Annotated in this window: 66 protein-coding genes (1 of these 66 running past the window's edge); 40 read left to right on the top strand and 26 right to left on the bottom strand. The window is 32.6% G+C overall.

Going from position 1 to position 56,653, the window contains the following annotated elements:
* The first annotated feature begins 234 nt into the window (after positions 1-234).
* Both FTT76_RS07255 and FTT76_RS07250 read left to right on the top strand, forming a co-directional pair.
* On the top strand, positions 235-915 hold the full coding sequence (locus FTT76_RS07255; protein WP_257235052.1) for an N-acetylmuramoyl-L-alanine amidase: 681 nt from the start codon (positions 235-237) through the stop codon (positions 913-915).
* 131 nt (positions 916-1,046) lie between these two features.
* Entirely contained in the window at positions 1,047-1,472 is a 426-nt protein-coding gene (locus tag FTT76_RS07250) for a hypothetical protein (RefSeq protein WP_180190292.1), read from the top strand.
* A gap of 27 nt (positions 1,473-1,499) precedes the next feature.
* Here the strand turns inward: FTT76_RS07250 and FTT76_RS07245 are convergent, their stop codons facing one another.
* The 5 genes from FTT76_RS07245 to FTT76_RS07225 all read right to left on the bottom strand — a co-directional run bounded on the left by FTT76_RS07245 (position 1,500) and on the right by FTT76_RS07225 (position 6,456).
* The gene (locus FTT76_RS07245; protein ID WP_180190291.1) at positions 1,500-1,820 is read right to left on the bottom strand and encodes a hypothetical protein; all 321 of its coding nucleotides are present in this window, start codon (positions 1,818-1,820) and stop codon (positions 1,500-1,502) included.
* Positions 1,821-1,849: 29 nt separating this feature from the next.
* Positions 1,850-2,776, bottom strand: a complete 927-nt coding sequence (xerC, locus tag FTT76_RS07240; RefSeq protein WP_180190290.1) for a tyrosine recombinase XerC — start codon at positions 2,774-2,776, stop codon at positions 1,850-1,852.
* Between the two features lie 18 nt (positions 2,777-2,794).
* Positions 2,795-3,391 (bottom strand): hypothetical protein, encoded by a 597-nt coding sequence (locus FTT76_RS07235; protein WP_180190289.1) that lies wholly within the window; start codon positions 3,389-3,391, stop codon positions 2,795-2,797.
* A 187-nt stretch (positions 3,392-3,578) separates the two neighbouring features.
* Positions 3,579-4,424 (bottom strand): hypothetical protein, encoded by an 846-nt coding sequence (locus FTT76_RS07230; protein WP_180190288.1) that lies wholly within the window; start codon positions 4,422-4,424, stop codon positions 3,579-3,581.
* 142 nt (positions 4,425-4,566) lie between these two features.
* Complete coding sequence (locus FTT76_RS07225; RefSeq protein ID WP_180190287.1) at positions 4,567-6,456, bottom strand: hypothetical protein; 1,890 nt, start codon at positions 6,454-6,456, stop codon at positions 4,567-4,569.
* A 112-nt stretch (positions 6,457-6,568) separates the two neighbouring features.
* Between FTT76_RS07225 and FTT76_RS07220 the strand changes: the two genes are divergently transcribed.
* Positions 6,569-7,612 carry a hypothetical protein gene (locus FTT76_RS07220; RefSeq protein WP_180190286.1) on the top strand — a complete coding sequence of 348 codons (1,044 nt, stop codon included), beginning with the start codon at positions 6,569-6,571 and terminating at the stop codon, positions 7,610-7,612.
* An 87-nt stretch (positions 7,613-7,699) separates the two neighbouring features.
* Here FTT76_RS07220 and FTT76_RS07215 read toward each other — a convergent pair whose 3' ends face one another.
* Together FTT76_RS07215 and FTT76_RS07210 are read right to left on the bottom strand one after the other, a co-directional pair.
* Positions 7,700-7,960: a hypothetical protein gene (locus FTT76_RS07215; RefSeq protein ID WP_180190285.1), complete on the bottom strand. Its 261-nt coding sequence runs from the start codon at positions 7,958-7,960 to the stop codon at positions 7,700-7,702.
* Between the two features lie 18 nt (positions 7,961-7,978).
* Positions 7,979-8,668, bottom strand: coding sequence for a hypothetical protein (locus tag FTT76_RS07210; RefSeq protein ID WP_180190284.1), 690 nt, complete (start codon positions 8,666-8,668; stop codon positions 7,979-7,981).
* 221 nt (positions 8,669-8,889) lie between these two features.
* Between FTT76_RS07210 and FTT76_RS07205 the strand changes: the two genes are divergently transcribed.
* The 4 genes from FTT76_RS07205 to FTT76_RS07190 all read left to right on the top strand — a co-directional run bounded on the left by FTT76_RS07205 (position 8,890) and on the right by FTT76_RS07190 (position 12,579).
* A complete protein-coding gene (locus FTT76_RS07205; protein ID WP_180190283.1) occupies positions 8,890-9,408 on the top strand; it encodes a DUF2726 domain-containing protein in 519 nt (172 codons plus the stop codon).
* A gap of 113 nt (positions 9,409-9,521) precedes the next feature.
* Positions 9,522-9,992: a hypothetical protein gene (locus FTT76_RS07200; RefSeq protein WP_180190282.1), complete on the top strand. Its 471-nt coding sequence runs from the start codon at positions 9,522-9,524 to the stop codon at positions 9,990-9,992.
* Positions 9,993-10,225: 233 nt separating this feature from the next.
* A complete protein-coding gene (locus FTT76_RS07195; RefSeq protein ID WP_180190281.1) occupies positions 10,226-10,549 on the top strand; it encodes a hypothetical protein in 324 nt (107 codons plus the stop codon).
* Between the two features lie 236 nt (positions 10,550-10,785).
* Positions 10,786-12,579 (top strand): zinc ribbon domain-containing protein, encoded by a 1,794-nt coding sequence (locus tag FTT76_RS07190; protein ID WP_180190280.1) that lies wholly within the window; start codon positions 10,786-10,788, stop codon positions 12,577-12,579.
* Positions 12,580-12,673: 94 nt separating this feature from the next.
* Here FTT76_RS07190 and FTT76_RS07185 read toward each other — a convergent pair whose 3' ends face one another.
* Together FTT76_RS07185 and FTT76_RS07180 are read right to left on the bottom strand one after the other, a co-directional pair.
* Complete coding sequence (locus FTT76_RS07185; RefSeq protein ID WP_257235051.1) at positions 12,674-13,639, bottom strand: hypothetical protein; 966 nt, start codon at positions 13,637-13,639, stop codon at positions 12,674-12,676.
* A 17-nt stretch (positions 13,640-13,656) separates the two neighbouring features.
* Positions 13,657-16,326: a type IA DNA topoisomerase gene (locus tag FTT76_RS07180; RefSeq protein ID WP_180190279.1), complete on the bottom strand. Its 2,670-nt coding sequence runs from the start codon at positions 16,324-16,326 to the stop codon at positions 13,657-13,659.
* A gap of 359 nt (positions 16,327-16,685) precedes the next feature.
* Here FTT76_RS07180 and FTT76_RS07175 point away from each other — a divergent pair, with 359 nt between their 5' ends.
* A complete protein-coding gene (locus tag FTT76_RS07175) occupies positions 16,686-17,216 on the top strand; it encodes a hypothetical protein (protein ID WP_180190278.1) in 531 nt (176 codons plus the stop codon).
* Positions 17,217-17,251: 35 nt separating this feature from the next.
* Here FTT76_RS07175 and FTT76_RS07170 read toward each other — a convergent pair whose 3' ends face one another.
* The gene (locus FTT76_RS07170) at positions 17,252-17,518 is read right to left on the bottom strand and encodes a hypothetical protein (RefSeq protein WP_180190166.1); all 267 of its coding nucleotides are present in this window, start codon (positions 17,516-17,518) and stop codon (positions 17,252-17,254) included.
* Positions 17,519-18,109: 591 nt separating this feature from the next.
* Here FTT76_RS07170 and FTT76_RS07165 point away from each other — a divergent pair.
* The 4 genes from FTT76_RS07165 (at position 18,110) to FTT76_RS07150 (ending at position 25,180) form a co-directional block, all read left to right on the top strand.
* On the top strand, positions 18,110-19,306 hold the full coding sequence (locus tag FTT76_RS07165) for a hypothetical protein (protein WP_180190277.1): 1,197 nt from the start codon (positions 18,110-18,112) through the stop codon (positions 19,304-19,306).
* 67 nt (positions 19,307-19,373) lie between these two features.
* The gene (locus FTT76_RS07160) at positions 19,374-20,282 is read left to right on the top strand and encodes a hypothetical protein (RefSeq protein ID WP_180190276.1); all 909 of its coding nucleotides are present in this window, start codon (positions 19,374-19,376) and stop codon (positions 20,280-20,282) included.
* 20 nt (positions 20,283-20,302) lie between these two features.
* Positions 20,303-21,985, top strand: coding sequence for a virulence-associated e family protein (locus FTT76_RS07155; protein WP_180190275.1), 1,683 nt, complete (start codon positions 20,303-20,305; stop codon positions 21,983-21,985).
* Between the two features lie 369 nt (positions 21,986-22,354).
* Positions 22,355-25,180, top strand: coding sequence for a hypothetical protein (locus FTT76_RS07150; RefSeq protein ID WP_180190274.1), 2,826 nt, complete (start codon positions 22,355-22,357; stop codon positions 25,178-25,180).
* A 78-nt stretch (positions 25,181-25,258) separates the two neighbouring features.
* Here the strand turns inward: FTT76_RS07150 and FTT76_RS07145 are convergent, their stop codons facing one another.
* From FTT76_RS07145 to FTT76_RS07125, 5 genes are all read right to left on the bottom strand, one after another.
* On the bottom strand, positions 25,259-26,965 hold the full coding sequence (locus FTT76_RS07145; RefSeq protein ID WP_180190273.1) for a hypothetical protein: 1,707 nt from the start codon (positions 26,963-26,965) through the stop codon (positions 25,259-25,261).
* Positions 26,962-27,252 (bottom strand): hypothetical protein, encoded by a 291-nt coding sequence (locus tag FTT76_RS07140; RefSeq protein ID WP_180190272.1) that lies wholly within the window; start codon positions 27,250-27,252, stop codon positions 26,962-26,964. The genes FTT76_RS07145 and FTT76_RS07140 overlap by 4 nt, the downstream gene beginning before the upstream one ends.
* An 8-nt stretch (positions 27,253-27,260) precedes the next feature.
* A complete protein-coding gene (locus FTT76_RS07135) occupies positions 27,261-27,764 on the bottom strand; it encodes a thermonuclease family protein (RefSeq protein WP_180190271.1) in 504 nt (167 codons plus the stop codon).
* Positions 27,765-27,881: 117 nt separating this feature from the next.
* Positions 27,882-28,742, bottom strand: a complete 861-nt coding sequence (locus tag FTT76_RS07130; protein ID WP_180190270.1) for a hypothetical protein — start codon at positions 28,740-28,742, stop codon at positions 27,882-27,884.
* A gap of 1 nt (position 28,743) precedes the next feature.
* Complete coding sequence (locus tag FTT76_RS07125; protein ID WP_180190269.1) at positions 28,744-29,550, bottom strand: hypothetical protein; 807 nt, start codon at positions 29,548-29,550, stop codon at positions 28,744-28,746.
* A 60-nt stretch (positions 29,551-29,610) separates the two neighbouring features.
* Between FTT76_RS07125 and FTT76_RS07120 the strand changes: the two genes are divergently transcribed.
* The 4 genes from FTT76_RS07120 to FTT76_RS07105 all read left to right on the top strand — a co-directional run bounded on the left by FTT76_RS07120 (position 29,611) and on the right by FTT76_RS07105 (position 32,296).
* Positions 29,611-30,036: a hypothetical protein gene (locus tag FTT76_RS07120; RefSeq protein WP_180190268.1), complete on the top strand. Its 426-nt coding sequence runs from the start codon at positions 29,611-29,613 to the stop codon at positions 30,034-30,036.
* A 76-nt stretch (positions 30,037-30,112) separates the two neighbouring features.
* Positions 30,113-30,652 (top strand): hypothetical protein, encoded by a 540-nt coding sequence (locus FTT76_RS07115; RefSeq protein ID WP_180190267.1) that lies wholly within the window; start codon positions 30,113-30,115, stop codon positions 30,650-30,652.
* Positions 30,653-30,685: 33 nt separating this feature from the next.
* Complete coding sequence (locus FTT76_RS07110) at positions 30,686-31,423, top strand: hypothetical protein (protein WP_180190266.1); 738 nt, start codon at positions 30,686-30,688, stop codon at positions 31,421-31,423.
* Between the two features lie 120 nt (positions 31,424-31,543).
* On the top strand, positions 31,544-32,296 hold the full coding sequence (locus tag FTT76_RS07105) for a hypothetical protein (protein WP_180190265.1): 753 nt from the start codon (positions 31,544-31,546) through the stop codon (positions 32,294-32,296).
* A gap of 76 nt (positions 32,297-32,372) precedes the next feature.
* Here FTT76_RS07105 and FTT76_RS07100 read toward each other — a convergent pair whose 3' ends face one another.
* Positions 32,373-33,161, bottom strand: a complete 789-nt coding sequence (locus FTT76_RS07100; protein WP_180190264.1) for a TraX family protein — start codon at positions 33,159-33,161, stop codon at positions 32,373-32,375.
* On the bottom strand, positions 33,134-33,787 hold the full coding sequence (locus FTT76_RS07095; RefSeq protein ID WP_180190263.1) for a hypothetical protein: 654 nt from the start codon (positions 33,785-33,787) through the stop codon (positions 33,134-33,136). The genes FTT76_RS07100 and FTT76_RS07095 overlap by 28 nt, the downstream gene beginning before the upstream one ends.
* Positions 33,788-34,247: 460 nt before the next feature.
* Here FTT76_RS07095 and FTT76_RS07090 point away from each other — a divergent pair, with 460 nt between their 5' ends.
* Together FTT76_RS07090 and FTT76_RS07085 are read left to right on the top strand one after the other, a co-directional pair.
* Positions 34,248-34,847, top strand: a complete 600-nt coding sequence (locus FTT76_RS07090; RefSeq protein ID WP_180190262.1) for a hypothetical protein — start codon at positions 34,248-34,250, stop codon at positions 34,845-34,847.
* 103 nt (positions 34,848-34,950) lie between these two features.
* Positions 34,951-35,814, top strand: coding sequence for a hypothetical protein (locus tag FTT76_RS07085; RefSeq protein WP_180190261.1), 864 nt, complete (start codon positions 34,951-34,953; stop codon positions 35,812-35,814).
* On the opposite strand, the gene FTT76_RS07080 is transcribed toward FTT76_RS07085, so the two are convergent.
* The 5 genes from FTT76_RS07080 to FTT76_RS07060 all read right to left on the bottom strand — a co-directional run bounded on the left by FTT76_RS07080 (position 35,811) and on the right by FTT76_RS07060 (position 40,198).
* The gene (locus FTT76_RS07080) at positions 35,811-36,074 is read right to left on the bottom strand and encodes a hypothetical protein (protein ID WP_180190260.1); all 264 of its coding nucleotides are present in this window, start codon (positions 36,072-36,074) and stop codon (positions 35,811-35,813) included. The genes FTT76_RS07085 and FTT76_RS07080 overlap by 4 nt on opposite strands.
* A gap of 252 nt (positions 36,075-36,326) precedes the next feature.
* Complete coding sequence (locus FTT76_RS07075; RefSeq protein ID WP_180190259.1) at positions 36,327-36,986, bottom strand: hypothetical protein; 660 nt, start codon at positions 36,984-36,986, stop codon at positions 36,327-36,329.
* 1 nt (position 36,987) lies between these two features.
* Positions 36,988-38,667, bottom strand: a complete 1,680-nt coding sequence (locus FTT76_RS07070) for a DEAD/DEAH box helicase (RefSeq protein WP_180190258.1) — start codon at positions 38,665-38,667, stop codon at positions 36,988-36,990.
* Positions 38,667-39,035: a hypothetical protein gene (locus tag FTT76_RS07065; RefSeq protein ID WP_180190257.1), complete on the bottom strand. Its 369-nt coding sequence runs from the start codon at positions 39,033-39,035 to the stop codon at positions 38,667-38,669. Before FTT76_RS07065 ends, FTT76_RS07070 begins: the two co-directional genes overlap by 1 nt.
* Positions 39,032-40,198 carry a SprT-like domain-containing protein gene (locus FTT76_RS07060; RefSeq protein ID WP_180190256.1) on the bottom strand — a complete coding sequence of 389 codons (1,167 nt, stop codon included), beginning with the start codon at positions 40,196-40,198 and terminating at the stop codon, positions 39,032-39,034. Before FTT76_RS07060 ends, FTT76_RS07065 begins: the two co-directional genes overlap by 4 nt.
* Before the next feature lie 184 nt (positions 40,199-40,382).
* Between FTT76_RS07060 and FTT76_RS07055 the strand changes: the two genes are divergently transcribed.
* The 4 genes from FTT76_RS07055 to FTT76_RS07040 all read left to right on the top strand — a co-directional run bounded on the left by FTT76_RS07055 (position 40,383) and on the right by FTT76_RS07040 (position 42,924).
* Positions 40,383-40,622: a hypothetical protein gene (locus FTT76_RS07055; RefSeq protein ID WP_180190255.1), complete on the top strand. Its 240-nt coding sequence runs from the start codon at positions 40,383-40,385 to the stop codon at positions 40,620-40,622.
* Positions 40,623-40,813: 191 nt separating this feature from the next.
* Positions 40,814-41,428: a type I-E CRISPR-associated protein Cas6/Cse3/CasE gene (locus FTT76_RS07050; protein WP_257235049.1), complete on the top strand. Its 615-nt coding sequence runs from the start codon at positions 40,814-40,816 to the stop codon at positions 41,426-41,428.
* 29 nt (positions 41,429-41,457) lie between these two features.
* Positions 41,458-42,537, top strand: a complete 1,080-nt coding sequence (locus FTT76_RS07045; protein ID WP_180190253.1) for a hypothetical protein — start codon at positions 41,458-41,460, stop codon at positions 42,535-42,537.
* A gap of 57 nt (positions 42,538-42,594) precedes the next feature.
* A complete protein-coding gene (locus FTT76_RS07040) occupies positions 42,595-42,924 on the top strand; it encodes a hypothetical protein (protein WP_180190252.1) in 330 nt (109 codons plus the stop codon).
* Between the two features lie 63 nt (positions 42,925-42,987).
* Here the strand turns inward: FTT76_RS07040 and FTT76_RS07035 are convergent, their stop codons facing one another.
* The gene (locus tag FTT76_RS07035; protein WP_180190251.1) at positions 42,988-44,058 is read right to left on the bottom strand and encodes a hypothetical protein; all 1,071 of its coding nucleotides are present in this window, start codon (positions 44,056-44,058) and stop codon (positions 42,988-42,990) included.
* Between the two features lie 93 nt (positions 44,059-44,151).
* Between FTT76_RS07035 and FTT76_RS07030 the strand changes: the two genes are divergently transcribed.
* The gene (locus tag FTT76_RS07030) at positions 44,152-44,334 is read left to right on the top strand and encodes a hypothetical protein (RefSeq protein ID WP_180190250.1); all 183 of its coding nucleotides are present in this window, start codon (positions 44,152-44,154) and stop codon (positions 44,332-44,334) included.
* 1 nt (position 44,335) lies between these two features.
* Positions 44,336-44,614, top strand: a complete 279-nt coding sequence (locus tag FTT76_RS07025) for a hypothetical protein (RefSeq protein WP_180190249.1) — start codon at positions 44,336-44,338, stop codon at positions 44,612-44,614.
* Between the two features lie 49 nt (positions 44,615-44,663).
* On the opposite strand, the gene FTT76_RS07020 is transcribed toward FTT76_RS07025, so the two are convergent.
* On the bottom strand, positions 44,664-44,987 hold the full coding sequence (locus FTT76_RS07020; protein WP_180190248.1) for an H-NS family nucleoid-associated regulatory protein: 324 nt from the start codon (positions 44,985-44,987) through the stop codon (positions 44,664-44,666).
* 147 nt (positions 44,988-45,134) lie between these two features.
* Here FTT76_RS07020 and FTT76_RS07015 point away from each other — a divergent pair, with 147 nt between their 5' ends.
* On the top strand, positions 45,135-46,007 hold the full coding sequence (locus FTT76_RS07015; protein ID WP_180190247.1) for a hypothetical protein: 873 nt from the start codon (positions 45,135-45,137) through the stop codon (positions 46,005-46,007).
* Positions 46,008-46,070: 63 nt separating this feature from the next.
* On the opposite strand, the gene FTT76_RS07010 is transcribed toward FTT76_RS07015, so the two are convergent.
* A complete protein-coding gene (locus tag FTT76_RS07010; protein ID WP_180190246.1) occupies positions 46,071-46,751 on the bottom strand; it encodes a hypothetical protein in 681 nt (226 codons plus the stop codon).
* 181 nt (positions 46,752-46,932) lie between these two features.
* Between FTT76_RS07010 and FTT76_RS07005 the strand changes: the two genes are divergently transcribed.
* The 5 genes from FTT76_RS07005 to FTT76_RS06985 all read left to right on the top strand — a co-directional run bounded on the left by FTT76_RS07005 (position 46,933) and on the right by FTT76_RS06985 (position 50,124).
* The gene (locus tag FTT76_RS07005; RefSeq protein ID WP_180190245.1) at positions 46,933-47,361 is read left to right on the top strand and encodes a hypothetical protein; all 429 of its coding nucleotides are present in this window, start codon (positions 46,933-46,935) and stop codon (positions 47,359-47,361) included.
* Positions 47,362-47,373: 12 nt separating this feature from the next.
* Positions 47,374-47,880 (top strand): hypothetical protein, encoded by a 507-nt coding sequence (locus tag FTT76_RS07000; RefSeq protein WP_180190244.1) that lies wholly within the window; start codon positions 47,374-47,376, stop codon positions 47,878-47,880.
* 48 nt (positions 47,881-47,928) lie between these two features.
* Positions 47,929-48,354 (top strand): hypothetical protein, encoded by a 426-nt coding sequence (locus tag FTT76_RS06995; protein WP_180190243.1) that lies wholly within the window; start codon positions 47,929-47,931, stop codon positions 48,352-48,354.
* A gap of 90 nt (positions 48,355-48,444) precedes the next feature.
* Positions 48,445-48,942: a hypothetical protein gene (locus FTT76_RS06990; RefSeq protein WP_180190242.1), complete on the top strand. Its 498-nt coding sequence runs from the start codon at positions 48,445-48,447 to the stop codon at positions 48,940-48,942.
* A 645-nt stretch (positions 48,943-49,587) separates the two neighbouring features.
* Positions 49,588-50,124: a hypothetical protein gene (locus tag FTT76_RS06985; protein WP_180190241.1), complete on the top strand. Its 537-nt coding sequence runs from the start codon at positions 49,588-49,590 to the stop codon at positions 50,122-50,124.
* Positions 50,125-50,305: 181 nt separating this feature from the next.
* Here FTT76_RS06985 and FTT76_RS06980 read toward each other — a convergent pair whose 3' ends face one another.
* Positions 50,306-50,767 (bottom strand): hypothetical protein, encoded by a 462-nt coding sequence (locus FTT76_RS06980; RefSeq protein ID WP_180190240.1) that lies wholly within the window; start codon positions 50,765-50,767, stop codon positions 50,306-50,308.
* Positions 50,768-50,896: 129 nt separating this feature from the next.
* On the opposite strand from FTT76_RS06980, the gene FTT76_RS06975 reads away from it, so the two are divergent.
* From FTT76_RS06975 to FTT76_RS06930, 10 genes are all read left to right on the top strand, one after another.
* A complete protein-coding gene (locus FTT76_RS06975; RefSeq protein WP_180190239.1) occupies positions 50,897-51,100 on the top strand; it encodes a hypothetical protein in 204 nt (67 codons plus the stop codon).
* A gap of 85 nt (positions 51,101-51,185) precedes the next feature.
* Complete coding sequence (locus FTT76_RS06970) at positions 51,186-51,926, top strand: Fic family protein (RefSeq protein WP_180190238.1); 741 nt, start codon at positions 51,186-51,188, stop codon at positions 51,924-51,926.
* Positions 51,927-52,056: 130 nt separating this feature from the next.
* Complete coding sequence (locus FTT76_RS06965; RefSeq protein ID WP_180190237.1) at positions 52,057-52,212, top strand: hypothetical protein; 156 nt, start codon at positions 52,057-52,059, stop codon at positions 52,210-52,212.
* Positions 52,213-52,297: 85 nt separating this feature from the next.
* The gene (locus tag FTT76_RS06960) at positions 52,298-52,672 is read left to right on the top strand and encodes a hypothetical protein (RefSeq protein ID WP_257235048.1); all 375 of its coding nucleotides are present in this window, start codon (positions 52,298-52,300) and stop codon (positions 52,670-52,672) included.
* A 173-nt stretch (positions 52,673-52,845) separates the two neighbouring features.
* Positions 52,846-53,409 carry a hypothetical protein gene (locus FTT76_RS06955; RefSeq protein ID WP_180190235.1) on the top strand — a complete coding sequence of 188 codons (564 nt, stop codon included), beginning with the start codon at positions 52,846-52,848 and terminating at the stop codon, positions 53,407-53,409.
* Positions 53,410-53,422: 13 nt separating this feature from the next.
* Positions 53,423-53,941, top strand: coding sequence for a hypothetical protein (locus FTT76_RS06950; RefSeq protein WP_180190234.1), 519 nt, complete (start codon positions 53,423-53,425; stop codon positions 53,939-53,941).
* Positions 53,942-54,116: 175 nt separating this feature from the next.
* Positions 54,117-54,521, top strand: a complete 405-nt coding sequence (locus FTT76_RS06945; protein ID WP_180190233.1) for a hypothetical protein — start codon at positions 54,117-54,119, stop codon at positions 54,519-54,521.
* Between the two features lie 39 nt (positions 54,522-54,560).
* Positions 54,561-55,403 (top strand): hypothetical protein, encoded by an 843-nt coding sequence (locus tag FTT76_RS06940; RefSeq protein WP_180190232.1) that lies wholly within the window; start codon positions 54,561-54,563, stop codon positions 55,401-55,403.
* Between the two features lie 9 nt (positions 55,404-55,412).
* Positions 55,413-55,727, top strand: coding sequence for a hypothetical protein (locus FTT76_RS06935; protein WP_180190231.1), 315 nt, complete (start codon positions 55,413-55,415; stop codon positions 55,725-55,727).
* Positions 55,728-55,928: 201 nt separating this feature from the next.
* A protein-coding gene (locus FTT76_RS06930) for a phosphohydrolase (RefSeq protein ID WP_180190230.1) crosses the window boundary here: on the top strand, positions 55,929-56,653 show its 5' portion. 373 nt of this gene lie beyond the right edge of the window; only the first 725 of its 1,098 coding nucleotides appear in the window; the start codon lies at positions 55,929-55,931; its stop codon lies off the right edge, out of view.

The raw sequence follows: 56,653 nt of genomic DNA, 5'->3' as shown, positions 1-56,653 counted from the left end.
TATCAACTAATCCTTTTACGATGTCTGTTGTACACAAAGGGCGTGGATGACTCCTTACAAAACGCGTAAAGATGTTATGAATATGATTTAGATCTAAGACTGTATAATTAGTAAACATATTTTAAGATATTTAGAACCACCCATTAAACATATTAACAAACTTTCGTTAAACCCATTTATTTTTTGAAAATATATTTTATATTAATATGATTGTAGCTTTAAAAGGTAAATCCAATGTTTAAGCTGTATAAAGAAATAGTTTTAACTGTCTCTATTTTTTCAATGGCCAATATGTCTTTCGCCAAAAGTGTTGTGCTCGATGCTGGACACTCCCCTAAGCAAGCCGGTACCACTGCAGCCAATGGTTATCCTGAGTATATCTATAATCTAAGTATGACGAACTCTATTGAGTATTTTTTGAAAAGAAACAAAATTGAAATGCATAGAACCTTTACTAAAGAGCAAAAAATATCATTGGTGGACAGGGCTACTCGCCATGGTAATGCTAATCTATTGATTTCTATACACCATGATTCAAACCCCAAGGAATTAGATCACTTAAAAAATTCATTGCATGGTTTTTCAATATTTGTATCTAAAAAAAATCCGCATTTTTCAAAAAGTTTAAAGTGCGCTGATCATATAGGTAAGAATTTAATTGCATCTGGCGAAACGCCATCAACATTTCATGGATTAAAAATACCTGGAGAAAATAAAGAATTACTGACTAGGAATGGAGTCTACAAATATAATGATCTAGTCGTGTTAAAGCGATCTAACAAGCCAGCAATTCTGATTGAAATTGGTGTTATATCAAATCCAAATGAAGCGCAAAGACTATCAAATCAACAAGTTATTTGGCGCATTTCTGAAAACATTGCAAATTCAATAACTAATTGTCTAAGCTTCATCTAAAGTTCTGAATTGTCAATTTGGTATATACATATTGAGAGTTTGAAATAATTCTCATATAAATCTTAAATGTGTTAAACACCTCTAAGTCTTTAAATATGTTATAAAAATATAGAATTTTAAGGGCTTTAATTATGTTGTTTTCTGACTATCTGGATCAAAGAGGCTTAATATTAATTTTATTTTCATTGTTGGCTATACTATTAAGCATAGTTTTCCAGAAATATAAAATCAATAAAAAATCTTTATCGATTTCAAGCATTCTAACTATCACTTTTATTTTAGGATTTGTTGGGGTTGGTGCTGTATTGGATAATACTAAAATATCTAATCAAGACATTGTTGAAATTAAGGTAGTGATTGATCGTTATAATAAAAATAAGGATTTATTTGCAGAAAATAGCTCACATAATATTGATTACTTAAATACGCTTAGTAAGCTAGAGTTTATGATTACGAATGAAAGCACTACTTATAGAGAATTAGGTAAAACAGGATATGCTGAATTTAGGGACCATATTAATATTAAGCTTTATAATAAATATCGTAATATTGTTTGAGATAAAACGGTATAGGAGTAAAAGGAATTACTCTTTCTCATTGTTTTTATTCAAATAGTTGCATTCATGTTGATTTGTTTGCATTTTACTTCTTTTTTCATTTGCATCTTTAATAATGCTTTCAAATAACGCTATCATTAAGTTTAAAATAAATCCGATCAATAATACATAACCAATACCTTTTAGAGTAGACATAGGATTGTTATAAACATAAGCTGATGTATTGATCACTGCCAAATAGACCATGTAAATCACAAATAATATTAATGCAATTACACCAATACCAATCACAACATAACCAATATGCTTTAAAAAAGATTTTAATAAAAAATTATCAAATTTAATCATTATAAATTACCTCATTTCATTTAGGTTCATTATTCTTTATTAGCTCTTGGGTGAGCATCCTTATAAGATTCAATTAACGTGTCATGATCTACAAGAACATATACTTGGGTAGAAGAAATTGTTTTATGGCCAAGCATTTCTTGTACTGCTCGAATATCTTTTGTTCGGTTATATAAATGAGATGCGAAGCTATGTCGTAATGTATGAGTACTTCCTAGTCTACCAAAACCACCAGTATTTAAGAGCGCCGTAATACATGCCCCTAAATGATTTTTACTTATGTGTTTACCAGTTGGAGAAATGAATAAATAGCCACAATCTTCAATACCGGATATTTCAATCCAACGGCTTCTAATTAATTTCCAAATAGAAAGTGCCTCAATTGCTTTTTTGCCCAGAAACACAAATCTGTCCTGGTTCCCCTTCCCTGTTATGTGGATCTTTGCCTCAGATAAATTGATATCAGATAATTTGATTGCATGTAATTCAGATATACGAAGACCACCAGAATATGCCACTTCAGCTGCTGCAAGATCCCTTAAATGCTGATTAGTGTATTTGGGATTAACTGCCTGTTTATTATCTAAAATTTGGTGAATTGCATTAACATCTATGGGCCTTGGTAAACTTACTTTTTTATCTTTTACACGAATATCAGAAAAGAAGTTTTCTGCTATGTATTCTTTTAATAATAAAAAGTCTAACAAGCTGACTAACCCAGCTAAATTTTTATTTAGAGTTCTGGCTGTAACTTGATCTTTTTCTACTCGATGCAGTCTAAAAGAATATAGGGATTCACGGTCTAATTCGATGAGATTTTTATTTTGAAAAAAAGGCATTTTGAGAAGCATATTTACAGATTTTACATATTCATTGATTGTAAGATCAGATTTATTTTGCAATCTTAAACTATTAGACCATTCTTGGATCAACTCTTCATTTGATAAAATTTGCATGATCTGATGCCTTGTTAATTAAAGATCTTTAATGACTTTTTCAAGCTGTACTGCTTTGCCAGCTTTGTCTAATTTTATAATAATTTGTATGATGTCCATATATTCTTTGACCGTTATTACGCCATCTGATTTTAAGTTATCAAGTGTCTCTCTTAAAAAAGGATTATCTGAATACTCTTTAAAAATTGCACTTTTGTTTAAATCAATGAGTGCATCTGCATTAATTGGAGCATTTGACTCCTTAACAATACAATTCTTAATTTTTTCAATCGGTGTATAGAATTTAAAACTGATTATTTCGTTATCTTTATTTTTAATGCTCTGTATCTGCACGTCTTTTGACTTTATGCAATTATTTGCAATTTGGGCCAAAGGTTCTTTAGGGCCATCTATTCCTAATGGGCCATTTAAAAATGGTGAATATGAAACGGATGAGTAAGGATATTTAAATACATCATCCACTATTAAGTCAAAAGCACTTCTAACGCTTGTCATATTTTGCGAGTTATAAATGTCTAAATTTTTCACATCGATGAGATCAGCTGAAATTGTTGTGGTTTTTTGACAACCTGTAGCCATGATTACGGCGCAAATGATTGGTAGGAAATTTTTCATTTTTTCTCCGGTGTTTGATACGCGTTTTCATAACCAGTCAATTATGCTTAGGCTACGGTTAAATATTGTACAACCAATTTTTAAAATAGTTTAACTCTGTTTTGTTATTTTAACACTAAACCTATTTAATATTATTAAAAGTTAGTTATAAAAAACGGCCTAATATGGCCGTTTTTTAAAAAGTGTATTAGAAGTTAAATTCTTGTGTGTTTTTTAAATATATTTGATTTATATCTATACGTTTACCACGCATAGTAGTAATTGCTGTCGGTTGAAATTTAATAGCTAAGTCATCAATACTTACATCTTTCCATTCAGGCATTGTTGATGGAATATTGATAGTGCGCTTTTCTTTGGCTCTGTTACCTGGTACCCAATGATTTAATTTGATCATACTATCCCCTAACAAGGTTCCAGTTTTACGATCGACAACTCGAAAGTTACCTTCAATAGTTCGAATATTAAGACCGGTAAAATTATCCACGCCGTAGGTAAACATTTCTTGGTTTTTACCATAAAAGCGCACTGTAAATTGATCACGCATGTAATAGTCATAATGCGCCTTTAATGCTTGAAGCATTGTCTCACGATCTACAACCTTTTCTACTATGCCATTATCAGTACGGAACTTTTCAAGTTTTGATTTTGCTGATTCAATATTTAATTGTTCTGCAGTTACATCAGGATTGGTTAGTGGGTTCCGTTGAGGGTAAAAAATATCGTTCAAATATGACGTATGCTGAAGTAAAAGGTACATAGCACGTTGTTGTGGATTCATTTGTTGATATAGGTGGTATGTAGCTTTGTAGCGCTGGTTTGAATTGTTTTCAAAGTAACTGTCTGAGAAGTTATATTGAGACAACTCAGGCATTAGCCCACCACCAAGTACTTTGAAGTTTTTTGAAGGAGTCAAAAGGCCTACGTATGCTTCTTTAAAGTTAGGAGACTGAGTTTCAATATCATCAGCTGCCATTACAGCTTGAGACATTATAGAACCCAGCATACCAGCAAGAGCAATTTTTAATAATTTCATTCAATCTTCTCTTTGTATTCCATTAAAGGTATTTAAAACTATCAATATAATACTTTATTTTTAAAAATATACATATCGAGATTTTTACAAATTTTCTACTACAGGTTTAACAGAAATTTTAAATTGCAAAATTAAACATGTTTTATAAACTAATAAGCCTTTTAAAGGTTAGGTAGTTTTTGGGGAGAGATTCGCCCTTTAAGGTTTTAAAATATGAACTAGATAAGTCTATTTTATTCTGTTCATCTATTTCTAAAAATACTCCTTCATATGTGTATCCAGGATCAGAAGTCTGAAGTTTAAATGGCAAGAAAAACCCATATATAGGATGGTCTGAATTGATAGAGCTTGTTTCACTCAATGAAGTTATCAAATTGTCTAAATAGTCCGGTGTTTCGCAAAACTCAACTAGCTTACTGGACTCCGTTTTAATCATGTCTTCAGTTAAGCAAATATCAAATGCCATTTTCTTTTCTAAAGGTGTGTTAAATGTTGGAACCATATTCCAGGCCAAGAAATCGTTAGAAAAGCTATGAAGGATCTGAACATCTTCAAGACTATCTTTAATGAACTTTTTATGAATATCTATTTTGTGCGCTTCAAATACCTTTGAATTACTGTATCTGGCTTCTGAAAACCATTCATAGCGAACTAGTCTATGATCCGGGTTGGATGGTTCGTATATCAAGATAAGATCTGCATTACGCTTAAACACCAGCTTAGCTGTTACATTGTGGTTGTTCTCAAAGTCTGTAATAGCCTTTAAAATATTTTCATTTAAACCACTACCAGATACATTCGTTTCATTTGTAATATTGAGTAGAATATTTTCTAAATTTTGATTGAAATTATTATCAGTATAAATATTTAAATACCATAGACTTAGTTCACGTTCTACTAAATATTTACTCAAAATATTAACGATTCTTAGCTGTTCTATAGATACGCCCTTTTCAGCTAATATATTCATCACATCACAAAATGATTTTTTAATTTTATGTTCGCAGAGCTGAATGTATGGCAAACCTAAGGATGATGAAAATATTAAGTTTTGTGGTATATGACCTTTAGTAGAAGGTTCAATGGCTTCAATCTTAATTCCATCAGCAAAATTAAGTGCTTTCTTAAGGTATTTTTCAATAGTTGTATTTGGTATATACGGAATTGCCTTAATAAAATTACCCGTAAGGAAAGTAGTATGATTCTTGGGGTTGTACTCAATTGCTAAGTTGCGATATGAGCCTATCGAACATCCAACCTGTTCAAACCTATGCTTTAAAATGCATTTCAATACTTCCAAATCACATACTAAAGCACTTACTAGCCCTTCTAAGCTGTCCAGCTCAATCAACTCAATAGAAACGTCAGTTACGTTTACTTTAGCAATTACCAAATAATCTGAATTGATTAAGACTGCATCATAAGTAGTTTCATTCGTGAATTTATTAAGGTTTGCCCACTTTCTCCAATTGTTCTTTACTAATTCAAAAACCAATGCTTTCGATTTTTCAAACGATAAGTCTTCAGGAAAATCACATATAAACTTATCCAAGCTAAACGCGTACCGAAATGGATTAATAGTGTTGGAGTGTTCGGGGTTACATCCACCAAGTTCCATGTGTTGCACCATTGGTAACAATCTCATGTAGAACATCCATACATCTGCAGCAGAAAGCTTTGTTGCGCTGTCAGAATTTAGAAGTTGAAAGTCTTGGGATTTATAGGCGCTAAGCTGAGAACTTTCAGTAATTAAGTCATGATCCAGACCAAATTTTATATATAAAGTTTTTACATCATGAAGTATGTCTTTTAGCCTATTAAAATCAGAGTAGTCCTTAGGTAGATCGCGTATGCCTACCTTTATTCTTGATTTCTTAGGTCCTTTTAAAAAGTTTTTTTGATCAATAGATAGATCTATAACATCTAAGACAAAATCGCTATTCAGAGTTTTAGCATTTAATATTAAGTAGTTTTTATAGAAACACCCTATTAGATTATTAAGAAAACAATCTTGGGTTTTATCGTTTAACATAAATATGCCTTTCTGAATGTTAAAGTTCATCTTATAATACCATTATAAGTTTTAATACTATTTATCGTGTGGTATTTTTAAACAAAGATAAAAACTTTTAGTGAGTTGCTTCATGAACGAAACATCTGTACCAAATAATAGCGCTTCAGAGAACGCACAATCTTCAGGTACTGCCTCTATTAATCAAAATTTTTTTGAAGTTACAGAGCAGAAAGGTGATGCTTTAAAAGGCTCGAATATTATCACTATTGGCGAGATCCGTGATGATGCTTTATCTTCACGTTATGTACCAGTATCGACATTATGGACAATTACTCCTGGCAACTATCCACTAAGCTCTGAGCAAATCAAAAGCTGTACAGCGATTCGATTTGAAGGAGAGATGTTGCTTACTCAAAACTATGCTTTGGGTGCTATTGTTGTCTACCAGATTGCTGGTGAAATTGGCAGCCATGTCATTATTGTTCGTGAAGACATTAACGGCGCAAATGACGATCGAGCTATTTACTGCAATAGCTTTAACACAACATGTTATGTATTGCGTCAGTACGATATTCCCTTAGCTGCCATTTATCGTAGTAAGGTACTTGAACCTGACCAAGTGTTGAATACAAATTTAAATAAATCATTGCTTCAAGGGGCTTATGTTGAAGCTGATACAAAAATTTTAGATCTAAACTGGCATACAGAATATTACCCTACCCTATATGTACACACTTCTAATTTTATTCCTACGGAAGAACACGGTTACACGAAATATGATGGTCGTTTAATCAATGTAGGTCCCTTCTCAACAAAGGTTCTTCTTACCGATCGTAATGATGATTTACTGAATCCTGAACTTGAATATTTGAACAATATTATTGAGATTTCAGTCGATGAAATTGATGCTATGGAATTTCTAAATTGCTCAATAACGAACAATAAATACTTTAGACCGTTGCTGGATGCAATGAAAAATGCTGGTCGTAAAGAATATGATTTCACAACATTTAACATAGATTTTTTTGCTGTATACGTTAAATTGAATTTAGAAGAGGATCTGCCAGTTATATCTCGAATGGTATTGGCACCAGATTTACCTATTTTAGAAAACTACTTATACCAACCGTACAATCCTGACTACTTGGGTGATAGAGTTGATAGTATTATCTAAATAAGAATAGCCAATAAAAAAGCCAGTTTTATGAACTGGCTTTTTTTATCCTCAACTTATGAGGTATCTGTATGAAAAAAGTATTCATTAGGAATACTTAGACATTATTCTTCGGGTCTGCTTTTTAGCAAAAATTGATGTTAAAACAGTCATAATAAAGGTGGAAAGCGCAATAAGCGACAATTTTCCAAAAGCCATGCCATCAATCGTTAAGCCAAAAGCTTTTAGAATAAAAATTAATAGCTGAGTGTACACTCCCCAAACAAAAACAAAAGCACATACCACAATAACAAAAGCGACAAGCAGCACAATAAAACGCATTAGGGGGGTAAAAAACGTTTTAAGCATATTGGGCACCAATGTCAATTAAGGCGACTTAAAGTTTAGTTGGATCTTATAGGTGTTAAGAACATCTGCAATTACAGTACCTTCAGGTACCTGAATGTTATTTCCCACTTTATAAGTATTGATGAACTGCCAAAATACATTTTTCTCTTGGTCATTCAAACGTGAAAGAATATACAAGTAGGCAACCTCAATATCTTGCTGAGTTTGATAATTTTCAATACTTAATACTGGAGTCGTTGCAAACTTATAGTTCAACTCATCAAGCAAAGCATTATACATAGTGGTTGAAGAGTACTTGCTGTATTTCCCATTTTTTTCAGGAACTGTATAGCCATGGTTATAGTTTACCATCCGGGCTATATAACTTGCTAAAAGTTCGGAATTTTTTGGATTTGCTTGAAGGTAATTTTCTAGTTGAGTTTTATCAGAATCCTTATCAACAAGAATAACTTGGCCATCACTAATTACATTGTTTCGTAATTTAATATTTTTAATTTTCTTGGGTGGTTGTTCAAATTCGGCACCATTAAAACGGTGTTTTACGTTAATGTAATACTGTTCAATGGCATTAGCCTTAATCAACGGAATAGGTGAAGATGATACAATTGGAGTCCGTTTAATATTGATAGTAGTATTTTTGGCATAAAGGTTTACAGACAGTGTAGTTGCACCGATCAGTAAAGCTAAGATACTTTTTTTTAATACCATTTTAAGCTTTTCCACGTTATTGATTGGATTTTTTTACTGAACCAGGCCAAAAAAATTATTTTTAGCTTTAGTTCAATCTTTACAAGATTATACTTATTTTAACATCATTATACGAATAGATTTTAAAACATTTTTTGTCTGTTTTATATCTTTAATAAGGGAAAACCATTAAAATATTTAAATGTTTTTTAAGTTTTATTTATTGAATGTGTATTAGGTAGATGGAGTTTTTTCTTAATTCTGTATTGTTCAAATTTGGACTTTATTTAATCTTAGCATACCTATCCTTAAAACTAATCTTTGAGGTTTATACGATATTTTCCTTAAAACCATCAAATCCAGTTAAAAAAACTCTTAAAAGTATTAAGAAGACAGCACCCACCCAAGGACTGGTTTCTAAAAAAGTACTTACAAAAGATGAGATTACAATGTTTGAAGCATTGAAAAAGGCGTATCCAAATGAAATAATATTAGTTCAGGTAAGTATGAATGCTTTTATGACAACGCAAGATATTAGTGTCAGAAATAAGTTTAGTAGATTGTACGTGGACTTTTTAATCGTTGATAGCGATTATCATCCTGTAGTTTCTATAGAACTCGATTCTCATTACCACACTTATATTAAAGATAAAGATAAAAGACGTGACGAACTTATCAATTCAGTAGGAATTCCAGTTGTAAGGTTTAAACACATCCCTGATGTAAAAAGTATAAGAAAAGTGCTATCAAAGCACCTATGAGTAGAAATAACTTTTAGATCAATTGCTTTTATTAAAACATTTGTGTAAAAATACTTTAGTCGAAAGAGATATTTTTGAATTAATTTTCAATTATATTTCTAAAGGATTTTTAAATGAATCATAATCGTAATTTACCTGGGAATAATGACATGTTAGATGTATCAAAACCAGATGTTGCGAAAATGTCACCAGCAGATATTCAACTTGAAATTGATAGACTACTGGATTTGAAAGCTTCACGAGAGAAAACTCTTTTCAATGATGCTATTCAAGACATTAACAACATTATCAAAACTAAACTCAAAATTGATGGCGTTAATAACGTTCACGATTTATCTGCATATCTTCAAAAAGATGTAGCGAATAAATTTGAGTCTAAAACTAGACAGAAACGTGCAGTAACACACTTTTGGCAACATCGTACAGACCCAAGTTTACGCTGGACGGGTCGTGGTCAAGTAATTGGTTGGTTGCGTGATGAAATGAATCAAGTTGGTAAAGATCCAACTGATAAAGCTGAAGTCAAGAAGTATTGCGAAGAAAACCTGGATTTCAAAAGCAATAATGACCTTGAAAACAAATAAGAGCTGTTAAAAAAAACCACCCAATTTTGGGTGGTTTTTTTGTGTTCTAAGAAACATTCAGTTGGACCTAGTAACTATTTCATACTTAAAGTCTTTAATATTTTTGGTATATACTAAATTGTCTTATTTACTGTTTTTGTTTTATTAAAACGCTTATTTAGTAAATATTTAGTATATACAGACTTTCATATGTAAAAATATTGCAAATTGATCATTAAATTCAGGGTATCAGTATGGTTTCCAAGTACAAATATTTAGTTGGCGCATTTGCTTTAACTATTGCTTTAGTGGGATGTGGTAAAAAAGATGAAGCACCTATTCAACAAGGTGCTGATACTGCAGCTAATGAAGCTACTGCTAGTCACGATCCATCAGCGGATCTACAAGCTGCTAAAGAAGAATATGTAAGTAGTGAGCCAGCTCCACAAAATGAAGGTTATGATTTTGAAGCAAATAAACAAACTTCAGATCAACCAGAACCTGAACCTGAAGATTCTCGTGATTTCACATCAATGTTAAACGATGCAGCTGAATCAGCTGAAAAACAAACGAAATAACAATAATCATCTAAATACATGGGTAAAAATGTATATCGCATTTTTACTCACCCTTCCCCCTTCCCTTACTTCAAAATCCCATCTTAAAGGGTTTAATTTTTTATTCGTTAAAATAATATAAAAAGTAATTTATTCATTATTATTAGTATAATTAAAACAATTAAAGCACAGAGCTTAAAACATGTTTAAAGACATTAAATTGACCATGGCATACAAACGCCATCAGGAGCACAACAATGGCGTATGAATACAATTCACAAGATCAGCGCTTTGAATTCCCAAACCCATACAAAATTGAGAATATATTTAAAGTTATTGGTGCAGCTATCTTTATGTTGGCTGGCGTTTGGTTGTTATTCAGTGCTAAAGGTGCTTTTAGCATAAGTATACTTGCTGCAGTAGTGCCCTTAGCAATTGGTATATTTATGTTTAGTTATGGTGGGTTACTATTAGCAAAAGGACTATCCAACTTAAAATTTTATTTTGGCCGTAATCAACCAGTAGGTTTATCACAAGAATTATCAGGTCAAGACGTTGGTACCACTAACGGCGCTCAAGATATAAAAGATATTTTGAGACAAAGTGCTTTAACTTATCAGGAACCTCGTGGATCTGTTAACGGTATTCTTTATACCATTTTCCCTAATCTTATTTTTTCTCCACTTTTTATAAGAAATGCAGCTGAAATTCAATTTCAGAATGCGATTGTTTTTATCATTACGCTTTGTAGTGCGCTCATTGCTCAAATAGGCGCTCCTCCTAACTCATCTGAATGGCTGGGTATTTTTTACAACATTATCACCTTAATCGTTCTATTGCGCCCTATGGCCAATCCCAATTCGGGATCACAAAACATCGGTATTTCTAAGGTAGTAGTTTTAGTATTAGTAGCAATTCTTGGACCGGTACTAATTCCATTCCTAACTCAAAATGCTATTGCACCATCTTGGTTGCCAAGTATGGGTAAAGCAATATTTACACTTGTAGCGGCATTAATAGCGATCGGGATTTTCTTTCTGGCAGTATTAGCACAAATGGTAAAAGAGCCACCACAAGCCAGTGCTGGTATGATTCAGGACAGCTTAAGCATGAATGGCCAGCCAATGCAGTTGTTTGATGAACTGGAACGTCATTTACAAAATCAGTGGGTAAGCTCTATACCAAACCGCATTTATTCAAGACTACTTCCAAGTCTTGAGACGCATAAAGTTCGCGGTACATTTGAAGGTGAAGTACTTGAGGAAACCCAGCCAGTCCCTGCGAATACGCTTAAAGATATGACATTGGCATCATGCTTTAAGGAACATAATTATCGCTGGCTTGCTATTTTAAATACATTTGGTCTTATCTGTTTTCTAGCGTCTGTTGTTTTATTGAGTATCTTCGCTCACTTCATTTACAACGGACATTTTGTGGATATTACTTACTTTAGTTATGGTTTCTTTGGTATTTCCATGTGGATTCTTGGAAAGTTCTGTTTCGACCATGGTAATTATTTATGGAGCCGTTTTGATTTTGTTTCAGATCTTATTTGGGTTGAAGCTCGTGGTAACTATCAACTTTCACAGATGAATTTTGGTCGCTACTTAGATGACACCGTAAAAACTCAAAAAGAAATCATCAATATTGAAACAATGACATTACGTGTCTGGTATGCAGAAATCTGTACAACTACTTTTGGTAAATACCAAGAAAGAAGTATTTTAAGTATGGTATCGCGCAAAGATGCAGCATCGCAATTAAAGGAGCATTTGATCAGCTTTGCTAAAAATCAAAGCATCATTGTTACTCCTACATCTCAAGGTGATTTAAATAGAATTGCCTCAATGAACCACGTTAATAATACAGTTAATGGAAATAGTATTTCTGGTGGTGAGAAACGCGCTGCTTTACCTGATAGTGCTCAAGATGAAAATCCTTCACCAATTGTTATAAAAGCAAAAGCAAATATATTCTGTGTTTCTTGTGGTGCTAAGTTGGAGGAGCATATGGTTTTTTGTCCTCAATGTGGTACTAAAAAAGCAAGTTAGACTTCTAATAGATATAAAAAAACCAGTATTAGTACTGGTTTTTTTTAAGCCAAATGATAAGGCCCATTTTATAATAAATGAGCCTTAATAGATATTATTGTGTTGGTGCTTGCCCTACTGGAGGCTGTTGACTGTTTTGTGGTTGTTGTGTCTGAGGGGTTGATGGTTGAGCACGTTTTTTCTGCTCTTCTAAATCTTTCATGATCTCTTGGCAAGTCATTCCACCAGTTTCATATAGGTTATAAGCCACTGGATCTTTATTTGGATCAGGTGGAACACATTCAACAGCTGGTTCACTAGCTGCGGTTGCATTCATTTTATCCATCTCAGTAGAAATTAGAGCTAAATCAATATCAGAAGCACTAATTGGACGACCGCTAATTTGTAAGCGATATGACATTGAAGGCGTTAATAAAGCATAAAGTTCACGGATCTGGTTAGCCATTAATGCCGGGTTCTTCATTACAATTTTCTGGCATAAGAACAAGTGTACGTTGTTAGGGCTACAAATACTGCCCTTACGCTGGTTAGCTTGTGGGTTTTGAGAATCTACTTTTAACGGATAAACCTCAATATATACTTCATACGGCGTATCTGGTTTAAATTGAAAATTTTGTAAACTTGATACAACAGTTGTATATGGTTCAGTTGTATCTTGAGTATGACAAAATACTTGCGGTGCATTACAGTCGAAATTACGACTAATCCGATCAATAATCTGATTTCGCTGTTCAGCGAGTTTTGCACTTTCTTCTTTAACACGGCGAGTTACTTCATTTTGCAAACGCGCTTCTAATTCAACTTCAGTTTGTTGAGGTCTTTCGACCTCAACATTTTGATTACCAAAAAGTATGACAAAGAAAAGCAATACAAAGAAAACGATACCGCCAATACCAATTAACTTTTTATTCTTTTTAAAAAAAGATTCCTCGTTATTGGCATCTTTAGATTTAGGTTTAGAGGCTTTTACTTTCTCTGTACCTTTATCAGGAGTGTCAGTAGCTTTTACCTCTGAAGCAGCGTCCTGACTAATTTTATCTAAATCATCGTTGTTACTCATTGATTAATTCACCTTACTCAATTTTTGGATTTTGACTTTGTATTTGAGGTTGAAGATTTTGCTTTAGATTTTTTACCTGAAGGTTTTTGTGGCTCTCCATTGTTGTCATAGCCTTTGGCACCACAACTAAAACAATCCCATTTATACTTACGTGCACCTTGATAATTGAATGCGGATTGAACCATGGTTTGTCCACAATCAAAACACTTAGCTTCATTACCTGTTCGAGAGTTTAATAGCTGAGTGTCTGGTGATCCATCAGGCAGCACTTCGAAATAACGCTTACATTTCGCATTATCACAGCTGTACGATTCGCGATATTCACCAGGACTTACACGGTATTTAGTAAATTGTAGTGGTTTTTTACAAATACAAAGGTGTTCCGTTTTAAATACCTGGAAACGTGGCTCGTAGTTTGGAGATCCGTCTGGAAGCACTTCTAAAATAGATGACTTGCATTTTTTAGATTTATATCTTGGATTTGATTTTTCGCAAGAAAAAAAGTGATAAGGTTTGCCAGTCTTTTCTGATGTACCCTTCATTTCACGTAACCAACCACCGCAATTCTCAACTTTACATTGATAGGTGTGATTACGGCGATAATCTTCATAATCTGGTTCGTGTTGACCATCTGCATTGGTCATTGCCTTATAAGTTTCACGACATGTAGCATCAACAAATGCACTTTGCGAACATTCAAAGAAAATCGATTTATCAGTAGTAACTTGTACTAAATTTTTACCACATATACATAAATGGCCAGTATGTTCACGTACAGTTGGTTTGCCTGGTTCATCTTTACCGTCAGTGACTCTATTAGGTGCTGAACTTTTGCATGAATTACATGACCAATAAACAGAAACTGTCTTATCACGATTTGTTCCAACTTTGGGGAGCATTCGACCCGTACCACAATTAATACAAGTATGTACTGGCATGGTTTCAAGCCATTTATCAGTAAACACACTTTTTTGGTCTTCTAGCTCTAAGTGGAATTTCTGTAATTCTTGCTTGTAGTTAATATCACCCTCAGAAATTTGGTCTAAAATTTCCTCAACATTTTTGGTATAGAGTGGATCTACAAAATTGAATTTGCCTTTAATGTTTTTAATTAAATGGAGACCATGAGGCGTAACCTCAATTTTCTTTTTCACCACCTTTATGTATCCGTGATCCATCAGGCGCTCAAAGATAGATTGGTATGTACTAGGGCGACCAATACCACGTTTTTCCAAAAGCTTAACCAATGATGGAACTGTATATCGAGAACGCGGTTTGGTTTTAGTGGCTAAAAGTTTTGAAGAAATAATATTGTGTAATTGGCCAACGGCGATATCTACTGGTAACGTGTGTTCAGGCTCTTTTTCTGAGTCTTCCTCACCTTCTAAGTACTCAAGCGCATTTTCATCAATACTGTATGTCTTTAATAGACCTAACCAACCATCTTCCTTTAATACGCGACTTGAAGCTTTAAAATCGACATCTTGTTTGGTTAATACGCCGTCTACAGTCAACCCAACATCTTTATAGGTCGCAACTACAGTTTTCACTTCATATTCAGCTGGTGGCATTTGTGAGGCAACTGTTCTCAGCCAAATCAATCTATATAGATCTTTTTCATGTTGCGTTTCACCAGCCTCAATTGTAAAGAAATCTGATGGTCTAATACATTCATGGGCTTCTTGAGCACCTTCACGCGATTTAGCCTTGTTAGGTGTAATGGTGATGCCTTCAGTTTGAGCAAAGGCCTCTAAAAGCTGCATCCCCTCAGGTGAGATAACAGCAGCATCAGTCCGGTGATAAGTAATAAAACCACCTTCATACAGTTTCTGTGCTGCCTTCATTGTTTGTTTTAAATCCAAACCTAAACGTGCAGCAGCTGCAGCTTGTAGATCAACAGTAATGAATGGCGCTGGTGCTTTTCGACTTGATGGCTTGGTTTCTACAGTTGTGATTGATAAGTCTTTATGTTCAATCGCCTTTTGTAATTCAGTAATTGATACTTTTTCAAGCCACTGATTGCCAAACTCTTCCTTACTCTCAGAAGATAGCCACTTAGTAAAGTCCCACTTAGCTGCCCACCCGGTTTGTAAAGTAACTTCTAAGTTAAAGTGCTCATGCGAAGTGAAGTTTTTTAATAGATCTTCTAAGTCACACAAAATGCATAAAACAGCAGATTGCACACGACCTACAGGGTATTTCCCAAGTAATACACTTGATATAGGCTCATATAGGTAGAAGCCAATCATGCGATCTAAAAAACGCCGTGTTTCTTGAGAGGCAACCATACCCATATCAAGCTCTTCACCATTCTGTAATGCACTTTCAATGGTGGGTTTATCGATTGCATTGTATTTAACACGAATATATTCGTCTTCAGTCAAGGCCAGAATACGTTTTAGATGGAACGCGATTGCTTCACCTTCCCGGTCTAAATCCGTAGCTAGAAAAACCATATCAGCTTGTTTGGCTAGTCTTTTGAGATCTGCAACGACTCTGGTTTTATCCTTTGAAATCTCATATTTAGGCGCAAATGACGGATAACTAAAACCAATTTCATTATTGGGTAAATCACAAACATGGCCAACAGATGCTGCTACTCGAAACTCATTCGGATATAGGTCATCTAAAATATGCTGAATCTTTTCGACCTTCCCGGGAGATTCTACGATAAATAAATTAGTCATTAAAACATCACTCTTTATATAACTTTCTTTAGTAATAATTACTGAAGTTAATCTAGTAATGTTTTAAGTATATACAAATTTTTATTCTTTAAATAGGTTTAAGGATTGATATTTAAGATCTCAAATATAGTGATTTAGTCAAATAATTATTAGATACACCTTCGCGAGGATATAGGTTTGCTTTTTTTATTTATAATTTAGTTGTTTAGCTAACAATTGAAGGACTTTAATTTAGATGATCATCATAATTTTTTATGCCTAGAAAGTGATTAAGGGCTATAAAATGTGATGTCTAAGAAATACTAATTTAAAAAAAATTGATGTACTATAAAAGGCAACCTTAGTTTTAAGCTAAAACCATGAAAAAATCACTTATAGTTTTAAGCATTTGTTTTGTGTTCGCTGGGTGTTCATCTACCCCAGAAGAACAGCGCTTAGAACAATACATCGAACAAACGAATACTGATAAAAAAGAAAGAACCATTGATTGGTATTATAAACACGATTATGAACGAAAAGATGTACTCAATATTTGCTATGCAATTTATTTAGAGGCTGCCGAGAAAGCCGGTTATTACAGTCCAGATATAAGTGAAGGTAAAGAAAAGTACTTAGATTCGGAAGTTCAAAAAGAAATGTATGAATCTAATGAAGAATGCAACAAGGCATATAAAGCACAAGATCTTCTCGATAAATACATAAGTGATAAAAGTCTTCCTCAGGAGCTTGTAGAAAACATTGCAAATCCTCAAGTCACGAGTGCCAGCTCTGAAGTTGTCATTGATAACTTAGTAACACCTACAAATATGAAGGATGCTCAAGATGCCCAAGATGAACAACAGGAAGTTAAAAAACCACCTACATTGGATGAGTTAACACAAAAACAATAAGTATAAAAAAAGCAGTCTTACGACTGCTTTTTTTATTAATGAAGCTTTATCTGCCCTGGTGTATTGACGTTATACATATCATTTATACTTGAAATCTGGCATGAATTTACATTTCCAATTTGGGCTAAATTACCATTCATTTCAACATCTAAGAATTTACTAGATGTAATCTGCTTCACATAATTTGCTTTATATGACCTGTAGTTATTCAAATATTGATCAACTATAGGTACATTCTTAGGCAAAATACCAGCTTCATGAACAGTAATTTTAATAGATTCTTTTTGCTCTACATGGCTCATAACTAAGTCCATAACATTAAAATTACAATGTGAATTATAACTTAAATTTTTATCGTGAATATTTTTTCAAAAAATAATGAATATTTATGAACAAAAAATGTTCACATGTTTGGGGATAAGTGAATAAAATACTGAATTTTATATATTTTATAAATGTATATTTTTTATACAAATGAATTTTTTCACAAAAAAAAACTATTAGAACAATCTCGATCTAATAGTTTATCAAATAAGGACTTATATCCTATGGGTAATAATATAGCTGAATCCCTTTAACAATTAAAGCCCTAAAAACAAGAAATGCCAAATTTTCTGTATAGAATTCAGTCTATTTACGTTATAAGATGTTTAAAGTGGCATTTAATTTTATATTTGCATTATGTTCCAGTATTATGAAGTTAAGATTTATTTTTTGTTTGATTAAAAATAATGCGATCAATCGCTAAAGAACTGCAAAAAATATTTCTCACTTTAATTCAATGATATATTTTATCAAAAGTAAAAGTTTTTATAATTGTTATTATAATTACCAACGTTTAAAATAACTTACCCTTATGTTTTTCCTTTACCAATATATGGATGTTTAGGCCTGTGAAAGATTCAACCTTATTTGATGTCATATCAAAGTTGAATGCGGAAGCTTTCACCCAGAAAGCAGGTCGCTTATATCCACCTGTTAGCCAATTATTAGCTTTAGAAAAAAGACTGGCTCTATGTACAGCTACTCTGGTGAGATCTGAAGATATTCCAGATTATAAGCAATTGGAACGTTTGTTTTGGGACAATGTAAACCATACTTATGGAACGGGTTTTTTCGCTGAAGTTCCACAATGGACACCAAATATCTTTATACCAATGCGTATTTGGGAAAACCTACTTTATCCATATACTCAGTTTTATACAAAATATAATCCTAAATTTAATTTTTATGATTTTGCATTTATTACAGCAACTATTAGTGCATGGAGATACAGCCAACCTGTACTGAAACTAGAAGCTGATGTTTACAAGGCCTTGTTGAATGATAGTAATGGCGCGTTTGTAGATGGTTTCTTATTAAATTACTTCTACCAGTGGACCAACTTCATTCATACGCCAGGCCTCAGTTATGCTGGTAATTCATTGTACGGATTCTTTGTTCATCAGAATGAAGTTGTCTTTAACGGCGTCAATACTAAAGTACTCATTATTGTTTTTAGTTATGACAACAATGATCCAAAAATTAATGAAGATGAAGCTTTATATAGCTCAAAGAATTGGAATGATTATGTCGTTTTAAAATATGAAACGAACACAATCCTGTCAATTAAAGAGAGTATGATTAACGCCAATATTGCCATGGATGCTGAACTAATAATTCTAATTGGCCAAATGCTTAGTTTATTTAATTTTTCAATTCATCCGAAAACTGATATTTACAACCATCGCGGTTATTTGTCGCAGCCGACCTATAACGATACTATTGATTCGTTTCTAAGAAGTTATAGAAAGCATAAGGGTATGCCAATTCGCCGTGGTGTAGGTAAGTCACCTTCTAACCAAAAACGTGAAACTATGTATCACGTACATGCACCAAGTTGTCCTAGATTATTTGATACTGGTGTTAATAGTGGCTTTATTTCTCGAATGCACAAAATTAGTCATATCGCGAATAAGTCGTTTGATGAGATCCATTGGAAGAAAACAGACACGGGTTTAAAACTATTAACAGGTAGTTTATATAGTCAAGAGATTGAAACAAAACTATTACAAAGTCTTAATTTTTATTTTTACGGTAACAATCCTTAAAGGTTTTTATTCTATTTTCCTTAAACCTAAGATATACTTTTTAAAACCATTCAAGCAATTAAGTATTATGTCTTTCGAGTTTGATCCATCTTTTATATCACATGTAGCTGTTCGATTAGATGGCCCCTTCTTAAAAAGCTTCTTGAGTAATCTTGAAAATATTTCTTTTCAGGAGGCTGAAAGTTATTTAAGTAAATTAATCAAAGGTAACTTTGAACAAGATGACTTTTCGATTGGTCTAAAATTCAAGCCCGATAATTACAATCACAATGAGCTTTTAGGTCATTTATATAAAAAAGAAAGCTTTCAACATATATCTACTGAAATACCAGATATTGAAAGTGAACACATCACAAAAGAAATTTCTGATTTTTTATATAGTTATGCAAATGTAGCTGATCTTCAATATAGCTCTAACTTTTTAGGAAAACTTGAATATAAAACCGAAAAAAGTTTAGACAATTATATTTTTAAAGAACTTTTACTTCAGTTCACAAATAATAAAAATTTAAAATATAGAGCTGATGGCGAATATTTTACGGTAATTAACCCAGAATTATCATCAAAATACATCTATTACAAAGACAATAGAAATATAAAAATATGTAAATTTATCAGTAAAGGTATGTGCCCTATATATCTTGAATCATTCTTAGAACAGATGCACAGCATTAAAATTGATGCAGAGCAGTATTTTTATTACGGCTTAGTAAACAGCATTTTTGGTTTTAATGAAGACTATACAGAATTCATTGAAATGTCTATGAATAACCTAAATCAACTGGTTAAAGCATATAAGACCATACTTCTCAATAAACTTACCTTTAATTTATATGAATTTTTAGATGATGATATTGATGGTGCGATCTTAAATCGTATTTTAAAAGCTTGGCATTATGCTCACTGTATTATCAAGGATTCATCCAATCCAGCTGATTGCCTAATCACTACCCCATTTGTTCTAAAATCTCTTTAATTTATGGAGTTGTATAAGCCATGAATCAACTGATGGTTAAATACGGCATAGACTTCAACACACTCTTTAACGTATTTAAATCTCATCTTGAAAATGAAGGCATCGTTTTTGATCGTGAAAGCGACTTTAGCCTAGAAAAATCGTCAAAAAGAATTTATCTCCGCACTAACCACCACAATGACGCAACCAAAAACAAAAAGAAAACTGCTTGGTATATCGTTGATATAGACAATGCTCGAATGTCCTACGGTTGGTTCCATGCTGGTGGTGCATCGTTTACTTATAGTCTGTTTGAATATATCCAAGAAATGAACCTCCAACCTGGAGATATTGTTTATTCTAAAGAGCAGCAAGAAGAAGATTTAAAGCGTTACTTAAATTCATGTAAACGCGCTGAAAAATCTCGAATTGAGAAAGAAGTTACAGCAATTATTTATATGGGCCTGGAATGGTCTAGAAGTTTAGATCTACCTCAAAGACCACATAACTATATTGTAAAGAAACAAATTCAATATCCACATGCTAGATTGTACAATCCAGTTAACTTTAGTAAACCTGAATTGCTTGATTACATTGAAAAGCACCATCCTGAATATAAAAATAATTCACTTCTAGTCAATCGAATCCTAGATTTGCAACCTGATATCACTCAACAAAATTTAAGACTAAATAAGCTTTTAGTTGAGGGTGTTAAATTAGATAACCAAGTCGTTTTTCTTCAAACTATTGCAGAACATAAGAATAAGAAAGGTGAAGATAAATTTTCCCTTCGTGGTGTATTGCCTAATGGTGCATTTAAGATTCTGTTTAATGGTGATCTGGCACTTTGGGATCTAAGTAGATTTATTTTCTGTGAAGGGTATGCAACTGGTGAAGCGATCGCAGAAGCTATTAATTATTCTATACCAGTTATTGTTGTTTATACCGCTGGCAATATCTTAAATGTAGTTAGAGATTTTAGGGCTCAATACCCTTTCTCCAGATTTTATATTTTTAATGACAATGACCTAAAGACAGCTTCAGAAAGTAAGATTGGTAGGAATCCTGGTGTCTATTACGCTATTGAAGCGAGTAAATGTGTTAATGCGAGTTTGATTGGCCCTGACTTTACCAATGATGAAATAGATTCAAGCGATTGGTGTGACTTTAAGTGTTTATACGGAGTTGAACACACAAGAAACGTTATTCGGCATAAAATGAAGTCTGCAGTTCCAATAACGGCCATCCAAAGCCCAATCAACCCCAACTATTCAATTAACGCGCTATTCTTCAATACGGATCAGTTATTGGAAAACTTACGCATCTATCCCGAAAGTATGACTAAACAGCATTGGTCTACACTCGTTTTAAAAGCCTACTCTCAACTTACTCAAGAAGGGTTTAGTCAGATCCATCCAATTGAGGTAGTTAAAGATAGATACCTTCAAATTCTTGGCCAGTTAGCAAAGCAGCGTAGATCAGTTACCCCATCAAACCAAGATCAAGAGTTAACGCTAACTTTTACAAGATTAGTCTCCTTATGTGCACGTAATGAATCAACGACCGAATTAAATGACGCCGTATTTAGCTATATTCGCGCATATCAAAAAACAGGACTTGAATTAGAAAAAATTAAGAACTCTGTTCAAAATATTGTGTCGGGTTTTTATGATGCTGGTTGGTCTTATAATTTTGTAAAAAATATTTTCGATTCCTTTGAATAGGCTATAGTTAAAAAAAGAGGCTGAAAGCACCCTAAACATTGATAAAATAACCAATGTCTTTTAGAATGAATTTGTCTTGCACTTCCAAGTAAAAGACAAACCTATAAAGACTCATGTTACAGCATGGGTCTTTATACTTTCTGCAATTAATTAAAAAATAATTTTATAAATTTCCCTCCTTTATTCCTAATCTACTGGAATTTATTATCTTTAGCCCATTGAGAAATCACTGTATTAAATATTACACAGAATTGTTTTGTTATTCGGTATATACTAAAGAGAATTAAATAAAGTAATTGGCTTTCAAAAGTCATTTGCGATCTGGGTAGCAAATTGCACCTAAATACAAATTAGAAATATGGACCCGTTATGGCAGACAAGAAACCGAATGCCCAACATAATTGTGATCTGAATGAAATCTTTAGTTTCTTTCAAAAGGAATTAGAACGCCATCACGGTTTTGTTTTTAAAAGCTCAGGTAAATATCAGTTTATTACCGAATTTGATGAAAAAATTGCATGTCTAACTGAATCAGACAATCCCAAAAAACCAAACGATATTAAGCCTCGTGGCATGTATTGTATCTATCCAAATATGAATAAAGAGACTGGCGAATATTGGCCTGTTCTAAAAGGTTACCGTTTTGGTTTGGTTGATCAGGAAATTACCATTGCTTTTGCGGATCATTATAAAAATGAGATCAAACCGCAGCGTGACTCTAACCCTAACTACAAACCTCCTAGTAAAGAAGACATTGAAAAAAAGGTTAAAGAGTTTGAGGAACAAAAAAAGAAACATCAAATTCAACTAGAGAAAGAGCTACTTGCAGCAGAAATTGCGATCCGGCTTGAATGGAAAAGAGCCGGCAAAGTTATTGATGACTCATTTTTAAATACTCAAACAAATCAGATCCAAAGCTTTAAACGTGATATTAAGCAAATGCCTTATATGGTTGAGAAGAATCTTGAACCATATGGCACTAAAATTATGCGTAAAGATAACTTTACAGAAGCGGAAGCAATTGAAGCAGTAAAGTCAGAATTACCAGAAGCAATAAATAATAAAGAACTTTTAAATGAAACAGTAGAGAACGTTCTTCTTTATCAAAAGCACTTTATTAACCTTGAACCTGAGGTTGAAGGTTCAAAAAAATCAGGGTTTGATTTAAGAAAAAGCCGTGCAATTATTTTGGCTCCCCTTATCAATACAGATAATAAAGTTGTTAATCTACAAAAGATTACTCACCATAGACAAAAGAAGAGAAATAAAGAAACCAATCAATTTGAAACAGTATTGCATAAAGGTAAGTATTTCTTCGACAAAGTAAAATCTAAAGACGCATTCTTACCAATTAGTACGAATCCAGACGTAGGATATGAAAAATTTAATCCTCAGGCAAAAAACTACTTAATTAATGAAGGATGGGCAACTGCAGTCAGCGCAAGAAAAGCCTTTGATGCTGCCTTAAATTTAGGAATACTTGGATCTGACTTTACTGCAGATAATACGCAAGTTTTGGCTTCATATAGTAAGGCCAACATCTCAAGCGTAGCAAATTTGATTAGAGAGATTAATCCAGATGCAAACATATTTGCTGGATATGACAATGATGCTGGCCAAACGTTAGAAGCCGGCTCTAACCCAGGCATACAAGAAGCATGTCATAACTTTTCATTAAGTGGGATCTTGGGTAATTCTCAAAAACATAACAGAACCAGAGCAATACTCCCCCCTGTTTTTAAAAACAATTTAAGTGCTTCCGATTGGGATGATGCAAGACAATATCTAGGCATTGAAAGATTAGCGGTAGAACTAGCTAAAGAATTAAATAATGCTGTTGTCCGTATGCAAGCTAATGATTCTGAAGTTGCCCATATTATAGGTCGTTATAATAGGCAACGTCAGTCCTTCGCTGATGCACATCCAAATAAAGACTATCAAGTTAACTATGGAGTTGTAATTGCTAAAGCAGATTCTGATTTTATTGAAATGCAAAATATTCGTGCAAAGAATAAGGAGTCACTTGCCAACTACAATGCTGAAGTTGAACGTAGAAAACAGAATATTGCAAATACCAAATTTCAAGACCCGAACAAACCTAGAAAGACAGTAGTAAAACCAACATACAAAGCCCCATCCTTTGATAATCTTTTTGATGAAAAACCATCTGAATCCAAGAGCTCTATAGTTGAATCAACGAATAATGAAGAAGGCGTAAAAACGTATTTAGATATATTGAATGAAATTGATGTATCTAAAGTGCAAAATGATGTCTTGAAAGTTGTTGCAACAACAGATGGCCATCAAAAAATTCAAGAAGGTAAAATTGAATTTACAAAAATGAGCGCCGTATCTGGCGAAAATAGTCCTAAATCTGAAATGGATAGTATGCAAAAATCTGAACTTAAAATTGACGTATCTAATGATCTAAACAAACCCACAGTAAAGTTAGATTCAGTAGATCCTTCCACTATTCCAGAACAAAATTTACGACAAGGTGTAGATCATCAAAGTTATGCTAAATCTGCAGTATTTACGGCATTCTGGCTTCACTCAGCAGAAATGTTTAAAGCCAAACAACTTATTAAAGCTGCAGAGTTAAATACATCCGATTTTTCAGATAATGCTGTAGTGGATGAAAAATTAACTCAGACTCAAGCGGAACTTTCAAATAAACATTCCTACCCTGAATTGTTTGTGATTAGTGCATCTGACAGTGAGTACCGTGAATCAATCATGACTGTACTGAAGGACTTGGAGGAAAGACATCCAGAATGGGATAATTTAAAACAATTTAGAGAAAATTTAACAACTAAAACAATTGCATTTGATCAAATCAATCTAGATACGTTAAAGATCCAAAATAATGTAGTCAACCTTATTGTTGGTAATCTTTCGCACAATCAAAATTTAGAAAAAATTAAAGAAAATTTGACTACATTATTGAATACATCAAATAGTTTGGCTTTGGATCGTGAACAGAAATTTACATTAGTATCTGGATTAAAAAACACCCTAAATAACATGGCCAAACAATTGCAAGAGCCACCAGTATTTCAGCGTATTAATGAATTCTTCCAAAGATTTGATGATCGAATCAACGACCTGGTAAAGGGAGAAGGTTTTAAACTTTACGGTATAGATCCTAACAAAGTACTGAAACCAAGCTCACCTGGGCAATCTTTAGAACTTTAGTTAACGTTTGAAACACAAAAAAAGACCTTAATTCATAAAAGAATTAAGGTCTCCATTTTAACAGTAAAATATTATATATTATTCAACTATATTGTTTTTAGTATTTTTTACTAAATTTACTGAATATATTAACTCATTAAGTTCTTGAATATACATTTTATTAGGTATCGAATATATTGACAATAATTTATCTTTATCTACGCTATTAATAATACATAGTGAATCAATCATATCGTTTATTTTATCTATGCCAATGTAGTTGTTATTTTTACGATACTTGTAAATATAACAATCTAATGCTCGATTAAATATAATTGTATACATTGTTCTATCATTAGTTTTGTATTTTTCTTCTAATAGCTCATATTCAAATTCCAAATACGCAACAAAACTAATTGGTTGTATTTTATAAAAATGATAATCAATTGGAATTTTGAATAGTAAAACTTTATCATCAGTTCGATTATATAATGTTTGCTCTCTATGAAGGTTTAGAGTTATTTCTTCTGGGGAAATGTAATTGGGAATAAATATTTCATCTAATTTTGATGGGTTAAATATTTCATCAAAAGTTGGTTCTTCCTGATTATCTTTTTTATATTTTTTATGATGTAAAATATATAACAATAGTGAATAAGCGGTTGTATGCTTAATGTTTAATGACTTCCCTCCTCTCCCAATAAAATCTATTAAATACAACATGCTAAATAAAGTTAGCGGAAAGTCCGAAATCGTTTGAGGGATTATTACATCTGGTCTATATGTTTTAAAAGTTAAATAATCTGCAAAACCAATTTTCATTAAATCTTCAAGACTTGGAACCCAGTAACCCTCCTTGGTAAAATATGTTACCTTACTGTAATCTTCATCAGGTGTGAGTGATTCACCACTACTAGGGTAATATGAACTATTTAACCAATAGACTTCTTTTAAAGAGTTTATGTGTTTTAAACCTGTATTCGCTAAAAGTAATGGTTTTATACCTAAGTGGGTATGTGCTTTATAGTCTACTCTGCCACCAAATTCACTAAAATTAAAAATATTAGAACTAAACTCTATATTTTCTAAAACTCTTTTTAAATTTCTTTCTTGATATGGTTGGAAGTGCAAAAGGTTAGGCTGAATATAAGCAAGTTCTTTGATACCAGTTACTTCACTTAATCTACATTGATAGCTATTAAGTAAAGTGACAGAATTTATATATCCTAAACTACTTTCATCATTTAAAAATGCACGATAATCATAATTTTCATTATCTGTTATTTCCAGAAAAGGTTTTGTGTAGAGAATACATTTTTTATGCATGTTTTTATTAATATTGAAATAACCTTTTAAAAGTATTTCTTTACTTTGTTTCTTAAAAGATTGGTATACTTCATTTGAAAGTGTATAAAATAAATAAAAACGATCGCTAATACCGTATTTTAAACGAAATACTAAAAATGGTAAATTTGTAACTACCATTAATTCTTCAGTAAGCGTGATATAACTTCCAGGTTCTAATGTTACTAATTCAAATATCTCATATTTTTTTTTGGGATTTTCCTTTAAATTTCCACTTTCTAAAAATTTACTAACAATACCTGTTAAATTTACCGTAACAGGTTTTGTTAGTAATGGCGGATTTAAGTTGTAATTTTTAAATAAATTAATTTCTACTATATTTTCTTTTAGTACATTTGTATTTAATTGAATATTATCGAAACTTAGTAGATTGTCTGGTATTTTAAAATTAACTTCATTTTCAAGACTTAAAGGCTCAATTTTAACAAATCTATTTTTCATTTAGTGTTACTTCCAATAAGTTTAAAGTGCGTTTCCAAAAATTCCAAACCGATATCAAAATAATTTGAAGCATATGAGACATTAATTATTTTGTCTCTATACAATTCTTCACCTAATTTTGAAATTATAGTGACAATCTCTTTATGAAAAATTGCAGATTCAAGATTATCAATTAGATTTTGAATATCAGCTCTGAGAAATCGAATGCTGGAATTACTCTTTTGTAAAATAGAATTCAAAACATCTAAATTTCTAATTTCTTTAGATGTATTCGGATTATCAACCATGCTAGATATCACTTACGGCGGTACTGGCTTGGATAAATTGGATTAGGATCAGCCCATAGTCCTATTTTCTTGTTACGAGCATTTGTTTCAGCAATGATAAATACCTGATCTTTTAAATATTCACGATAAGCCCAAGCATAGCCATCTTTTACCTGTTTTAAATTAACACTGTTATTAATGTTAAGTTTAGGTACTTGACCATTTTGTAATTGATAGATAGTGCCTAAAGTACGACCGTAGCGATCTTTACTATTTTCTTGAACGTACACAAATGTTTGATGGAGGTATCCAAGATTTTGTCGTGATTTTTGCCCAAAGGCCTGGCTACTTTCCGGAGCATCAATTTGATTAAAACGAACGCGAATTTGTTCATTTTGCTTATTCAGAACGGTGATGGTGTCTCCATCAGAAATACGAACAACCTTTCCGATGAAATCAGCTTGTGCAGCAGTCGAAACAGCAGAAATAAGAAGTGAAAAAATTAAACTTTTAGAAGTAGTGATAAGGTTCATCTTGAATCCTTAGGTAGTTAAAATTAAAAAAGAATAGCCTTAATATTAAAGACCTTCATATGGTGATTATAACTTAAAGCTGTATATATGCTTTTTTTATTAAAAATAAATGCTTAATTAATTTGGATTAACTCCCTGTTTTAGCAACCAGTTCTTCCATTGATTTGAATATGTTATTAAACCGGGTTGTTTGCCATTTCCATTTTTGTAAATACTATTATAGTGCGGAGTCCATGAATGGTAGGCAGCAGCACGAGTCCAAAAGTCTTTTGATGTATTAGTAGTTAGTCTGTCATGTAAAATTTTAGCTGCAAGTCGAGCATTTAAACAACCATCGTTATTCACATGCTGTTTGTTATAACTCTCAAACATCCCACCTTTTTTGAAATGGATAGTATTTATTTGGAATTGACCCATATCTAAAGAAGAATTCTTGTTACGTGCGGTCTGGCCATTATTACCACGCTCTTTACTATGTATGCCTAACAATACATATAAAGGTACACCTTCAGCTCTTGCAGCATATGCAACACAATTTATTGTTGCTACCCGACCAGGTACGATCTGATCATAGTTTCCTGAATACTGATTTTGTGAATACGTATATGTTGCTGGCTGAATAGTTGGTCTAGATACACTTTGCTGAGTTTGTGGTTGATGCGTGTTATACGCAATTTGGGTTTGCTTCTGTGATTGTTGAGGTTGAGCAACAGTAAGGTTTTCTTTAGTTTGATCCTGATTATCCTTGTTTGAATATCGAACACCTAAATATTTTGTAGAAAAACCAGATGATCTTACAGATGACGTTGGAACCTGTTGGTTGGCCATAACTTGAAAAGGACGATAATTAGAAGCAGGGTTAGGTGTATTTAAACTATTTGCATAATTTGCAAGGTTATGTCGATCTTTGGGTAGATCAGCAAAACAAATACCTGAAACTGAACATAAAGTTAAAATATTTAAAGTTCTAATCAACATGTTATTCCCCCTTTTGCTCATCACGGCTTAAGTCATTTAAAAGGTGCTCTTTTTGTTTAGCTAGACGTTCTAAAGTTTCAATTGGAAGTGGATTAACACCGTCATACCAATTTAAATTGTATTTAGAAGGTGCATATCGAAACCAAGCTAAAAACGGTGAGTTAGGTAAGAATAAAAGACCAGTCCGAACTTGCCATGCTCTATATGCTGCAGTAATACTCCATAAGTAGAATAATGCGATGAGCAAGAGACCTGGAATCAATAACAAAGCGTGTTCTGCCTTGAACATCATATATGTTGCATAAATTGAAGCTAATACAACCAAACAAAGATAAAGCTTTGCAGTAAAGAAGTGATTTTTAATCAAAGTTTCTTTTTCAGCATCTGAAAGTTGTGACAAACGTTTCTGTGCAATTGGATATTGAGTATCTGCAATTTGTTTTTTTAATTTATTAAAGTTGTTTGGCGCAATAATCTCGAAGTCACAGATTGGGTTACCGCACTCCCAATTTACATTACCCTTAAAATTACGTGGAATACGATTGTCATGCATTAAGATTGATTTACCACATGATGGGCAAATTGGTGAAAGCATAGACTTAATATTTGACATATGTGGACCAAAACCGGACTTCATTGAACTCCAATGCGTTTTACGTCCAAAATCCAAAAAAACTGTTCTTAAAACACCTGGTTTTTTTGGTTTATTGTCCTCAATAGCCTGTTTAATAGCAGCTTCATCTAAAACCTGTTCGGTAATGTTTGACTTTTTGCGCGTATTATCAGAAACATCATTTTCAGAAGACATACTTTTACCTTCAATCTTTTATTATGTAGAATACAACAGACATATTAAAGGATTTTCACCATGTCTAAAACCCTTTTTAGCTTTACTCTATGTATTTTAAGTTCACTAGTTGTTATTGGGTGTAGTAATGATACAAATGAATTAGATACTGATCCTTTAAAAGGTCAAGAAAATAAATTTTTAAACACTGAGAAATCTGCAAGTGAACCAGAAGTTGTTTTTTACGATTTAGTTAATCCAAATGCTCCTATTGAACGTGAGGCATCTGCTTCAATGGCTGCATCTGAGGCAGTTTCAGAAGATCTAATGAAACCTGACCCCCTACCGCCTGAAATTATAGAAAGCATAAAACGTAATCAAGAAATTGAGGCTAAAAAGGCTGAAGCTTTAAAAAGTATTGAACAAGCTAAACGCATAGAAGCTGAAATATTGAACGAAAATCGAAGTTCAGATGACGGCTATACTTATAACAACAGTTCACAATAAACTAAGTTAAAGTTTAATAACACAAAATTATTATTTTAAGATAAACTATTTATAAATTTATTTGGTATATACAATTATGTTTAAAGATATCTTTAAGAAACATAAAATTAAAGTATTTATGATTACACCGATTATAATTGTATTATCCCTATTAGCATCATACATTTACTCATATACCTTTAAGCCACGAGTTTTTAGTCCTGATTGGTTTTCTAGTAGATATGCCGGTTGGGAAGCTGAACAACATGATTTATGGGTGGCAACAGTAATTGATGTTATGGGTCCAAAAACCATAAAAGTGGTAGATGTAAATGGCCAAGAAAAAATTATGGATCTTCTCTACTTAAATACTCTAAATTCCAGTCCAAAAATGAATAATTTCTATGCAGAAAATTTGTCACAATACATCGGACAACAATTATTCATCAAAGGGAATCCAGACAAAAGCCATTTTTCTGGTGTCCTTATAGATGGAAACGGCGAAAATATTAATTTAAATCTAACTTATGTTCCTGGTGCTGTTTTGGATATGTCATCTACAGCATATATACATGAAAGAGAAAAACAATTAGTACCCTATTTCGCAAATTTAAATGCAGAAAATAGAAATTTTTAAGTTAATAGTTAGGGATATAAGAAAGGCCATATTATGCCAGCACCATTAAGTTTTCTCACATTGGAACTTACCTCTAAAGTTAAAGATCCGATAGATGTGCCTGACATTATTAAGTCAACAATATTGACTCGAATCAAGAAAAGTTCAAACAACGCTGATAATCGTGTTCAGTATTTATATGATGTGAATGAAACACTCTGGAAGCCACGACAATTAGTGACTCAAGATGCAGTTAATCATCATGGTTTGAGTAATGAGTTGTTAAGCACTAAGGATAGTATTGCTGGGCTTAAAATAAAGAACTACATTGTTTATTGGGCAAACGTATATACATTTAGAATACTGCAGCTGAGTAAAGTAAAATTTTACAATCACAGATTCATTTTTTTGAATAATTTGCTCAACGTTATTGGCGAGGATGGTACCAAATCAATGAATACTTGGGCCAAGACCGTAAGCAAAGTTGAAGGTTTAAATATTGATGATGAGATACTTAAGAACCCGAACAATAAAGCAATTTGTCTAACGATCGTATTTGATTACATTGCTCAAAAATTCATTCAGTTGTATGGCTTTGATATCAACAAGCATTATGATCTAGTTGCTGCAGTACAATATAATAGTGCATTAAAAGCTAAAGAGAAAAAGTCCTTAAAGGTACATAAAGTCATGTCAAATGACTTTATTGAAATAAAAAAACTAATAGATAGTGGTCATGACGTTAAAGGTATTAAGAAACAATATTTTGAAAAACACAGATATTCACCTTAAAGCTTTAAAGCCACCTTCTTAAATAGGTGGCTTTTTTTATGTTTTTTAAAAATAAACTATCACTAAAACCATTTTTTAAAATATAATGGTTTTAAACCTTATTTTAATCGGTGATAAACTGTGTTATTTGGTAGTCGTAAAGAAATAGTATCGCACTTCCCTTTAGTCTCAATCTACAATAATAGCGATACTTTAACGGTGTCTGTAGATACAGATTCGGAAGACTTAAATCGCCAACCTAAAAATATTAAAATTGCAGCTTCTGACATCCAAGAATTAACGATGGAAATTTCTGGTTTTGAAGAATTAGAAAATCAAGAAGGTGGACGATTTTTTTCTTGTTTAGGCAAAGTCGAATTGGTTAATTCATTGCCTGATGGTAATAAAAATCGATACACTTTAGCTGAACCTAATATCAAAGTTCATGCTGCTAAAAAGGGTCATTTACCCCCTGCACCAGAAATTAAGCAACTGGTACGCAATGCTTGGCTTGATGCATACAGCGATGCTTGTCAGAACCTTAATACACCAGCGTATTACAATGAAGAGTCGCGTTTTCAGCGGTTTAAGAATTCTACCGCTGGCAAATTCTTAATGATACTTTTTAGCGCATTTATTGTCATTTATTTAGCCTTAGCTATATTTGGTTACGTTAAAAGTAAAAATGCACCAGTAGATCCAACAGTGGCGATTGCAAATCAAATTGCAAATGATCCACAGGCTGCTCAACAATTATTGAATCAACTAGAACAGCAACAACAAAGCCAAACAGCCACCCCAGGTACCGCATCTACAACTGAACAAGCTGCTGAGCAAGAACGCCGTGAAGAAATTAGTTCATTTGGATTAGATCCCGGTGTTAGTGACGAATAATGTAATAGTTATAATAAACCCTCATAAAATTGAGGGTTTTTTTATATCTTTGTCTTTGGAAAATATTGTCTTATTGTTAGAACACAATTTTTGATAAAACATAAATAATGACTAGGTGAATTGGATAGAATAAATATGCCCACTTCCCAATTCTAGGTATATTTAATTTGAGGTCAATGTTGCTGATATTTAATAGGATAATACATCCAATTACTGTAGCTAAAAAACTGTTAACTGCGAAACTAAAAGCCATAGGATAGGTTTCAATATAATTGTAAAAACCACCAATATACCAAGCACTTAAGTTACCTAGTACAGCTAATATTCCAGAAAGTATTACGAGGGTTTTTTGTTTATTTGCACTACTGACTTTTAAAGAAAGATATATTGTAGCTATTAGAAAAACACCATAAAAACCATACATAATGTACTTAGAAAAAAAGATGGTTATTAAAGCTAAAATAAAAAATAGGATTGTATCTGATTTTTTAGTCGATTCACCAAGTACAACTAAGATAAAACCTATAAGCAATGTCGGCATAACACTTAACGTTTCAAATGGACCAGTGATATACATTTGATATGGGATTTCTGATAACAACGAAAAAATAAATAAGTTTTTAAAATAATTACTTAAAGTTGTAGTTTTTTGACTATTTATTGCGGTATGTAGATTGAAAGCTAGAATTAAACAAAACAACGGAAACGCCCAGCGACCAATAGACCTAAGAAGATATGACTGGTCTGGGAAAAGTATCGATATGTGATCTACTACCATAGTTATGATTGCGAACCACTTAAGTAGATCTAAAACTGCATAACGCGTTCCGACACTATCTATTTGTACTTTTTGAATATGTTCCATGTATTATTGTTCGCAATTGGGTTAGTGTATGCATCGCTTCTTTGCTTTCTTACATTGTTCCTATTGTCTAATATTTCGATAGTTTTCCATCCAGCTGGGAAGCCGATTATCAAACCCGAATTATAAAAGCGAGTTCGATGTCGATCATTATCTCCAGCATAAAAAATATATGCCCTAATATCGTTATATGGTCTATGGCCAACTAACACATTATCTTCATCTTCTTCAAAATAATCATAGATTGATTGAATTTCCTCATCTTTGAATGATCCACATTTTTCAAATAATGCAGCACTTGATCTGAAGGTAATAGATTCTTTCGCAAGGGTTTTGTTAATGATCATTCGAGTAACATTCTTCGCGAAAACTGGCAGGTTATAATGTACTGGAAGATGGATTTCATTGGTTTTTGTCAGGTCAATTGGATCATCAAATGGATGTGATAGCTCCATGGCCCTATTGTAAAGGTGCAGCCATTTTTCTAGATATTTTTCTACGTGCAACTTTTCACCAAGATAGATTGGCAATCCATCAATAGTTGTCAGGTTAGTTGGTGGATAAATATCACTTCTTAATTCAAGGATATCTTGTTTTAATTTTGCGATTTGTATTGGATCACTAATCATCAGATCTCCTTTGAAAAAAGTGACTTATGGAATGTATACTTATAAGTTTAATATAAATATTCTAAAAATTATAATTAATCGGTATTGTTAATATCGACCTTCTATTAGTTTAATGAGAATAATGCATGGGCTTTAGCTGTCTAGTTGGAAATGAGATCAAATATAGTTTTACTTATTACGATACTGAATGGGAAGCTTTAAAATATGATTATCTTGCTCCTAATATCCTAATGCCCTGCTGTGGCCATGCATGTATTCCCAAAACTAGTATCTTAGGTACCAAGTATTTTGCACACAAAGCGAAAGCTTAGTGTAGTTCTAGATCTCCTGAATCGAGAGAACATCAGAAAAGATTGCTTCTCTTGAGTGATACCCCTCCATATTTTTTTAAAAAAGTTTTTCGCTAAAAATCTATCTATACAATAGATAACAATGATGCACCTTAATGAGGAATTGTATAATGAAAGAAATTACTCGAAAACAAATTCAAAGAGCTGATTTAGTTTTCCGTGGCCGTATGTCTCGTACAACTTTCTTAGACCATCCTGCATTTTGCTATTCATTTGAATCATCAGGATTTAAAGACTATATATTCGGTGCCACTACTGGACCGTCAATTGGAATAGATAATTTATTTCATGAAATGGCTCATGCAATTGATTTTGTATTAACTGGAGATGATATCAAGCGCCGTACTTTAGGGGGGAGATTCAATTTTGAAGTAAATATGGTCTCCATTAACGGCAGACTATATGAGCAACTTGAAACAAGTCAATGTACTATGCGTGAATGTAGAGCTTTTGCCATTCAAATGAAGTTGATGCACATCGTGGGATTTAAAACCAATTTAGAATCAATGGCTGCAAACTATGCACACCTAACCATATGGCTTCCAGATTGGTATTTAATAGAAGGTGATAATGAAACTGAGCGTGTGGAATGGTGTAAGAATCACATTATGAAGCTTTACAATGAATATGATGATCAAAGTATCTTGAATGCATTTCAAATTTGGTTGGATAGTATTCAACACATAAAGCAGTCAGTTAAAGCATCATAATTAGTACTTTATGCTCCTGAGTAATATAATAAACTTATGTTCATCATGACCAGCCATATATCATATATGGCTCACAGCTAAACTATAGATTAATAGGATTATAATGGTTCCGAAATCTCATTGTGCAGATGCATATAATCATAAACTTGAAGTAAACATTACAGCTAAACCTGAAATGTGGTCTTGGTTGCTTCAGGATGTAAACCTTAATGGTAAGCCACATATAGCCATATCAAGCAGTGATCCATGGTACTACGCAGATTTTGTAACCTATCTAAAACTATTAAACTTTCGACTTGAAAACCTAAACTTTTCCAAATTAGATATAAAGGATTTCGATCAGATTGACTGGTCCTTCCTTAAATCTAATCGTTATCAAAATGCAGAAGTGTTTAAAGATCAAAATATTCTTTTAAATAAGCCAGATTTCCTATGTCATAACAGCAAAGTTCTATCTGTTGATATCAATACATCTGAAAGCCAGGTAGCTCAACTCGTCTATGATTATTACCGCCGTTATATACCTTTTCTTTATTCATTCCTGAAATTGATTAGAATTCAGCAAAAACTATCTCTTGAAATAAAATTACCAATTCTGGACATGTTTTTTTCAAATTTTGGCAATGTTGATACAGGCGAGTTTAAAAGAACCCTCCCATTTGATGATGGTAAACTGATATCAATGCTAATTGATCGTTTCACTGAGTATTGCATATTAAGAAGTGAGAAAAAGTTTGGTCGTGCGATCTCTCAGCTGAATGATGTCATTAAAGGATTAGCAGAGTATTTAAAAATCATCACTACAGTTAACTACATCGATTATGAATTGATGCACTTCTTACACACATGTTTTATGGGAGATCGGTTTGAAGACTATTATAATTTCTTTAATACAGCAGAAGAAGAATTCTTATTAAATAATTTAAGTTGGACATATACGAAAGCATTTCAACTGTCTGGTAGCTAATCACCAGTATAAAAAGATACAACTTTATTTAATTCAACGACTGATATAGCTATTCCGTCTTCCTTGTTTGTATAGTAATCAGTCATTCTATGACTCCATTTAATGTGTGGATCACCTTTAATTAAGAAAAGCGTTTTAACATTTGGTATGTATTTCCATTCAAGCTCAGCATAAAATCCCATTAATGAAGCTATTTTCATGACTTCATTAAACTCATTCTCATTACTTATGTTGATTTTATATGACTCTAATAATGGCATATTTTTACCTCTTGTTTGATGCAAGAAGACGTTGATACTTTTTCCTAGAAAGATAAGACGCGATTAATAATGTGAGAGCTACAGCAATACCGATACTTATATTCCAGGCCATAGGCAATATTAAATATCCCATAGTTCCAACGAAGGTCTTCAGCCAAAATATAGGAGCTACAAACATAAAAAATATTAAAGGACAAAGTTTTATGAAATTAAGGATTGTTCTGATTAGTATGTTCACATAGTTCACCATATTTAATTAATAAATTTACCGCAATTATCATACTTACAACCTTCAAAATCATAAGGATTATATTGCCATACTATTCTTCCACATTTCGGACAATTCCATTTGGTTTTACCAGTCCCACTTTTTTTCTTTACTTGTAAATGCATTGGTAAAACCAACCCTTCATCAATGACCATTTTTTCCAATAAAAACTTCGAGTACTGGAATGTACGGCGTTTTTGCTTAAAAGCAGTTTCAAATGGGATTAAAACAAAATGTTCAGTATATTTTTGAACATCTTCTAGTTTGATTTTGGAGGCTTTGTAAAAATCTGTAGATACGGCGCCTGAACGCGCATCTAACCAATACACATCGTTTCCATCATACTGACTTGAATCAATCCCCTTTTCATATGCTACGTAATGCATATAGTCATCAGAGATCTGAGAGGTTTGTGGGATGTATTGATAGTCAACTTTCCAAACTGTTGATTCCAGGATATGTTTTAAAGATATAGGCTGATCATATTCACGCGCCGTATCCCAGGCCTTTTGTGCTTCATCTTTAGTATATACGTGTGCAAGATCAATATTGGTTGAATATCCTTTGCCATTAATACAGTGAAATCCTACATTTGAGCCGACATTATCTCTAAAACACGCTAATAAAAACTTATTAGATTCCATATTATGCTTCATCCAATATCATATGTTTTGATAACAACTGTTTTGCTAAACGTTTAATACCACCAGTATCAGTTTCAAGTTTTTCAAATAGATCACCGTTTGGATTATTAACGCCTTCTAATTGACCTTTTTTGATACCCAACACATCTGAAATAATTGGATCTGAACCAGAGTCAGCTAAGAGGTAATACACGGCGATATTTTTTTGTTGGCCATCACGATTCAAACGTCCTACACATTGCTCGTGCACACCTGGAGACCAATCTAATTCTCCAAAAAGAATATTTGAACAGTCAGGATGATACTGTAGACCATCTAAACCAGCACCAGATCTCAATGAAATAATTAATACCTTACTTTCACCATTCATAAATGCTTCTTTAGCGCGTTCTTTAGCAGCTGGACTTTCTGTTCCTGTATACATTACAGGTTTTAGATCTGCTAGGCGTTCAAGCCATATATTGTAAACGTCACGATGCCAACCATATAAAATTATCGACTCGCCAGACTCAACAATCATTCTTGCAAACTCAGCTACATAAGGTGCTTTTGCTATACCAGTTGCTTGGCGCATCATGATATTAAACTCTTCGGTCGCTTTTAATTTTTGACCTTTGTATTCTTGAGTAGAGTTCAAAATAATTTTTGCTAACTCAACAGCTTGACCCTTAATTTTGTCTAATATTTTAGGATCACTTTCGATGTATTGAGGAATGGTTTGCACTGGAGGTAGTTCTTTTTTTACATCTGCTCGAGTACGGCGCAACATTATCCCCTCATCACGCAGATATGTACCAAATGCTTTAGGATCATTGATCTTTTTTTCAAAAGAACACCACTCACGTTGAAATTCTGTTTTCGATCCTAAGCTCCCAGGCCGTAGTATTTCAATTACATTAAAAAACTCATCACCATAGTTATAGATAGGTGTAGCCGATAGTCCTAACCGTAATTCTGCAGCCTGACTAATGAGTTTTGCACCGGCATATTTTTGGGATGTTGGACCGGTACGCATTTCCTGACATTCATCAAATACACAGAATTTAATTTTACCAGTTAAGTATTCTGCCCACCCATTAAGTTTAGAGTAACTACAGATAATTACATCTGGTGCTACTTCATCCTTTTTGTGTAGTGGATAAGGGGACCCTTTCTTTAAAATATGACATTTTAAATGTGGGGCGAACCGGTTAATTTCTCGTTCAATCTGCTTTGGTAGATGTGTCATCGTAACGAAAAGTACTGGTAACGTTTCTGGCAAAATCATTGGACAAATAGCACTGACTGTTTTACCCAAACCTAGATCATCAGCTAAAAGTAAACCTTTGACAGATAATAGCAAATCTGCAGCTGCTCTTTGATATTCATACGGCGGAACAGCTAATTCAAACTTTTTGATGGGCCGTTTGTAATCCATTACATCTAAGATATCTTCCTTTAAATTTTCATAGTTAGAAGATTGCTCTTTAAGATACTCAAGGTTCTCTATCTGCATTGGATAACGATCAAGAAACCAAAGTAAATCATGGCAGTTCGCTAAGTTATTCGTTAATTCAATACATTCTGATGCATATTGAGTAACTTGAGGGAAAACGCGCTTTAAACGTGTTTTAACATGGGGCTCACAGCGAATAAGCCAGATATTATTTTCAAATGTCACTGAACCATATGATCTATTCATTAGAAAATCCCCGTTAAAATGCGATGACGGTATATACCTTTATCATTTAATTGAATGGGCAAGTTATTTAGCCAGTAAGGGCTACCGATAACAAATACTGCAGTAATAGATTCATGACCAAGATACCGACTGATTTGGCGCAACAGTGAGTTACGAGCACCATCTATTTTGATTTCGACCCCAATCCGTCCTATATCAAGTTCTACGACAAAATCCACAATATCTTTATTTGATAAACGTACTTCTCGTTCGAAGGGAATATTTTTAGCAATGAAGAGTTCTTCTAAACATTTTTGAAGTTCTTTTTCATTTGAGTAGCGATACTTATGTGAAGCAACTATGTCACCAAAATTATCTATAGTGATCATTCACTTTCCCCTTGTTGTTCAGCAGCCTTTTTTTTCTGTTTAATAAGTTTTTTATCAACCGTACTGGAGAGCACTAACTCAATTTGACAATCTGTACACGTCAACCTAAACGTAGGTGCACACAATGCCCCACGGCCACAATCTGGGCATGTGAAAGATTCTCTTGTTTGCTTTTTTTTCTTGGGTAGTTCGTCATCCAGTGAGCCAATTTCCTGAACAATGGTTTCACCAAAAACGAGCTCATTTAATACAACAACTGCCTTTTCGGGATCTTGAATTTCCCCTTTAAATATTTTTACAACATTTGGTTCAGAGCTAGATTGATCTGGATCTTCATCAAGAAAGGCCGATGGGAAAATAGATCCTAGAGTCTCTACATGATCATCCGAGGTATCAACCTTTGAGATAGCTAAGTCAAAATGATCAACCATTTCTTCGCTTATGATTTCATCTTCATCGGATAATGGAATACCGTAACCTGTGATAAGTCCAATTGATTTTTGACCTTCAACTGATTGCTTTCTTAAATTGGCAGTATTAAGCACTTGGTTAAGATCTTTACCTAAATGAGCAATATGAAAAAGCTTTGGTGAAGCAGAAGGCAATAACTCCATAAGCTCAATTTGTTCTTGAATCATCTCGATACTAGATAAAGTCTTAGGTACATATTTGTCATACCATTTTATGATTCTTCCTTCTTCAACGAGTTCATTACACACTTTAATGAACTTACCATCATCAAGTGGGTAATCAGACATCTTCTCACCAGTCTCTTTACCCCCTTTTCGACCAGTATCACTCGTAATTAGTCCAATTTCACGCATGTAAGATGAAAATTCAGCATTGTGATATGAGCGCTTAGACGGCGTACCATGGACTGCTTGTTTGAGGTGACAAAGCTCGTGTGCGTATGTTTGGAAGATATCAATTAAAGGTCTTATTCCGAAATAATCAGGATTTAACGCTAATTCATGGGTATAGCTGTTCCCATCATCTATTGACGCAAATCTATTTTCAGACCAATAACCAGTATTTTTATTGATACGTTGGAGTGTAATCAAACATTCAGGTAACTCATTGTTGAATAACCTGTCATTGAATGTGTCATACACATGCTGCAGTTCTTCATAAAACTGCAGAGTAGTTCTATTCTTTATCGTCATTTTTCAGTCGTCCAAACAGGATCAAACTATAGTTTTGGAGTGTACAAACCCAATGAATGAATTTTACCCATATTTGCAATTATCGTCAAATATCTCATGTAACATAAATTATAATTATTTGTGATGTGTTTACTTGTTGCAAATCACTTGATATATTTTAATAAATTTATATTTGGCATTTATCATGACTGGTTTCAAAGCAAAAAGCCTTACCACTCCACCGACAAATGGAACAACACTTCGAGTAAAAAAGGATGAAGTAGATGCAATCAATACTTTACTTCTTGACTTGGCAAAAAGAATGATTGACGAAGGTTATGAACCCATTAAATTTAGTGAACTTGCCGATATAATTATCAAACTTGGCTTGAAAAACTTCTCTGCTGATAAGTTCATGGCAGAAATTAGTAAGCCCTCAAATTAATGAAATAATTGGTAAAATGCTATCTGTACAAATATTGACTATTTAATAAAGGAGTTCGCCTACTTAATAAAATTCAGTAGTATTATGTTTAATTAATATTTTCAAATGTTTATTAAACTTTTCTTTAAAATGTTGTTAGTAATTATTGCTTTTCTACAAAAAGATTGGATATCAAAATGAGTCTATATAACATGAAATTAGCAGCTAATTATTTTGCAATGACACATCCAGAAGGCGTAACAGATATTTATAAATACGTTTTCCAGAAAATGCTTAAAAAGAATAAGGTTGATACATTTTATTCTTCAAAGATCATTTACTTTACAAATGGTAAGCATATATGTGTTAGAACACTTGCAAGTGATGAGTTGATCCCTATGGCCATTGAAAGCCATGATTTAACATTAGGACAAACTATTAGTGGTCATGTAATGGTACCGCTTAATAGAGAATGTAGCTTTAATGCTCAAGAAATTGAAGAATATATTGCTGAACATGGCGCAGCTCCCAAAGGTAACTCAGGGAAAAAACGTAAAAATCTTACTGTTGATGAAGCAATAGGTTTTATACAAAATGCTCTTCTTAATAAGGGATTAAGTGATCTTAAAATCACAAAACATATTATTGGTCCAAAACTCAATATTATGAAATTTACTGTAGATACAATTGATATTGCATTTACCGCAAAAGTTACTGAACTTGAAGCATTTCAAACGGCCTGGTTGCAAGGTGTAGGCCGTGATAAGGCTTATGGCTTTGGGATGATTCGATTAGATAATTCAAAATATACAGCACCATCATCATGATGGTGTTTTTCATATGGTTGTTATATTAAATGCGTAATAAAGATTTAGACCCTAAAATTGGATTGCCGTTAAAAGTTATTACAGCTCGACTAGAACACGTCAAAATGAATCTTCCTGGCTTGATGAAGCGTGTTGAATCATATGCAATTGAAAGACAAAAGTCTGATGATTTACATGAGTGTCTAATTAGTGGTGATGAGTGGACCTATGCTGCCTTGGATTGCAAAGATCCAATTTGGCGAAAACGCTTAAAGAGAACCACAAATATAATGGGTATCCAGTCGGAATCAACTGAAATACCTTTATCGTTTATCAATCAATTGCCTTGCAATATCGGTGAAATTATTACTCTTGGATCTTGGTCATTAACAAAGAACATTTATCGTTTTGAAGATCAAGTAATTCAAATGCTTGTTAAGACAAAATACAATCGTAGCCTACCCGGTTTTTTACTCAATCTTCCTGATATTGCAATATATATTCAAACAGATAATGCAGATCTACATATCAATGATGAACAGGTTGTAGGTGTAATCTTTGCAAAAAATACACTTCATGATAAGCAAGTATTGTTTACAACGGTATATACAGATTCAGGGCTAGGTAAAACAATTGCCATGAATTTCCCAGATGAAGATGATTTTGAATCTACCGTTGAAGATTGTATGACTGATTTTATTGATACATTTTTTGATGAAAAAAGACCAGATGATGTAGAAGTGGCAACTTATACTGAGCTGCAGAAAAAACTCATTAACTTAATTTTATGGTTTAGTCAAAAAGAACCTGATTTTCGACCACTATCTAATGAAAATAGTACTTATAAGCCTAAGTTAGAACTTGTAAAACGTGAACTACGTTTATTTGAGGCAAGTAAGTATAAACCTACACTTGTAGGTATAGAAACCAATAAAAAGATACAAGAAACGCTAAAGGCGCGTGAAGATGATATAAAAAGTGGTAAATATGTAGGGACTAAAATTCCACACCCACGTAAACCACATTGGAACTTTTACTGGTTAGGTAAAAGAGGTACCCGTGAAAAATGGGTCAACCATTGGATTCCATTTAAAATTGTAGGTGGTGTTCCAAAAGAAAAGTCTGTTTGAATATTAATAGAGGCTATTCGGAATAAGTGATGAAATTTAAGTTTTAAGAGAAATATTATGAAAAACCAAGATACAGTGCATAATCAAGCAAATGACGATGAAAATATTTTTCAAACCGTCTCTATTGAACAAAATGTACTAGAAACAACCCTAAAGTTATCTCCAGACCTAAGATCTCAATATTTATCTGCTGTTTGGCAAAACAATCGTATTAGAACTAAATACAATCATCTTTTTGAAATCCCATTAACCATAGACGCTAGTATTTCATTAGATACTCTTCGTAAGAAGGTATTTCATTCTATGCCAGAAGAAAAATTTATAGATGAATTGAAAAAGTCAATCTATTGGGGGAAATTCAAACCTTTTAAAGTTAAAACTAAATAATGCCATCAATTCAGATGAGGAAAGCAATTAAGCTTCCCACCAGTTATTCCGTAGAGCCATAGATCACTTGGGTAATGGGGATTTAATATCCTCATTATCTTTTTTAAAAAATGCTCTTCCATTTGGGTAAGGCATTTCAATTAAGAAATCAATTCTATCAAAATATAAATCTAGATCTTCTTTTAAAAGTAACTTCTTATGAACTAAATTTTTGTGTAACTCCTCCATTACAGACCTATTTCGTTCCATGAAATTTAGAATACTTTCTGTTTGATAATTCTTTAAATTACTAATCATCTTCTTGTTATGTTCAAATTCTGAATCTGATTTAGGATTTATAAAATACAAGCCCTCAAATTGATTTTTTAGATAGTGAACAGCTAAGTCTTGCCATTTTTCATAATCGGACGATGCGCCATTAGAGTTAATATTAGTCAGAAATTTTTCACCTAATTGACCAGATAGCAAAACATGCATTCTCCACAAATCATAGTTTTTGTAACTAGAGATATTATCATTAACAATATTGGATACAAATCCATGAATATTTGTTTTATTTAAATGATAAATTTCAGCTCTAAATGATGGTGGAAACTCGCCATACAAAAAACTTAAAAGTAAATGTCCAGTTTCATGTGCTCCCACCAAATTAATATCTGATTCTGTCATAATTCTATTTATTTTAGTTGAATCGCGAAATTCATTAAAATGCGGTATATCTACAGCAGTAGACTTAAGAGTTGAGTTAATAATGTATGGATATATGGTAAGTGCACTTAATAATAAAAATGTTATTTCAATAAAAAAAAGAAATTGTGTCTCAGGTTGTTCGGTGAAGAAAGTTAATGCCATCTGCCCAAACTCTGCTAACAACAAATTAGTTGCAAAAAACAAGAAAAAAACATTAAAAACTATATTAATTATTTTATTAAATAAAAATGATATGTTTGCAACACTTACTAGCATAAAAGAGATAATTATTACCAACAGACAGCTAATTTTCAATAAGTTTTGAAATTCATTTAAAACAGGATCATTGATGACTGGAGTTGTAAAATATAAAAATAATATTATTAAGACTTTTAAAATAGATGACATAGGCACTAATTTAAATATCCTATCAATAAATATCATAATATTAATCTCATGTAATATTTAATTAGAAAAAAGTTTTTTATCCCATTAATGAACTTAAAATATAAATATTAAATCATTTGGAGAAACCTTATGTCGTTAAACATAGAAAAACTTTGGAATCAGTTTGGTGAGGTAATTATAGACCAAAATGAATGTATAGAAAGCAATTTTCACATTTGGGCAATAGGTACTGATCGACACGATATATGGCAATGGTTTGATCAAAATAGTGAATATGGTCTTGTAAGTTTAATGTTTGGGAAAGGAAATTAAGATGGGACTTTTTACATGCCCTCAGTGCAATGAGGAAATTAATACTGACGATAAATGCTCTACGCATCAAGTCAATGATTTAACCCAAGATACGTTTTGTTCTGTTGAATGTAGTGTTGAATACACTCTTATAAATGCCGTAAGCATAGTTGAGCAGCACTTTGGAAAATTAGCATTTACACCATCCGAGATGGAGGATGTATTAAATGAATTCTCTGTTGAAGGAATACAAGATGATGATCTGATGAGCCTTCAATCAAAATTAAAAATCATACAATAATGAAAAGAGTAAATTTATAAAAAAGGCCTGGATATCCAGGCCTTTTTTATTACGCGATTAAAAAGTCTTCCAGATTTTTCCCGGCTTCTAATTCACGTTTGACCCATCCAGGTTGTTTACCACGGCCTGTCCAAGTTTCTTCAAGATTATCTTTATTCTGATATTTAATTGCTGCTTTTGCTTTTACTTTATTTAACTTACGGTTGATGCCGTGTTCTTCTAACTCTTGAATTGTAAGACCAACCTTCTTAGCAATCGCTGCTATCTCTAGATAGGCATCATCAAACTGTTTGTTGTCAAGAGCTACAATCTTATTCTCTGCATCTTTAATTAATTTCACTAACTCTTTTTTTCCAAGATTATTTAATTCCATATCTCTATTACTCAAGGTTATTTACAAGAAGTTAAATATACACCAGATTGTGAGGTTTACAACGTATACGATTTAACTTTAATTGATTAAAAGTTTTCGAAATTATTGCTAGGAATTTGATTTCATGAATAAATCCATAGATGGAATATGAATACTAAAATAGGTATAGATACACAACCTAATGGATCGAAAATGTATAAATATATTTTAGTGATGATGTCGGTAAATGACACCCCTACACTTCCAGTTGCAATTCAGTTAAGTGATTTCAATACTGGCTATTACGACACAACTGATGTTTCAGAAATTCCTGCATTACTAGCATTTATAAACTATACCCTCTTTAAGTATTCACCTTTTGATGATGATGACGATTTAAATGATGTAGATTATTTCTTTATTAATTATAACTTTGATTGTCATTCTGATACCTGGATAATAGATGGAAATGAGTATCGATATCACAATATAAAGGAAATTACATATGACGAATTTCAAAAGCTAAATTCATTAAATTTATTAGGAATAGTGAACCCATTCAATTACGAGGGTAAATATTTAACAAAAAATGGATCATATAAGTTTAATGATTATATGTCTTCATTAACAAATAGCTTCAAGAACCAGTTTGTTAAGGATTTCAAAAAAGTAGCTTTTGATTTAAATTCCAAAGATCATTTAGATAATATCCATGCAATAAACATTGCAGACTTATTATCATCGTACAATTTTGGAAGTTGCTTAGAAAATATATGTACTGTCAATAAGAACGATGGTAGTCGCTTATATAAAAGTTACACACTTGATGGTAGCTTCTCTGGTGATGATATACAGCTTGTCTTCTCTAACTATGTAACTGTTAATGGAGTTCAAGAATACACTTCTATAGAGCCAATTAATTTTGAAATCTTGATCAATGATGAAGAAATAGACAATACCGAACTTGATGAAATAGTTAATCACTATGGGTACATGATTAATATTATTAAAACTGATTTGTATAAAAATACTTTTAAATAAATATTGAAAGTGAAACATGCACTATGTTTCACTTGGACAGTTTAAAACCGCATTCGGTGTTTTTTAATTGATTAAAATTAAGGATTTTTTGTAAGCTAGATATTGACCAAAAAGCTCCTGGGTACATTCTATAGTTGTAAAAGGTGGTTGATCCTTAAATGTATAAAAAGCAACCTCAATTGATTTGATGTATTTTTCAAAAGTTTCTAGGTTACTCGATAAGTGTTCATGATTTGGATATAACATTTTGAAGAATTTATTATTTTTAATTTGCTCATCTATATGAAATATAGTTTCAAGTATTGCAAGTTCATATGTTGCTGAAGAGACAAGGTTTTGAACACCATTTATCTTAACCCAAAAGCTAAATAACATTCTTTGGGTGAATGACAAAACTAGCTCTTTATTGTCAATTTGAATTTGATCTCGAACAAATTTAATAGAACCATTAAACCAACTGGTATGCTTCTCTTCTAACTCACATAACAATAACTCAAGATCATTGGTTCCTATCTTTAAGTTGTAGTATTTTTTTGTTCCATCAATTGATGGTATTACCCAAGGCATTTCATCTATTTCAGTGTGCTGATTTATTAGATTTTTTTCTTCAAGTTTATCAAGCAAAATATCTATTAATAAATTTCCCCCAAAATTGAAATCATTTGTAGCCGAGGAAATAAATGCATCGTGATCTATATTTATATTTTGACGTCCTTTAGGGCGTAAATCTGCAGTAAAATTCATTTGTATTTCCCTTATAATCAATAATTAAGGGTCATTTGACACCTTGTAATGAATTATAGTTCATAGTTTAAGCATTTACTCATCAATTGGCTGTTTAATTTTTCGAAAAAAAAATCTCCGGGTTCCGGCATCTTATAATATCCATATACAAGCACATTGCTTAGCATTTGGAGATATCAAAATGAAATTGACCGCTGATTTTTGCCCACTAGATTTTATGAACTTACCAGCAGCCACTTTAAATTTTCAGACGTACCTGGTCAAAGCTACGCGTCAAGATGTTCGAGATGATGAACATTCTGATTATTTCTTCCTTAAAGCGCCAGCGGAATATCGCCTCCCTTTCTTTTTAGCTTTTATGCTTAAAAACCATGTTAGTAAGTCAGTTCTTACTCTTGAAAATTTAACAGCTGAAAACTACAAAAATATTCCTGAGCTTGACGAAGTTATGTCATCGTTTTGCGTGATTGATGGTGTTGGCCAAGACACAGTTTTTGATTTTCGAGTAAAAGAAATTTCTGAAGTTGATGCGTTTAAAATTATTGAATACATCGAAGTTAATCCTCTAAATACGGATTTCGTTCCAGAGCTATTTTTAGAGGCTATGTGAATGACTTTAATAATGAATAGTGAAATTAAAACCGTTGTACCAGTTCAATTCTTCAATGAAAAAGAATTATCTGTTCTTAGTAAAATTTCAGCGATCGACAAGTTCATGCTGGATGATTCTAGAGATTGGTTCTATTTTTCTGAAATAGCGATCGATAATGCATATAAAGCAATGAGGAAAGGTATAGAGCTCCTTGTACTCGACCAGGATATTAAAGATGCTCTAAAGCAGTTAATGGCTCAAAATAATAATGAGTTTACGGATCTATCTATACTTATTGTTATCTTCCCTTTGCTTGCACGATCTGAAGAGAGCTTGCCACTAGTACAATCTTGTTTAAGTCATTTAATCACAAATAAATTGGCTTCTAACCCGGACATATCGTTTTGTGTACTTAAGCCAAATACGCTAGATAGCGAATTAGATACTTACAAGCTGCTACCCCACATGAAAGCACTTACTGAGCTAATTTATGAAATAAATGAAGATCTTCAAAAATCATTACTTATCGTGTCTTAATCCTTTTTAATCATATTGTGAGCAAAAAGCTCAAAATTTGGAGTTAATATGAAACATACTATTTCTATTGAGTCAGTTGGTGTACTTGGTCTTTCCAGTCCAATTAATACGGTTATCATTCGTTTGGCTGTAAAAGGGACTCCTTTTAAGATTAATCAAATTAACGCCCAGCTGTGCAGTTCCCTTGATGTATCTTACAAGACATATGACCAACAGTATGGTACTTGTCTCAATCATGCACAAGTGCGTCAGCTGTACCAAGTTTCTAATAAACATGAAATAGAAAATATGGTTGATGAATACCTACAAACTATTCGACTTGTAGATAACAATGGTTATGCAGTAAGAAAAAATATTAGTAAATCTAATATTTCCATTCCCGGTTTTGATAATTTAGACTCATTAAAACGAAAAATTGTTGCGGATCTGAACTCAGAATATACAAAATTTATAGATCAGAACTATCTCAACTAACCCACAGATACGAAAAGAACCCTACCTTAGGGTTTTTTTTGTATCATTAACTATAATAAATTATCAAAATTACAGATTTAGTATCTACATATGCCATATATTATTTTTTTAATTTTCTTGGCTTTTGCAACAGCCATTGCCGTAACCAGCGATCAGCTTAATTTTGATTTGTACCTCCCAATTTTAGCATTAGCCATTCTTTTAGGTCAGATATCCATTTTTTGTTTTACATCTGGTGCAACTTTATTAAAAGGTGGGAATAAGAGAACAGGAAGCAAGAACATTCATTATGGTATTTCATTAAGCCTAGTTGTATTAACCTCTATTTATTATTTATATAGTTCAGTCTTAGATCCAAAATTAAACAACATAACTGCTATCTATATTTTTGGCTCATGGTTTGCCATTACGTCATTCGATGCATGTTTTAAGTTTGTGAAAGTAGGATTGTTAAATTCTAAATCTGATAGTCATAATGTTGTAAAAGCTACTCGCGTAGTCAGCGCGGTTACTTTGATATTGTGCTTAGTCAGCTGTTTCTTATTTTTTCAATTTTTCTTAAACATCGATCTAAAGATAGACCTTTAGCACCAATCATCACTCCCTTTATCTCAGTAGATATACAAGCCCAACTGAACAGGTAGAGTAACCAGTAATAAACAATATTTGTCCTATCATTGGTTTTATTGTAGAAGTAACCTCACCGTTATACACAAGATATATAACGTATGCCATGACGCTGATCGTACACATGGTCATTGAAAAGATGATCATAGCGAAAAAAACCAAATTGCCTACAAGTGCAACTGGCAAACTTAAAGTTAATGTAATTGATAAAACAGTTGTCATTATGTTCATAGCCGTTATCCAAACTAGCCAATGAATTCATGTTAACCGTATCTATAGTTATTATCTGAAACATTCCTAAGAATATTTGTGCTTTTGAATTGCCAGCATGTAATAGGTATATACCAGACAGCAAAGAGCCAGCATAAGCTGGCTCTTTAAAACGAAAGGTGAATAAATCAACTTATGGAATCTGATGAAAAACCATGGAATCTTTATCACTGTATAAAGTGTAATTAAAATTTACCAAATTGTCCACGTTATCCGTATATACCTAAAACATATAAGAATTTCATCTAGTATTCTTTTTTGAAAAAAGTTAATTGCAGTAGCACGTCTTTATAATTAAAAGACACGAGCCAATGTGCTCAAAATTTGGAGTTAAAAATGAATATTGATATCTTAGGAAAAACACACATTGTTGGTCTTAATGAACATTCACTACAAGGCTTTCAATCACTCATGCTAAATAACATTAACTGGGATAGCCAAGTTAAAGCTGATCATGGTCAAAGCAAAAAAAATACTGTTCTGCTTGAATTACCAATCGTAATTCGCCGCGATATTCAGATTGAAAAGCTTAAAGCTGGCTTAGATACACAAATTGATTTTGAGCTTGTATACCAGCAAGATATTGGAAAACTTACATCATCTTTGGCACTAGATACGCTTTATCTGCTATCTATTGATGATCATGAAGTTGATCTCTGGTCTGTTGATTCTGAACTAGTATTCCTACCAGAATCTGATCGAAATCAGTTGAAGCATTTAATGCGAAATTGCGATGAACTTTTTCATATTTGGGTACGTGAAATTAAGAACTATTTGAATCGTCTAACAGACAAACCACTTAACACTGAGTTTCAAGACAAAGTACGTAATATTGTCGGTTATTCTAATCTTTTGCCGAAAACGTTTGGCTAATACCGTATGCGGATTTCAATATTGGAGTTTTAAGAGTAGTGCTAAAGAATATACTCAATTCAAATACAGCTATTGTTAAAAGTGAAGTAATGAGTGTCATGGATCAATACAGCGTTGATTTTTCTGTTAATGAAAAAAAATATAACCGCACATAGCGGTTATATTTTTAACAGTTTAAATCTTATTGGCAAACATCGTTATATGATTCAGAACTACCAAAATAAGACTGCCCTTTCTTATCTACAAGATCCACGTATAGATCTGGCTTGTATGCAGCTTTAGATTGTTTAAAAACACCACAGTAAAATGGATGAATTTTCTCAACAACAAAGCGATTTAGAGAGTCAGTTTCATCTGATGAGTATTTATTTGCTGTTTTATCTGTCATAAAAACAGTTAATTTGAAATTATTTGAGTATTCAACTTTTTTAAGAGTAGCACCCGGTTCTACGATAAGTGGAAGTTTTGCATTAAGTGTAGTAGCAACTTTTTCTTTAGTAGCCGGTGTAGGAGCTTTAGCAACCAATGTCTTTAAGCTTGATGTATTCAATGCAGATAATGAAGTACCAGCAAAGATAGTTGTAGACATTGAAACACAAACCAATGTCAAAGCAGCCAACTTAGCTTGCTTAAATATTTTCATACCGCTACATCCTTAGTTTATTTAATGAAAGTATATACTAGAATTTTATTAATAACGCAATATTGCAAGATTTCGTATATATGCAGAGTTACAATAGGCATATATAGAACATAAGTCTGGAGACCTTTTATGCAAAGTTTAGTTAATGAAGCAGACAAAGTACGTGCTGCTTATCGATCAGCACAAGCCAATGTAAATCAGGAGTTTGCGCCTGAAGTAGTTGCTGCATGTCAAAAAGCATCTGAGGAACGTATGGAGCGTATTGCGACTGGCCAAACAACAGCACAACAGGAAGAAGCAAAACTATTAGCGCTCTGGAAACAGTTGAAATAATAGTGAGTGATGTTGAGGGGGATGTCACAGATGCATCACCCCTCTGTTTAATGAATATAATTTAAAACATTAAAGTATTAAAAAGATGAACGACAAAATTGAATACTATTTAGATGCAAAAGAAATCCTTAATGAACCTACTACTTCTAGGGCTCAAAGAGAATTTAAACAGCAAATTGAAAAAGATATTACAGAAACAAGAATCTATCAACTTGAACGAGATCCTATACCGGGTAATTATGATTTCGAACACTTAGCAAAAATTCACGAAAAAATATTTGAACATATTTATGATTGGGCTGGAGAAGTTCGATTAGATGATATTTCTAAAAGGGCTATTGCTCCAGATGGTAACTATGAAATAGGTCACTTTTTATATAAAGACCAGATTTTTGATGAATTTGATAAGTTTACAAAAAGTATTCAAGAACAGGATTATCTTAAGAACTTAGATAAAGAAACTTTTGTTAAGGCATACTCTAAATTATACGCACAAATTAATGAAATTCACCCATTTGAGGAAGGCAATGGCCGGGCAACAAAGTTAATGATGAATCAGTTAGCTATGGATGCTGGATATAAAATGGATTTAACGACTGTATCAGTAGCGGATTGGAACTATGCTTGTAAGAGATCACTAACTGATCAGGAAATTTATATTGATTCTGGCGCTGATACAGAACGGATGCCCAAAGATATGACCTATCTTGAGGATGTCATGAACAAAGTCATTACTCCATTCGAACTAGATTATCGAAATGAAGCAAAAAATGAAATTAACAAAGATAATGAACCACCGATTGAATTACCTACACCAGGATTCTAATAACAAGGTATACGATGTTTTAATTGATTAAAAATGTTTGAAAAAATAGTTTTTTGCAATTAATTGGAAACTATCTGCAAGATTATATAATGAATATTCTTCTAATATAAACAAAGTAGAGGTTCTAATTATGTGGAATACATTAGTATTAATTCGAGATACGGCAATCTCAAAAGATGTTAAAGATAAAGCAACAATGTATTTAAACCAACTAAATACGGCGACTATTTCAGCTAGTTTAAAAACCGAAATACTCTCTTTTATCGAAGACTACTTAAACGACTAATACAATAAAAGAAAACTTTAACTTTTTTAGAGTATCAATTATGAATAACCCATTTACTATACCATGTAATTTCAAGATCCAGTACATGAATACTGGTCGTTTTAATGTGACATATGCTGATGGCTCTAAAGTAGAAGTCACGGTAGAACAATTTGAAAAAATCCAATGGGTACAACCTGAATTGTTCTCATTAGATCAAGTATCGTTAATCTCAGAACAGTTAATACCAAATGATGATGTTAACTGCATTAAATACGCTACATATCGCTTAATCGCTGATACTCCATTGATTGATGATGATGCAAGTAATCCTGAGCCAAATAGTCTTTATTGTCTAAAATCTAGTATTAGTACAATGCAAAACATTTTTCAAATTTCAAACAACGAATATATACCATGCTGGCTGCTTACTGGAAATAACGTTCATATATTAGATTATTGTGAACTGACTGAATCTTAAATACTTCTAGGTGAAACATATGTTTGTTTCACTTGTATTAGTTTAATACCGCATACGATTTATATTTAATTGATTAAAATAGGTTAAAATTTCTCACTTTAAAAAAGTTTATTCAACATTGACTCAGTTATAATAAATATTCGGAAATTATGTATTCCAAACTTGGAGTTAAAATGAAACAATTAGACCAGTTGTTTGCAGTAAATATTATTGCTAAATATGATTTTAAGAATGGTAGTAATTCTCAAATGAATTACATATTTGTAGGTTCTTCAATAGAAAAAATATTCGATACAGTTGTTTATAAGTTGGTATCAAGCCATGTTGCAACGTATGAAGACGGAGTTGTTTGGTTTAAAGCTATTGATGCGATCAAACCTACAGACACAAAGTTCTATTACCATCACAACTCAAATAATCTTGTGATTCATTTTGATTATACACTAAACCCCTTACTAATGAAGTCATTAGACTTACATATAGCTAATGTTGAAGAGTATGACATTCAAATGCTTAGTAACGAACATATACAGGAATTGTATGAAAAAAATAAAACAAATGTTGTTTTAACTGAAAATGTTCAGAAGTTTCAATATTCATCTGAGCATGAAGACACTTTAAATCATGAGTCTATAAGAGAATTAAAATCACTTTTTATTGCAAATAGAGTTGTCGGTGAAGATAACTTTATAAAATTATTCCCTATTAACGACCAGATTAAGCATACAAATTTCTAAAAGGACTTATGAAATGCTCATTGCATCTATAAATCAACCACTAAGTTCTCTTATTGACATGAATCGCTATACCGCGCTTTGTTCAAATATGCCTGATGAGAACTTACCAGCTGGATCACAATTTAAGATTCTAAAATATGTGTATGGCAATCAATCGGTAGTTGTCTTAAAGAAGTTTAAGGATTTAGAGTCTTTGGATGAACAGTTGCTTCAGAAGCACTTTTTAAGACTTTTAAACATAGATCATGAAGCATTAATCTACTTATCATTGTTAGGGCTTAGAGAAGCCATTATTGAAACAGATGCATTCTCCCAAGAAATTTTAACTAACGAATTAGAAGCTGCATTTAATTATTTAAAAGATAATGATGTTCGAGATTTTAATTATGTTGTACACATGGGATATACTGCCAAATACTTCAACTGGAATATTCTGCGGAATCATAATAAGGATGAAGTAGATAATCCTTTAACTTTCTGGTTGTTTAAAAATGCAATGTACTCGTTGTTTTTCAAACTAACAAATAATTGATTTGTCATTAATCAATATGAGTTGTTCTTTTCAGCTCATATTGAAAATTTACAACGTATACGTTGGATTTTTAATTGATTAAAATATTTTTAAAATTATTGTTGTAGCAAAAAAAATAAGTATCAATAAGAACAATTATAATAACTACTCAATATTAAATCAAATCGAGTTTATTATGAATAATCAACTTCAAGGAACATTATTTATTGGGTTTCCAAAATCAATGACCTTTAATCAAGCAGATGGCTTATTTGATGAATTATCCGACTATATTGATAACAATTCAGAAGTTACATTGGATATTTTAAAGGCTGATAAAGATTATACTCATCTTGTATTCCAACAGACTATGCCAACGTTGATTGAAAAAAGTAATCACTTTTATATGGAAATGGAAATCTATATTTCCAAAATATCTAATGTTGAACCTAGCGAAATTAGCGAAGAAAATAACCTAACAAACATATTAAATATTTTGTCTGTAGATTTTGGCGATGTTTGCGAAACATTACATAATAATGGGTTTATTTATAGTGATAATCAAGATTACTGGTTTAAGCCAAGTCAAGATAGTGAGTGATATTTAATAGCAAATTGCTAAAAGTTTGGAGTAAAAATAATGAATCAGATTGAAAAATTAGAGCATTTAAAAGCAATTATGGCTAAGGTTCCATGTGACAAACTGGATATGGATTCTTGGAGAGATTTAAACGGATTAAACTTGGTTTCTCATCAACAAATGTTAGACCGTGGTGCTAGTGCTTGTGTCATGGGTTGGGCAACAGCAGATGAAATCTTTCAGAAATTGAATTTCAACTTTGTTTACGAGCTACCAGTATATGTCCCTTATAAGCCTTTTGGTGTGGAACTGTTAGCCAAAGGTGTAAGAACTGGTTTTGAATTTTATCAAGCGACTGAAGCCGTTATGGAGTTCTTTGGATTAGATGAAGATCAAGCTGATTTTCTCATTTCATCAAATTCATATAGTGGAAATAACCCAAATGAGGCTATTGCAAATATCAACATTCTGCTTAAAGAAATTGATTGCATTCCTTATGAGCTTAATCATTTGTATAACACCTCCACTCTAAGTCTAGATTTAGATTTAAGGGAATTTAAACTGGAATCTGATGATATCCGTGAAATCACTGTCGCTATTGACTGTGAAAATAAGTATTTCCCAGATGGTGGTTATCTAGAGTTTATAGCAACTATAAATATTCCTAAAGATTTAGACCCAATTCAATATATAGAAGATAATTTCAATGTTACTTCCCCCCTATCATTTGTACCTAATCCAAATGATCTTTTGGAAGAATATTTAGAAAAAAATGAAATTATTGATTTTCATTTAGGATGGCAAGAAGATTTTGTATCGCCGTATGACGAAACATTCAATGCAAAGTTGACACATATTGTTATGGAATCTATTTCAAATGCTCGTATTTTATCAAGTGTTTAGGTGGTTGAGATGTATCTAATAGAAAATGTACAGCTATTATCTGAAATTAATAGCTTAGGATTATATCTACCTAATCAGATATGTGAGATTGAAAATAAAAATGATAATGGATTTATAATCCATTATTTAAATCTTGATTCATCAGAAGATTTATTAAGTCTAGTTAAAGGAATTAATTCCAATAATAGCGCACCATTTTATGTACAGGATGATTATGATCTTGGTGTTTTTTTTGATGGATGGAGGCATTTTTCACCCAATATTTTAACAGGAACAAGTGATGACCCAGCATACTTATTCTTAATAGAATTAGATGATAAATGATTTATAAAGTATGTTTAGTAAGAGATCATTAGGCTTCGGTCTAATGATTTTAAATTAATGACCGCAAACGATGTTTTAATTGGTTAAAAGTGATTATTTTAATATTACATCATTAGATTTTTATAAAAAGGTTTTTAGCATTTGCACCATATTATAATAACTTTATCCCAAGGCAAAATGCCTAAAACTTGGAGAATGACAATGAAATCTGTACATCAATACGATGATAAAGTTGTAATACCAGCATTAACTCAACAGCTAGATATCTTTGCTGGTACTGATCTTGAGATTAAACTTCCAGAAAATACATATTTTAATGCCCCAGAGATTGATCTAAGTATTTATGATCTTTTTATTGTATGCCTAAGTGGTGGTAAAGATTCGATTGCGTCATATTTACGATTACTAGATCTGGGAGTTGAAAAATCGAAAATTGAACTCTGGCACCACAAAATTGACGAAGAAAATGACCCATTTATGGATTGGGTTTTTATGGAAGACTATGTAGTAAAGTTTGCTCAAGCTTTTGATACGCCTATTTATTTCAGCTGGCTTGATGGTGGTTTTCGTGGCGAAATGATGAAGAATAACAGTTATTCTCGACCACATTTTGTTGAAACCCCTGAAGGGCTTATAAAATTAGAACGCGATTTAAAACGTTCAAAGCCAGGTACACGTATGAAGTTTCCTCAACAGGCTGCAAGTCTTCAGACGCGTTGGTGCTCTTCAGCTTTAAAAATTGATGTTGGGCGTAGAGCGTTAAACAACCAGGAACGCTTCGATGGTAAAAACATTTGTTTTATTACCGGGGAGCGCCGTGAAGAATCACCTAACCGCAGTAAGTATAACCAGTTAGAACCACATCCATGTGATCGTAGAGCTGGTTTAAAAGCAAGACGTGTAGATTGGTGGAAAAATGTTATTCA

The sequence above is a fragment of the Acinetobacter sp. YH01009 genome (assembly GCF_013420765.1).
Lineage (GTDB): Bacteria > Pseudomonadota > Gammaproteobacteria > Pseudomonadales > Moraxellaceae > Acinetobacter > Acinetobacter amyesii.
The sequence above is the reverse complement of the archived record's forward strand: the minus strand, read 5'-3'. Positions and strand labels throughout refer to the sequence as shown.

What these genes read in the sequence shown, in the direction of transcription:
- FTT76_RS07255 (WP_257235052.1), top strand. Translation starts at nt 235, where the DNA reads ATGTTTAAGCTGTATAAAGAAATAGTTTTAACTGTCTCTATTTTTTCA.
- FTT76_RS07250 (WP_180190292.1), top strand. Translation starts at nt 1,047, where the DNA reads ATGTTGTTTTCTGACTATCTGGATCAAAGAGGCTTAATATTAATTTTA.
- FTT76_RS07245 (WP_180190291.1), bottom strand. Translation starts at nt 1,820, where the DNA reads ATGATTAAATTTGATAATTTTTTATTAAAATCTTTTTTAAAGCATATT.
- xerC (WP_180190290.1), bottom strand. Translation starts at nt 2,776, where the DNA reads ATGCAAATTTTATCAAATGAAGAGTTGATCCAAGAATGGTCTAATAGT.
- FTT76_RS07235 (WP_180190289.1), bottom strand. Translation starts at nt 3,391, where the DNA reads ATGAAAAATTTCCTACCAATCATTTGCGCCGTAATCATGGCTACAGGT.
- FTT76_RS07230 (WP_180190288.1), bottom strand. Translation starts at nt 4,424, where the DNA reads ATGAAATTATTAAAAATTGCTCTTGCTGGTATGCTGGGTTCTATAATG.
- FTT76_RS07225 (WP_180190287.1), bottom strand. Translation starts at nt 6,456, where the DNA reads ATGTTAAACGATAAAACCCAAGATTGTTTTCTTAATAATCTAATAGGG.
- FTT76_RS07220 (WP_180190286.1), top strand. Translation starts at nt 6,569, where the DNA reads ATGAACGAAACATCTGTACCAAATAATAGCGCTTCAGAGAACGCACAA.
- FTT76_RS07215 (WP_180190285.1), bottom strand. Translation starts at nt 7,960, where the DNA reads ATGCTTAAAACGTTTTTTACCCCCCTAATGCGTTTTATTGTGCTGCTT.
- FTT76_RS07210 (WP_180190284.1), bottom strand. Translation starts at nt 8,668, where the DNA reads ATGGTATTAAAAAAAAGTATCTTAGCTTTACTGATCGGTGCAACTACA.
- FTT76_RS07205 (WP_180190283.1), top strand. Translation starts at nt 8,890, where the DNA reads ATGGAGTTTTTTCTTAATTCTGTATTGTTCAAATTTGGACTTTATTTA.
- FTT76_RS07200 (WP_180190282.1), top strand. Translation starts at nt 9,522, where the DNA reads ATGAATCATAATCGTAATTTACCTGGGAATAATGACATGTTAGATGTA.
- FTT76_RS07195 (WP_180190281.1), top strand. Translation starts at nt 10,226, where the DNA reads ATGGTTTCCAAGTACAAATATTTAGTTGGCGCATTTGCTTTAACTATT.
- FTT76_RS07190 (WP_180190280.1), top strand. Translation starts at nt 10,786, where the DNA reads ATGGCGTATGAATACAATTCACAAGATCAGCGCTTTGAATTCCCAAAC.
- FTT76_RS07185 (WP_257235051.1), bottom strand. Translation starts at nt 13,639, where the DNA reads ATGAGTAACAACGATGATTTAGATAAAATTAGTCAGGACGCTGCTTCA.
- FTT76_RS07180 (WP_180190279.1), bottom strand. Translation starts at nt 16,326, where the DNA reads ATGACTAATTTATTTATCGTAGAATCTCCCGGGAAGGTCGAAAAGATT.
- FTT76_RS07175 (WP_180190278.1), top strand. Translation starts at nt 16,686, where the DNA reads ATGAAAAAATCACTTATAGTTTTAAGCATTTGTTTTGTGTTCGCTGGG.
- FTT76_RS07170 (WP_180190166.1), bottom strand. Translation starts at nt 17,518, where the DNA reads ATGAGCCATGTAGAGCAAAAAGAATCTATTAAAATTACTGTTCATGAA.
- FTT76_RS07160 (WP_180190276.1), top strand. Translation starts at nt 19,374, where the DNA reads ATGTCTTTCGAGTTTGATCCATCTTTTATATCACATGTAGCTGTTCGA.
- FTT76_RS07155 (WP_180190275.1), top strand. Translation starts at nt 20,303, where the DNA reads ATGAATCAACTGATGGTTAAATACGGCATAGACTTCAACACACTCTTT.
- FTT76_RS07150 (WP_180190274.1), top strand. Translation starts at nt 22,355, where the DNA reads ATGGCAGACAAGAAACCGAATGCCCAACATAATTGTGATCTGAATGAA.
- FTT76_RS07145 (WP_180190273.1), bottom strand. Translation starts at nt 26,965, where the DNA reads ATGAAAAATAGATTTGTTAAAATTGAGCCTTTAAGTCTTGAAAATGAA.
- FTT76_RS07140 (WP_180190272.1), bottom strand. Translation starts at nt 27,252, where the DNA reads ATGGTTGATAATCCGAATACATCTAAAGAAATTAGAAATTTAGATGTT.
- FTT76_RS07135 (WP_180190271.1), bottom strand. Translation starts at nt 27,764, where the DNA reads ATGAACCTTATCACTACTTCTAAAAGTTTAATTTTTTCACTTCTTATT.
- FTT76_RS07130 (WP_180190270.1), bottom strand. Translation starts at nt 28,742, where the DNA reads ATGTTGATTAGAACTTTAAATATTTTAACTTTATGTTCAGTTTCAGGT.
- FTT76_RS07125 (WP_180190269.1), bottom strand. Translation starts at nt 29,550, where the DNA reads ATGTCTTCTGAAAATGATGTTTCTGATAATACGCGCAAAAAGTCAAAC.
- FTT76_RS07120 (WP_180190268.1), top strand. Translation starts at nt 29,611, where the DNA reads ATGTCTAAAACCCTTTTTAGCTTTACTCTATGTATTTTAAGTTCACTA.
- FTT76_RS07115 (WP_180190267.1), top strand. Translation starts at nt 30,113, where the DNA reads ATGTTTAAAGATATCTTTAAGAAACATAAAATTAAAGTATTTATGATT.
- FTT76_RS07110 (WP_180190266.1), top strand. Translation starts at nt 30,686, where the DNA reads ATGCCAGCACCATTAAGTTTTCTCACATTGGAACTTACCTCTAAAGTT.
- FTT76_RS07100 (WP_180190264.1), bottom strand. Translation starts at nt 33,161, where the DNA reads ATGGAACATATTCAAAAAGTACAAATAGATAGTGTCGGAACGCGTTAT.
- FTT76_RS07095 (WP_180190263.1), bottom strand. Translation starts at nt 33,787, where the DNA reads ATGATTAGTGATCCAATACAAATCGCAAAATTAAAACAAGATATCCTT.
- FTT76_RS07090 (WP_180190262.1), top strand. Translation starts at nt 34,248, where the DNA reads ATGAAAGAAATTACTCGAAAACAAATTCAAAGAGCTGATTTAGTTTTC.
- FTT76_RS07085 (WP_180190261.1), top strand. Translation starts at nt 34,951, where the DNA reads ATGGTTCCGAAATCTCATTGTGCAGATGCATATAATCATAAACTTGAA.
- FTT76_RS07080 (WP_180190260.1), bottom strand. Translation starts at nt 36,074, where the DNA reads ATGCCATTATTAGAGTCATATAAAATCAACATAAGTAATGAGAATGAG.
- FTT76_RS07075 (WP_180190259.1), bottom strand. Translation starts at nt 36,986, where the DNA reads ATGGAATCTAATAAGTTTTTATTAGCGTGTTTTAGAGATAATGTCGGC.
- FTT76_RS07070 (WP_180190258.1), bottom strand. Translation starts at nt 38,667, where the DNA reads ATGAATAGATCATATGGTTCAGTGACATTTGAAAATAATATCTGGCTT.
- FTT76_RS07065 (WP_180190257.1), bottom strand. Translation starts at nt 39,035, where the DNA reads ATGATCACTATAGATAATTTTGGTGACATAGTTGCTTCACATAAGTAT.
- FTT76_RS07060 (WP_180190256.1), bottom strand. Translation starts at nt 40,198, where the DNA reads ATGACGATAAAGAATAGAACTACTCTGCAGTTTTATGAAGAACTGCAG.
- FTT76_RS07055 (WP_180190255.1), top strand. Translation starts at nt 40,383, where the DNA reads ATGACTGGTTTCAAAGCAAAAAGCCTTACCACTCCACCGACAAATGGA.
- FTT76_RS07050 (WP_257235049.1), top strand. Translation starts at nt 40,814, where the DNA reads ATGAAATTAGCAGCTAATTATTTTGCAATGACACATCCAGAAGGCGTA.
- FTT76_RS07045 (WP_180190253.1), top strand. Translation starts at nt 41,458, where the DNA reads ATGCGTAATAAAGATTTAGACCCTAAAATTGGATTGCCGTTAAAAGTT.
- FTT76_RS07040 (WP_180190252.1), top strand. Translation starts at nt 42,595, where the DNA reads ATGAAAAACCAAGATACAGTGCATAATCAAGCAAATGACGATGAAAAT.
- FTT76_RS07035 (WP_180190251.1), bottom strand. Translation starts at nt 44,058, where the DNA reads ATGATATTTATTGATAGGATATTTAAATTAGTGCCTATGTCATCTATT.
- FTT76_RS07030 (WP_180190250.1), top strand. Translation starts at nt 44,152, where the DNA reads ATGTCGTTAAACATAGAAAAACTTTGGAATCAGTTTGGTGAGGTAATT.
- FTT76_RS07025 (WP_180190249.1), top strand. Translation starts at nt 44,336, where the DNA reads ATGGGACTTTTTACATGCCCTCAGTGCAATGAGGAAATTAATACTGAC.
- FTT76_RS07020 (WP_180190248.1), bottom strand. Translation starts at nt 44,987, where the DNA reads ATGGAATTAAATAATCTTGGAAAAAAAGAGTTAGTGAAATTAATTAAA.
- FTT76_RS07015 (WP_180190247.1), top strand. Translation starts at nt 45,135, where the DNA reads ATGAATACTAAAATAGGTATAGATACACAACCTAATGGATCGAAAATG.
- FTT76_RS07010 (WP_180190246.1), bottom strand. Translation starts at nt 46,751, where the DNA reads ATGAATTTTACTGCAGATTTACGCCCTAAAGGACGTCAAAATATAAAT.
- FTT76_RS07005 (WP_180190245.1), top strand. Translation starts at nt 46,933, where the DNA reads ATGAAATTGACCGCTGATTTTTGCCCACTAGATTTTATGAACTTACCA.
- FTT76_RS07000 (WP_180190244.1), top strand. Translation starts at nt 47,374, where the DNA reads ATGAATAGTGAAATTAAAACCGTTGTACCAGTTCAATTCTTCAATGAA.
- FTT76_RS06995 (WP_180190243.1), top strand. Translation starts at nt 47,929, where the DNA reads ATGAAACATACTATTTCTATTGAGTCAGTTGGTGTACTTGGTCTTTCC.
- FTT76_RS06990 (WP_180190242.1), top strand. Translation starts at nt 48,445, where the DNA reads ATGCCATATATTATTTTTTTAATTTTCTTGGCTTTTGCAACAGCCATT.
- FTT76_RS06985 (WP_180190241.1), top strand. Translation starts at nt 49,588, where the DNA reads ATGAATATTGATATCTTAGGAAAAACACACATTGTTGGTCTTAATGAA.
- FTT76_RS06980 (WP_180190240.1), bottom strand. Translation starts at nt 50,767, where the DNA reads ATGAAAATATTTAAGCAAGCTAAGTTGGCTGCTTTGACATTGGTTTGT.
- FTT76_RS06975 (WP_180190239.1), top strand. Translation starts at nt 50,897, where the DNA reads ATGCAAAGTTTAGTTAATGAAGCAGACAAAGTACGTGCTGCTTATCGA.
- FTT76_RS06970 (WP_180190238.1), top strand. Translation starts at nt 51,186, where the DNA reads ATGAACGACAAAATTGAATACTATTTAGATGCAAAAGAAATCCTTAAT.
- FTT76_RS06965 (WP_180190237.1), top strand. Translation starts at nt 52,057, where the DNA reads ATGTGGAATACATTAGTATTAATTCGAGATACGGCAATCTCAAAAGAT.
- FTT76_RS06960 (WP_257235048.1), top strand. Translation starts at nt 52,298, where the DNA reads ATGAATACTGGTCGTTTTAATGTGACATATGCTGATGGCTCTAAAGTA.
- FTT76_RS06955 (WP_180190235.1), top strand. Translation starts at nt 52,846, where the DNA reads ATGAAACAATTAGACCAGTTGTTTGCAGTAAATATTATTGCTAAATAT.
- FTT76_RS06950 (WP_180190234.1), top strand. Translation starts at nt 53,423, where the DNA reads ATGCTCATTGCATCTATAAATCAACCACTAAGTTCTCTTATTGACATG.
- FTT76_RS06945 (WP_180190233.1), top strand. Translation starts at nt 54,117, where the DNA reads ATGAATAATCAACTTCAAGGAACATTATTTATTGGGTTTCCAAAATCA.
- FTT76_RS06940 (WP_180190232.1), top strand. Translation starts at nt 54,561, where the DNA reads ATGAATCAGATTGAAAAATTAGAGCATTTAAAAGCAATTATGGCTAAG.
- FTT76_RS06935 (WP_180190231.1), top strand. Translation starts at nt 55,413, where the DNA reads ATGTATCTAATAGAAAATGTACAGCTATTATCTGAAATTAATAGCTTA.